Raw genomic sequence first — 47,904 nt, 5'->3', positions numbered from 1 at the left:
CAACGGGGTTTTGTAGGGGCGGGTTTCTAACCCGCCCTGGTTTTGCCGGATTTAAGAATCAAAGAGCATCACCACGCTCCTGCGTGTTTAGAGTAGGGGCTCACGGCGTGCGGCTCAGGCGGCGCAGCACCGCGACCAGCGCCGGGAGATCGGGCCCGGCGGTGGCGAAAAACCGCTCGTCCACATCTTCTACGACCTGCGTCGCCTGCGCGGCCAACGCGCGTCCCCCGTCCGTCACCTCGACCGCCTTCGCGCGGCTGTCGGTGGGATGCGGCGCGCGGCGAACCAGCCTCTTGTCCTCCAACGTGCGCAGCACCTGGGACGCCATCATCGGATCGATGCGCGCTTCGGCGGCGATCTGCGCCTGGGTGATCGCGTCCCCGCCGCGGCTGAGCCACACCCCCACCGCCAGCAGCACGTATTGCACGTGCGTCAGGTTGAGCGGCTCCAGGGCAGCGCGCTGCTCCCGCTGCCAGTGATTTGTGACCTGCCACAACAAAAAGCCGGGACTGTCGTCCGCGGAGGAATAGCGGAAGGGCGCGTCAGGCATCGATATCCACTCCCATCGCGGCGGCGATGCGGCGGAAATCCGCTTCGGGCACGCTGAAATGCCCGGTGCGGAAGACGTAACCCCAGTGCTGGCGGTCGTGGATGAAGGACAGCGCGTCCAGCATGGGCGCGATCGGCGCGGGCTGGGACGGAAGGAACGTCACGTCGCGGCGGAAGGGGATGAAGTCCGGGGCCATCTCGACCTGATAGATCGTGTCGCTGGTGATCCGTCCGAGGGCGGTGAACGCCTGAAGCGGCTCCCCGGCAGGGTAGTCGGTGCGCGGCGAGTAGAAGACGAACCAGTCGCCCACGGCCATGCGGCGCAGCGGCGCGGCTTTGCCGTGATTGAGCTGTATAAAGCCGCCTTCGACGCCCCGTTGAACGTGGCTGTGAGAGACGACGCCAATCCAATAGTGAGTGGGGTGCATGCCAGTTTCCTGTGATTTCATATGTGCGCATATTATATACGCGCATATGAAATATGCCAAACAAAAGCGGGCGTGGATGATCGCCCGCTAATTGTGGTTTTTGGGGGCGGGCGCTTAGCCCATCGCGGCGTCGCTGACGTGCGAGTCCGGGTTGACCTGCGGCCAGGGCAGGATGGTCAGCGGATCGCCCAGGGCGAAAGTCTCCGACCACAGGCGCTGGTACGTGCCGTCCTGGGCCATGTCCTGCAGCGTGAAATCGACCAGGGCGCGGAAGTCCGCGTCGTTGCGGGGCAGAGCCAGGGTGATGGGCAGCACGTCGCCGTAGGGCGTATCGAGGATCTTCACCGAGTCGGGATCGGCTTCGCGGGCCAGCGCCAGCAGGCGCAGGCTGTCCCCGAAGATGGCCTTGATGTTGTCTTCCACGACCATCGTATAGACTGCTTCGTCTTCGCGCTGGATGGCGAAGGTCGAGACGTTGTTCTTGACGTTGAACATCTCGGCCAACTGCAAGATGCGATCCTCGTCGCCTGCCGAATCCGCGAAGAAGCCGATCCACCAGCCCGTGCCGCGCATGTCGGAAAAGCCTTCGATCTCGCTGTTGGCGGGGACCATCAGGCGGTTGCCGTGTTGGATGTAGGGCAGGGAATACTCGACGCGATCCGCGCCGTCCCAGCGCGGGCTGACACCCACGGCCAGATCCGCTTCGCCGTTGGCGACCAGATCGACGGCGTTCTGCGCGGAGTTGGGCACGTATTCGATCTGCGCGCCCCAGCGCCGCGCCATTTCCTCGACCATCGCCTTGTTGAGCGCGTTGGTGATGCGAACCCCGGCGGGCGCTTCTTCGCCCTCCTGCATGATGCCCGCCACGCGGATCGGCTGGCCGCTCTGGATACGGTCCATGATCGAGCTGGCGGGGTAGGGCATGTCGGCGTTGAAGTCGGCCAGGACGCGCTCGTCTTCGTACAGGCTGCCATAGACCGGCACCAGCGCGTCGAAGTTCATGTCATCGCTGGGGAACCACTGGTCGAAGATCTCGTCCAGGCGACCGCTGGCCTTCAGGCGCTGCAAGGAGCGGTCGAGCACGTTGCGCAGGTTGACGTCGAAGCGGCGCATGGCGATCGCGTACGGCTCGTACGCGACGACCTGATCGATCAGACGCATCTGCTGGCGTCCGGCGCGGCGCAGGCTGTCCAGCGGGCCAACCATGCCTTCGACTTCGCCCGTTGCCAGCGCGTCCAGCGCGGCGTTCTGCGACATATAGGTGCGGATGTCCATACTGATTCCGGTCTGTTCCATCCACTGGCGCAGAACACGCTCGCTGCGCGTGCCGATCTCGACCGCGACGGGCACGCCCGCCATCGACGCGAGGTCGGAATAGGGGCTGTCGGCACGGACGACCATGCGCTCCTCGTTGAGATAGTACGGGTGCGTGTAGTCGAGCAGGTTGTCGCGGTCGCGCGAGTGCACCTGCGTGCCGATCAACACGTCCACGTCGCCGTTCAACAGCATGGTGATGTCGTTCTGGCGCGTGACCTGGACCCACTGCACGCTGATGCCCAGCTCGATCTCAATGGCGCGCATAATGTCGGCTTCGTAGCCGTCGATTTCGCCGGTTTCATTCAGCCACGCGAAGGGGTAGGCGTTGTAATACGTGCCGACGCGCAGCGTCTGCGATTCCTGGGCGTTGATGAGACCGGACTGCTCATATGGCGTGGAAGGCGTGGGCGTCAACTGGCTGGGCACGAGGGTCGGCGGCACGAGGGTCGGCGCGGACACGGTTGGCGTGGTGGACGGCTCCGGCGTGTTCGTGGCGGTCGGCGTCGGGGTCGAGGTGATCAGCGGCTCGACTTCGGCGGTTCCAATCGGCTCCACGATGATCGGCCCGGCTTCTTCGGTCGCTTCCGGTCCCTGGGCGGCGGCGGGCGATCCGCAGCCGGACGCGACCAGCGCAGCCAGCAGCAGGGCGGCGATCAGGGGGGCAAAAGGCCCAGTGCGCCGCGCCATACGCGGGTGAGCCTGTGTCACGTTAGGATTCATCACGTCCATCGTCGGACCTCCTATACAAGTGGTGTTCCTCGACGTACGCGCAAACGGCGTCCGGCAGTTGGTAGCGCACGCTGACGCCCGCCGCGATCTGCGCCGCGATGTGTGAGGCGGACAGCTCGATCAGCGGCGCGTCGATCCAGGCGATGCGCTCGCGGATGCCGGGGATGTGGCGCTCCAGGTCGTCGAAGTTGGGGGTGTAGCCGGGGCGGCGCATCACGCCGAGCGTCGCCAGCGTGATCAGCTCCGCCGGGCGCGACCAGGTGGGCAGGTCGCGCAGGGAATCGCCACCGATCAGGAAAAACAGGTCCGCGCCGGGATAGTCGGCCCGGACCAGACGCAGCATATCGACGGTATAGTGCGGGCCGGGCCGGTCGAGGTCCGCGCGGCACAGGGCGAAGCGGTCGTTATCCGCGATTGCGCGCTCGACCATCGCGGCGCGGTGTGGGGCGCTGGCGCGCACGTCCGAGGCAGACTTGTGGGGCGGATCGGCAGCGGGCGTGAACAACACACAGTCCAGCGCGAGGCTGCTGGCTGACGTTTCGGCCAGGATCAGGTGGCCGACGTGCGGCGGGTCGAACGTCCCGCCGAAGATCCCGATTCGTTTCCCGCGCGCTGGATTGGCCCCCCTCACCGCGCTGGCGGCGAGGCTCAGTCTTCCCATTCAAACTCCATGTCACCGATGTGCACCGTGTCGCCGTTCTGGACGCCTGCGTTCCGCAGGGCCTTGGCGATGCCCATCGATTCGAGGATGCGCTGGAAGCGCGCCACGGCCTGATCGTAATCCCAGTAGGTCATGGCGACGGCACGCTCGATGCGCTTGCCGGTTACGTGAAACTCGCCGTGCCGGTCGCGCGAGACTTCAAACGCAAATGGATCTTCGCCCAACTGATACACGGGCTTTTCGGTGTCTTCGTCGGGCGTTTCTTCTGGCAGATCGTCCAGAATCTGCATGGCGCGGATGAGCACGTCGCGCGTGTTGAGGTGCGTCGCGGCGGAAATAGCGATCACCTCGTAGTCGAGGGCTTCCAACGCGGCGCGAACCTCCGGCCAGCGGGCCTGCGCGTCGGGCAGATCCATTTTGTTGAACGCGACGACCTGCGGTTTTTCGCCCAGACGCTCGTCAAACAGCGCCAGCTCGGTGTTGATCTGGTGGAAGTCGGCCAGCGGGTCCTCCGCGCTGCCGTCGAGCACGTGAATCAGGACGCGCGTGCGCTGGATGTGGCGCAGGAAGTCGTGGCCCAGGCCAACGCCCGCGTGCGCGCCTTCGATCAGCCCCGGAATATCGGCCAGGACCAGATCGCGGTGATCGATCATCGCCACGCCGAGGTTCGGCTCCAGGGTGGTGAAGGGGTAATCGGCAATTTTCGGCTTGGCGTTGCTGAGGACGGACAGCAGGGTCGATTTGCCCGCGTTGGGCACGCCCACTAGCCCGATATCGGCCAGCAGCTTGAGTTCGAGCTGCAAGCGGCGCTCCTCGCCCGGCTCGCCTTTTTCGGCGTAACGCGGGGCCTGGTTGGTGCTGGTGGCGTAGCGCGCATTGCCGCGCCCGCCGCGCCCGCCCTTGGCGACCATGACGCGCTGATCCGGCTCCACGAGGTCCGCGATCAGCGCCCCCGTGTCGGCATCGCGCACGATGGTTCCCGGCGGGACGTCGATCAACAGATCGTCGCCGCCATGCCCGGTACGGTCACTCTGGCCGCCGTGCTCGCCGTGCTGCGCCTGAAACGAATGCTTCTGGTTGAAGACGATCAGCGTGTTGAGGGTCGGCCTGACGACGAGGTACACGTCGCCACCCTTGCCGCCGTCGCCGCCGCTGGGACCGCCCCGAGGTACGTATTTCTCGCGGCGGAACGCGATCAAGCCGTTGCCGCCGTTGCCACTTTTTACGGTAATGGTTGCTTCATCATAGCTCATGGCGCGGGAGTTTAGCGCGCCGCGTGAGGGGCGTCAACCCGGGGCGGGGTCCCGGTTGGTGAGCGGAGGATTCGGCTAGAGCTTCGGCGTTGGCGGTGGCTCTTTGCCGCCATCTGTGCGCAGCGCTCTGATGACATTCTCAATTTCGCGCTCGAAAATGGCGTTATCGTGCTCCCAGCCTTTGAAATCGGCGGCAATGCGGGATTGAATCTGGCGTTTCTTGCCGCTCGTGAACTCGTCACTGAACAGGTAGCCATCGAGATCGAGTGGGATCAATGCTTTAACCTTCTGGCCGCGCTGTCTGGTTAGCTCGCGTTCTTTTTCAAAAAGTGTGTCGAGTTCGTTATCAACCCACCAGCTTGTGAGGGAATGTTCCGACGCGCAGAGAATGACTTTGTCCCATAGACGGATACCACGATCAATTTCCTCGTAAATATCATCACCGGGGTTCATTTGGTGCTCATCTAGCCAGCAGCGTATACCGCGCCCCTGTAATGTGTCGTGTATCCGGCGCGCAAATGCTTTGTCGGCGTGGCTGTAGCTGATGAAGCACGAATAAAACTCAAGGCCTTTTCCGAGAAGGGAAGGCAAGTAGGTGATCAAGTTTTCGGGGACGCCGCAGCCGCGCAGAAAAACGTCTGGGATTTTGCCTTGAGAACGGTAAAGAGTGTTGATGTCGATATAGCTTGGTCCGAAGTGAACAATTTCGGTTAATCCAATAGTTTCCGATAGGTCGATGTCATTCAGAATCGTGTGAAACCAACTAGTATTTTTTACGCTGGTGCCTACCATGGTACACCTGACAAATGCGGCTTCGTACAGATCGCTTTCTCCAAAGTCTGCAAGGCTAAGATCAGTATCAGTAAAATGTGTCCCAGGCACGTTGGATTCATAAAATTGTGCACCATTTAGGTTTACACGATCGAATACCACCCTGTCCAAAAAACTCCAACTTAAATCGGCCATCTGCATGTTCGTCAGGCGGAACACGGCATCCTCCAGATTTGCCGTACTGAGATTAACGGAACTGAGATTCAAACTGCTAAGCTGTGCGCCGCTTAAATCAATCTCAAAGCCTTGATCTATGTTCACTGCGCGCCACTCATTCCAAACATCCACGCCCTGCATTAGAATCGCGTACTGTTCCTCGTTCATTGGACCTCACTTCCCCGTGCCGCGTGATCACAGCATAGCATGAAATTACATGCGGGAAAGTCGGGGGAACTATAGGAAATTAAGTGGCAGAGAGTAGGGGGAGACGGATTACGCGCCGTTTACCCGTTCCGGCAGCTTTTCCCGCAGCTGCGCGGCAAGCTCCGCGCGCTGCTCGGTGGGCATGAGGAAACGCCGCTGCAGGTAGGTGGCGTAGAAGTTGTCGCCGGAGTAGCGCGGGGTGACGTGCAGGTGGTAGTGCCAGACATCCTGGTTTCCAGCAGGCTCGTTGTGTTGGCGCGTCGAGACGCCGTCGCAGGACCACGCGGCCTTCATCGCCAGCGCGACCGCCTGCGCCACGAGGTGAATCCGCAAACCGACCTCGGCGGGCAGCTCGTACAGGTTCTCGTAGTGCGTGGTGGGGATGACCAGCGTATTCCCGGCATTGACCGGCGACTGGTGCGAGGCGATCATCGCGTAGACGAGATCGTCACGGTAGACGACGTGATCGGGTGTGCTCCATACCTTGTCGTCGGGCTGGCCCTGCGCCAGCTGGCAGAACGGGCAGCGGTAGCCTTCCGGCGCGTGATGAAACGCGGAGGGCAGCATCAGTGGTCGCGGTTGACGGCCTGATACGCCAGCGCGCGCAGCGCGTCACGGGCGGGGGAGGCGGGCAGCACGTCCAGGCTCTGCACGGCGAGATCGGCGTATTCACGTGCCTTCTCGCGGCCCTTGGTGACCGCTTCGAGCAGCGAATCGCCAAAGCCTTCCACGGCGGGCAGGCTGTCGTTGGCAAGCTCGATCGTGACGCCATTGCCGGACGGACGACCGCCCTGCATGGCGACCGCAAGGCCGCGCCCCTGCGCCACGTCGATCCCCGCGTTTTTGCCGAGCGTTTCCGCGTCCCCGCTCAGGTCGAGGATGTCGTCTTCGATCTGGAACGCCAGCCCCAGGTTGAACGCGTAGTCTTTGAGCCCCGTCACCCAACCGGCGGGGGCGTGCGCGATGGTCGCGCCCAGTTCGACCGCCGCCACGAACAGCGAGGCCGTCTTTTTGGCGATGATCTCCATGTACGTGTCGCGGTCGAGCGTGCCCTGCTTGGAGGCCAGAATTTGCAGCGTCTCGCCTTCGACCAGGGTCGCGGTTGCGTCGGCCAGGATCGCGTTGATCTCGCCGGGGTAGGTCGCCATCAGTTGGTAGACCTTGGTGAACATGAAGTCGCCGGTCAGCAGGGCGACCGTGCCGCCCCACCGCGCGTTGACCGTCTCGCGGCCACGGCGCATCGTGCCGTGATCGTTGATGTCGTCGTGCACCAGGGTCGCGGTGTGGATCAGCTCGATGCCAACCGCCAGCGGGACCGCGTCGGCGGGCGTTGGGCCGTTGACGGCGGCGTTCGCCAGCAGAACCAGACGCGGGCGCAGCCGTTTGCCCCCGGCGGCGAGGATGTGGTGGCTGGCGTCTTGCAGGACGGGGACGGAGCTTTGGGTCACGGAGAGCAGCTGCTCATCTACCGCCTTGATAAGATCTTCGAGTGCCATGCAGTCTCCCGTTTTGTTACTCAACGCCGCCCGCAGCCTGGGGGATGTGGAGCGGATTGTTTGTGTCTTTTAGAACTTTCTAAAAGAATTATACGAAGATTGAACGCCTCCGTCAATTTGAAATAACTATTAATTTCAGATAGTCGGGGCGTTCGATCGCGCTCCTACTCGAAGTCCAGCCGCTTAAAATCGTTTACGTCCGGCTGGTTCTGTGCCTGCTCGATGATCGAGGTGAGTACCAGCTTCGCCAGCCCGAAAAAGTCCTGAAGCTGATCGAGCCGGTTAATGTAGAAATCGGCCAACTTGCGTTCGTCCGAGTCCATTTTGGGCATGGCGTTCTGGATGGATTCGGCGTTATCGCGCAGGACGCGCAGCGCCTGGTTGACGTCGCGCAGCTCGCGGCTGCTGAGCACGTTGGTCATGATGCGCCAGAAGTCGCTCTCAGGCCGGTAATACTTGCGCCGGTCGTCTTTGATCCAGACTTCGTGCACGATGCCCATGTGTTCCAGCGAGCGCAGGTTCATGCTGACGCTGGCCTTCGAGATGCCCAGATGCTCCATCATTTCGTCGAGATTGAGCGGACGAGGACTGAGCAGCAGCGCACCAAATAACTGGCCGACAACTTTGCTGAAACCGAAATAACTCGCAAGCAGGCCCAATCCTTCGAGCACGCTGGTATTGGCCGCCTGCATACTTGGGTCCTGAAACATGTGTGGGGTAGTGGTATCGGACATGCTGGTTTGCCGTATCGATTCTGGGTGCACGCTGGCTCACCCAGCCTGTCACCGCCGCTCCACGCGCTTTTTCGGAGCATCCCGATGAGCGCAGTATGATGGTAACAGCCCAACTCTTACCGTGCAAGTGCGATCATTACCCTGAATGCCGGTCGTAAACGCCAGAATTAGGTCTTCGGCTGCCCGTAGCCGCTCGTTCCCAGTTCCAGCCCGGCAGATTCGGCCAGCGCTTCCAGGTAATAGCTCAGGTTACGGCCCGGACAGTCGGTGAAGTCGTTGAATTCTTTGTGCCCGGCCAGGTGCGTCAGTTCCAGGCGCAGGGCGAGCCAATCGATCAGGCGCTGGCCCGATACGATCTGTTCGGCGGTGGGCACGGTTTCCTCGAAGTTGCCGAAAAACACCACGCCGATGCTGCCCGTGTTGGCGCCCTCGACGTGCGTGCCGCGTACATCCATCGCGCGGCCTTCGAACACGACCCCGGTCGTGCCGACGCCGAAATGGTAGGCGATATCGGCCCAGCCGCGATCGTCCATGTGCAGATCCTGGATCTCGCGCATGGTGGCCTCGTCATCCGACTCCACGATCACGGAGTGGTGCACGACCACGGTCGTGTAGGTGTCCCGCAGATCGCCCTCATATTCGCGCCAGCCTTCTTCGTTGAGCAGGCTGTAAAAGCCGGATTCATTCTCGGCTTCGTGATCCGGCTCGCGCGCGCCCCAACCGGCGCGGGAGATGATCGTGGGGCGGTCGATCTGCTTGAGCGCCAGCGGACGCGGGGTCGCGGTGGGTCCGGCTGCGCCGTGGCTGCGCCGGACGGCGGTGATCAGCAGGTAGCCCGCCGCGCCGGTCGCGCAGGTCAGCCCGGCGGCCATCGACGTGATCCCGGCCAGCCCCAGGAAGCGGCGGCGGGAGTATTCAGCGTGCTGCGACATGACGGTTTCTGCCCGGTCGAGCGACCCGACCGACGGCGTACGCAGTGAGTGCGGGCATCAGCTCCTCGACGTAACCCTTACTTTCCACCAGAAGTATAAAACTTTTTGGCCCCAATTGCTCTGGATGCTGGTAAATGGATATTACACGTGTGCTTAGACGTGCCTTGCCTTTGTTGGAACTTATCGATAGGGTGGATTTAGGCGACATTCCTGAAAGCAAGGATACGGCGGAATCCGGCGGCGATGGCGGGGCGGGGACATGGGGGGCGAAATGGACGGGTTTTGTCACAGTCTGTTCTGCCGTGCGAATTGTTTTCATGCTACATCTGTGCTAGGATTGCTCTAGTATTCACACTTAGAACATCATTGTTTTTGGGCGCTGCATGTGCGAAAGGAGGAAACGGGAGCCCTCTGGATCACCGGAGAGGCAGCCCGTTTGCGGATCCTGATGGCGAATACTCCCACCATTCCAGACATTGTCATTGGCCGCTTGCCGATCTACTTGCGAGCGCTCAACCACATGATCCTAGACGAAAAAGATTACACGTCGTCGCACGAACTGGGCGAGCGGCTGGGGATCAGCTCCGCGCAGATCCGCAAGGACCTGTCGCATTTCGGTGAGTTCGGCAAGCAGGGGACCGGGTACAACGTCCGGTTCCTCTACGATCAGATCCGCCAGATCCTCCAGGTCGATCGTCACTGGCCGATGGCGGTGGTCGGCATCGGTGACCTGGGGCGCGCCGTCGCCAACTATCGCGGATTCCAGCCGCGCGGGTTCCTGGTGACGTGCCTGTTCGATAACGACGCCGACAAGATCAACGAGAAGATCAACGACCTGGAAGTGCTGCCGATCGATCGCATGAAAGACGAGATCCAGCGGCAGAGCATTCAGGTGGCGATGATCGCCGTGCCCGCCGAGGCGGCGCAGGCCGTCGCGGATCAACTCGTCGAGGCCGGGGTGCGCGCGATCCTGAATTACGCGCCGATCACGCTGGTCGTGCCGCCGACCGTGCACGTTCAGCACATCGATCCGGTGGTGCACTTGCAGCACATGGCGTATTACCTGCGCTGAGCGAGCAGCACGCGCGTCCGCCAGCGCGAGGCGGTCCACAGGACCACCACCGCCAGCGCCGCGCCCACGAAGTCGAAGCCGAGATCCGTCACCGAGGCGTGACGCCCGCGCACGAAGGTCTGGTGCAGTTCGTCGCTGACGGCGAAGCTCATCGCCGCGGCGAGGGCGGCAAATCCGGCGGTGGAAGGCGTATAGGTAGCGGCAAACGCACGGAATAACAGAGCGGCCAGCAGCCCATAGGCGAGCATATGGCCGCTCTTTTTGATGATGAAGTCCCAGCCGCCGGGGAAGATCGGCATCGCGCCGGAGAAGTAGACCGACTCCGCGCCGGGGTGCTCGATCTTGGGCTGGGCAGAGCTGACGAACAACAGCGCCATCATCGCCAGCACCGGACCCCAACAGCGAAGCAAGACCGGGATTGAAATTCTCTCGTGGTGTGTCATACTATCTCCCTACTGTATCCTTCTGTCTTACCGCGCGGCCACACGCAGCGCAATCGGCGGTTGGTTGGCGCTTGCCTGATGCGCCATCCGGCGCGAACGTCCAACAACACGAGCGCACAAGGAGCGTCACATGTTTGAGGATCTCACCCTGGCGTTTATCGGCGGCGGCAACATGGGCGAGGCGATGATCCACGGCCTGATCAAGCGGAACATGGTCGATCCCAAGCAGATCATCGCGTCCGAGCCGCGCACGGAGCGCGGAGAAGAACTGGCCGAACGCTACGGCGTGCGCTTCACGACGGATAACGTGGAAGCCACCACGGAAGCCGATCTGCTGGTGCTGGCGGTCAAGCCGCAGGTGCTCGAAGACGTGCTGCCGGAGATCCGCTCCGGCGCGCGCAACTGCTCGCTGGTGCTGAGCATCGTCGCGGGCGTGCCGATCCGGGCCATCGCGGACGGGTTGGCGAACCCCTACGTCGTGCGGGCCATGCCCAACACCCCGGCACGCATCGGGCAGGGGATCAGCGTGTGGGCGGCGACGCCGGAAGTGCCGGAAGATCAGCGGCAGCTGGCGCAGGCGCTGCTGCAAGCGCTGGGCCAGGAAATTTACGTGCGCGACGAAGATTATTTGAACATGGCGACGGCGCTCAGCGGCACCGGCCCGGCGTACGTGTTCATGTTCATGGAAGCGATGATCGATGCGGGCGTGCACATGGGCTTTTCGCGGCACGTCGCGGAGCAGCTCGTGATCCAGACGATGCGCGGCTCGGTCGAATATGCGGCGGCGTCGGGCGAGCACCCGGCAGTGCTGCGCAATCAGGTTACCAGCCCCGGCGGCACGTCGGCAGAGGCGATCTATCACCTGGAAAAAGGCAACCTGCGCACGGTGGTGGCGCGGGCGATTTGGGCCGCGTACCAGCGCAGCGTCGGGCTGGGCGGCGGACGGAAGGTATCGCGGCTGGCGGGACGGCATCCCGAGCAGAACGGCGACGACGAAGGCGATTAGCGGCGGGTAGTCGTTAGTCGTTAGTTTGAAGTTGTTAGGCAAAAGCGACCCTGTTCCCCGGCCCTTTCCCAATCAGAAATGGGCCGGGGGGATGAAAACCGGACGAGCGGTGCGCAGCGCAGACTTCCGTAGGGGCGGGGCTTGCCTCGCTCGTCGTCAGCAAGGCCGGGTAGGGCAAGCCGGACTGTGAGGCCGTGCTTGTCTCCCCTCTCCAGCCCAGACTGGCTGAGGGGGCGACACTAGATTCTGCTGAGGGAAGAGATAGCCAACGAAACGCGCACTGTCTCTTCCGAATCTCGCAGTCTCTCGCTCAAAACATGCCCTAGAAGCATGTGCGATGCGCTGCGAAAAAGTTACTGTCGCCCCCTCAACCAGCCCAGACTGGAGAGGGGCCGGGGGTGAGGTCGCGGTGATGACCGGATTATTTTGGGAATATGCCGCGATGTCTGTCGGCGTGGAAAATCGGGTAGAGGCAAACTGAACGAGAAAGTCAGATAAATTTTTGATTTTTTCGTTTAATTGTACTATTCTTAACAAAGGACGTCGTCCGTTTGCGCCCATCCATCCCTGCCGTCCGACCCAACGTTTATCTCTTTTAGAAAAAACTGAACAAATGTGAATAATCTGCGCAAAACAGGTACTATTTGCACGTTACGCACAGGCTGAGATCCCCAGGCTGCAAGGAGACAACCCTACATGGCGGAACTAACAAGCGATCTGACCAAAGGTTTATTGGAGCAAATAGCGAGCTTTGAGCGTGAACTGAAGGCGGTTGAGGTCGGAACCGTCGAAGAAGTTGGCGACGGTATCGCTCGCGTCGTAGGGCTGGACCATATCCGCGCGTCCGAACTGGTGCAGTTCGAAAACGGCGTGGTGGGTATGGTGTTCAACCTCGAAGCGGATAACGTCGGTGTGATCATCATGGGTGACTACACCGAAATCCGTGAAGGCGACGAGGTGCGCGGTACGGGCCGCGTGATCTCGGTCCCGGTGGGTGAGGGGCTGGTTGGGCGCGTGGTAGACGCGCTTGGCCGTCCCATCGACGGCAAGGGACCGATTCGCAGCAGCGAATCCCTGCCTGCCGAGCGCATCGCCCCCGGCGTGATCGACCGCCGCAACGTGTATCGCCCGCTGCAAACCGGTATCCGCGCGATCGACGCGATGTTCGCCATCGGTCGCGGCCAGCGCGAGCTGATCATCGGTGACCGCCAGACGGGTAAGACCGCCATCGCGCTCGACGCGATCATCAACCAGCGCGACGAAAACGTAATTTCGATTTACGTCGCCATCGGTCAGAAGCGCGCGCAGGTGGCGCGGGTGGTGGCGACCCTGGAAGAACACGGCGCGATGGACTCGACCATCGTGGTCGTGGCGTCCGCATCCGACCCCGCCGCGCTGCAGTACATCGCGCCCTATGCGGGCACGGCGATGGGCGAGTACTTCATGGAGCAGGGCAAGGACGCGCTGATCGTCTACGACGACCTGTCCAAGCATGCATGGGCCTACCGGCAGGTTTCGCTGCTGATGCGCCGTCCGCCTGGGCGTGAAGCGTATCCCGGCGACGTGTTCTATCTGCACAGTCGCCTGTTGGAGCGCTCGGCGCAGATGTCCGAGGAACGCGGCGGCGGCAGCCTGACGGCGCTGCCGATCATCGAGACGCTGCTGGGCGACGTCTCGGCGTACGTGCCGACGAACGTGATTTCGATCACCGACGGCCAGATCTTCCTCGAAACGGACCTGTTCTACGCGGGCGTCCGCCCGGCGATCAATACGGGTATCAGCGTCAGCCGCGTCGGTGGTGACGCGCAGCGCCAGATCCTGCGTAAGATCGCGGGCCGCCTGAAGCTGGAAATGGCCCAGTTCCGCAGCCTCGCCGCGTTCGCGCAGTTCGGCTCGGACCTGGACAAGGCCACGCAGCAGCAGCTCGACCGTGGTATGCGCTTGCAGGAACTGCTGAAGCAGCCGCAGTACCAGCCGACCCCGCTGGGCGATCAGGTGGCGCTGCTGGTGGCGGGCACGCGCGGCAAGCTGGATCACGTGCCGGTGGCGCAGGTGAAGGACTGGGAAGAGCGCTTCCTGACCTTCTTCCACACCAACCAGCCGGACTTCGAGCAGGTGGTCAAGGCGGCGGATTACAAGCTGACCGACGAGATCGACAAAATCATCGTGGACACCATCGACGCTTTTAACGAGACGTGGGCGCGCACGACCGAACCGGCAGCAGCGCAAGCCTAGCGCGGAGAGGACGTAGCGATGCCCACCGCACGAGAAATTCAGCGCCGAATCAATTCGGTGCAGAACATCAACCAGGTGACACACGCGCTCGAAGCCGTATCCGCGTCGGCAGTACGCCGCGCGCAGAACGCGGCCATGTCGAGCCGCCCCTACGCGCAGTATGCGTACGAGGTGCTGGTGAACGTCGCGGCGCAGAGCCGCGGCACGCCGCTGCACCCGCTGCTGGAAGTGCGCCCCGACGTCAAGCGGATCGCCGTGGTGCTGATCACCGGCGATCGCGGGCTGGCGGGCGCGTACAACACGAACATTGTGCGGCGCGCGATGACTTTCGTCGAGCAGTACGAGCGTCCGGTGCACTGGGTGACGGTAGGCCGCAAAGGCCGCGACCTCGTCCGGCGCTGGATCGCGCGGCAGAGGGCGAACCCGGATGCCCCCGCGTATCTCAAGCAGCAGACCATCGTCGCGGAGTTCTCGAATCTGCCCGCCGGGCCGGACCTGGAAGACGTTGCACCGATCGCGCAGACGATCTTCGAGGAATTCCTGAATCACACGGTGGACGAGGTGTTCATCGCCTATACGCAGTTCGTGAACACCATGACGCAGCGTCCGCAGGTGCTGCACCTGCTGCCGTTGAAGCCCTTCGAGCCGTCGAGCCGCGCGATTCTCGATCTCGTGCAGGCCAGCCCGGAAGTGCACAACGCGCACCGCGTCTACACTTACGAGCCGAGCGCCGAGGCGATCCTTCAGGAAGTGCTGCCGCGTTTCACCGAGCTTCAGATCTTGCAGGCCCTGCGCGAGAGCCTGTCGAGCGAGCACAGCGCGCGTATGGTCGCCATGCGCAACGCCTCATCGAGCGCGGAAACGCTGTCGGAGATGCTCACGCTGGAATATAACAAGGCGCGCCAGCTTGCGATTACCAGTGAGATTTTGGACATCATCGGCGGCGTCGAGGCTCTCGACCAAAAGGGCTAAGCCCCCGTCGCACAGGAGAATTGAGGACACTACAGCATGGTAGCGATGACTAAAGAGGAAGTGAAGGGCGTCGTTTCTCAGATTCTGGGCGGCGTGGTGGACGTGGCATTCCCTGACAATGCGGGACTGCCCGATATCTACGACGCGATCCGCGTGCCGCGCGACGGCCAGGACGACCTGATCCTGGAAGTGCAGCAGCACCTGGGCGGCGGCGCGGTCCGTACGGTGGCGATGGACACCACCGACGGCTTGCAGCGCGGCGTGCCCGCCTTTACCACCGGAGCACCGATCCAGGTCCCGGTAGGTGAGACAGTGCTGGGACGAATTTTTAACGTGCTTGGCAAGGCCATCGACGGCAAAGACGATGTTGTCACCGATCTGCGGTATCCGATTCATCGTTCCGCGCCGTCATTCGACGAGCAGGCAACCGACGTCGAAATGTTCGAGACGGGCATCAAGGTCATCGACCTGATCGCGCCGTTCCGTCGTGGCGGTAAGGCCGGGATCTTCGGCGGCGCGGGCACGGGCAAGACCGTCATCATCATGGAGCTGATTCGCTCGATCGCCAAGGAGCACGCCGGATTCTCGGTGTTCGCGGGCGTGGGTGAGCGGACGCGTGAAGGCACGCAGCTCTATCACGAAATGATCGAAAGCGGCGTGATCAACCAGACGGCGATGGTCTTCGGCCAGATGAACGAGCCGTCGGGCGTGCGTCTGCGCGTGGCGCTGAGCGGGCTGGCGATGGCGGAATATTTCCGCGACCAGGGCCGCGACGTGCTGCTGTTCATCGACAACATCTTCCGCTTCTCGCTGAGCGGTTCGGAAGTGTCGGCGCTGCTGGGCCGTATGCCCTCCGCCGTGGGCTACCAGCCGACGCTGGCGCAGGAGATGGGCGACCTTCAGGAGCGCATCACCAGCACCAAGACCGGCTCGATCACGTCGCTGCAGGCCGTGTACGTGCCCGCCGACGACTATTCCGACCCGGCCCCGGTCGCGGTGTTCGCGCACCTGGATGGTACGATCGCGCTCGACCGGCAGATCGCGGCGCAGGCGATTTTCCCGGCGGTGGACCCGCTGGCGAGTAACAGCCGCGTGCTCGATCCGCTGGTGGTAGGTGAAGATCACTACCGCACCGCGCGCGACGTGCAGCAGGTGCTCCAGCGCTATAAGGACCTGCAGGACATCATCGCCATCCTGGGCATCGACGAGCTTTCGGAAGAAGACAAGGCGATCGTAGGCCGCGCCCGCCGCATCCAGTTCTTCCTCAGCCAGCCGATGTTCGTGGCGGAACAGTTCACGGGCCGCGAAGGGCGCTACGTGCCCGTGGCCGAGACGGTGCGCGGGTTCCGCATGATCCTCGACGGCGAGCTGGATCACATCCCGGAGCAGATGTTCTACATGGCCGGGCTGATCGACGAAGTGGTCGAGCGGTACGCGGAGGCCCAGGCCGAAGAAACGCGCGCCGCCGCGTAGGGCAGAAGGGAGACACCGATGCCCATAGAAGTTGAGGTGGTCTCGCGCTTGCGCGAGCTGTACCACACGACCAAGGCAACCCTGGTAGTGATCCCCGGCAGCGAGGGCCAGATGGGCGTGCTGCCGAACCACACGCCGCTGCTCACGACGCTGAATTACGGCGAGTTGCGGATCGTGGAGGGGCACAACGAGGTGAGCTTCGTGGTGTACGGCGGGATCGTGGACGTGCGGCCCGACAAGGTCACGGTGCTGGCCGACGACGCCGAATCCGTGTACGACATCAACGTGGACGAAGTCGAAGCCGCCCGCGAGCGGGCGCGCCAGTTGATGCTGGCGCATCCGACCGACGCGCAGCGCGCGGAGATCGCGCAGGAACTGCGCCGCGCCGAAATCGCGGTGCGCATCCGGCAGCGCGTCGAGGCGAGTGGGCACCAGATCCGCGTGCTGGACGACACCAACGCCGGGTAAAACCCACAGCGTGTTTTGCGTGACATTGACGGGGGCGGCTCAACCAGAGCTGCCCTCGTTTTTTGTGTGGGGTCAGGAAATAGGGATCTGGTCTGGTTTTCGTAGGGGCGATGCTTGCATCGCCCGTTGTGATCCGCCCGCGCTCACAGATCCGTCAGGGCCGCTGCCCAACGTGTTCCGGGACGCGCAAAACCGAGACGCAAACCGGCTCGAAGTATTTCGGCCAGAAGTGCGCCGCTTCGGGATTGAACGACTCGAAATCGACCGAACAGCGCGCGAAGCCATGCGCCGCGTAGTGCCGCAGCGCCGCGTAGTGCCGCAGCGCCGCGTCGAGCAGGGCGGGCGCTGCGCCCCGGCCCCGGTAGGCGGGGCGGACGTACGCGCCGGTGATCGCCGCGGTCGCATCGTCCTCCACGATGGCGGCGGCCCCGTGGCTGCGGCCCTCGAAGCGCATGAATCCGGCGAGCGTGTCCCCGTCCAGCGCGAGCCACACGCTGTTGTTGGGATCGTCGAGCAGCGCGGCGAATTCGGCGGCGTCCGTGGACGGCTGCGGGACCATAAACACGGGCGGCTGCGCATAGTGCGTCCAGTGTTCCGCGTCGAGATCGGCCAGCGCGTCCGCGTCCTGAGGCGCGGCCTGCCGCACCGTCAGCCCGGCGGGCGGGCGCACATCGAGCGCGTCCAGAGGCCGGATCGCGTCAAGCAGCACCATCCCGAAGCCGCTCCAGAACCACGTCTGTTCCACGTCCCGGTCGCCTGCCAGCAGCGTCAGGCAGTGCGTGTCGCAGCCCTCATTGGCCCACTGCGCGGAGATGGCGCGGTAGAGCGCGTTGTAGACCGCGCGAGTGGAGTCGCCCGCCACGGCGTGACCCCATTCGGGGCAGTACGCGGCGCGGCGCGTTGTTTCGCGGAAGTGATCGACCACGAAGCCGCCCAGGTAGCCGATCAACCGGTCGCCGTCGAAGGCGGCGACGGCCCGCCCGCCGGTGATCGCGTTCAGGCGCTCCTCGACGCACGCGGGATCGGCCAGCGTGCCGGGCAGGATCGGGACGCGGCGGTGCAGCGCGGCGAAGCGTCCGGCGAACAGCGCGGCGGCCTGGGGAATGTGGGCGGACTCAAACGGAACGATGCGCATATTTTTGATCCTTTGCAGCGACGCGCGACGCGATGATGGGCGCGCTTTGATGAATTATACGCGCGGCGAACGGTTTGGATGCGCCCCCACAGTGACCGCTTAAATTTCGCCTAGCCGGGCAGGACGCGGTATGGTAAGCTAAAATCTTTGCGGTACGTGAATTACGGCACGCAGAAGGTGTTGGTACATGGCGCTATTCGTACGAAAACTCGGCGTGGACCTGGGCACGGTCAACGTGATGGTCTACGCAAACAACCAGATTGTGCTGCAAGAACCCGCGATGGTGGCGCTCACGATTGAGGATGAGCGCGTCGTGGCGGTGGGGCAGGAAGCGCGCGATATGTATGGGCGTCACCCGGAGCATATCGAGGTGATCCGCCCGCTGCGCGACGGCGTGATCGCGGACTACGAAGTGACGGAAGCGATGCTGCGCTACTTTTTGCGCAAAATCGGCGGGCGGGTGCGCACGCGCAGGCCGGAAGTAATGATCAGCGTGCCCTACGGCGTGACGAGCGTCGAGAAGCGCGCCGTGCACGAGGCGACGATCCGCGCCGGGGCGCGCGTGGCCTACCTGCTGCCGGAGCCGCTGCTGGCGGCGCTGGGCGCGGGCCTGCCGATCAGCACCCCCGCCGGGAACATGGTATTCAATCTGGGCGGCGGGATCAGCGAGGCGGCGGTGCTGGCGATGAACGGCATCGTCGTGGCGGACAGCGTCCGCATGGGCGGGATGCGGCTCGATGACGCGATCATCAACTACATCCGGCGCAAGTACAGCCTCGTGATCGGGGAACCCACGGCAGAGTCGATCAAGATTCAGATCGGCGCGGCGGTGGATATCGGTGAAGAACTGAGCATGGAGATCCAGGGGCGCGACCAGGTCGGCGGGCTGCCGCGCACGATCACGGTCACGACCAGCGAAGTAGTCGAGGCGATCGAGGAGCCGCTGGCCGCGATCGTCGGCGCGGCGAAATCCGTGCTGGAAAAGACGCCGCCGGAGCTGGCCTCAGACATCATCGACCGGGGCATCGTGCTGACCGGGGGCGGGGCGATGCTGCGCGGCATCGACGAATACGTGACGCGCGCCGTCGGCGTGCCTGCCTATCGCACGGAAGATCCGATGGTGGCGACGGCGGTCGGCGCGGGACGCGCGCTGGACGATCTGGCGCTGCTGCGGCGGATGCACGGGCTGTAAGCCCGCGACCGCATTACGCAAGACAGAAGCGCGTGTGAGATCATCTCACACGCGCTTTTTTTGTTAGCTGCCCATTCTGCTTACTGATCGGGTGGGCGGCGGGGAACCTGCCGCAGAATGTCGCCCAGGGGCTGTGTTTTGTGCGGGCGAGGTGTGTCGTCGGGGCTGGTCGGCGGCTCCGGGATGCGCTCGATCGCAGCCTCGCGGCGCAGGATGCGCGGCTCGTCCGGCGGCGTGTTCACGGACTGGCGGCGCAGGTAGTCTTGCAGCACTTCGCGCAGGACACGCGTCACGTCCAGCGTCACGTCTTCCAGATTCATGTCGGGGAAGTAGCCCCGGCGCGGCATCAGCTCGAAGTCCGTAGCGGCCACCACGTAGAGCGCGTCCGGCTGCACTGGCTCGCCCTCGATCTCCACGTCGCTCACGCGCTGGCCGAACGGGGCGCTCGGGTTCAGGCGATAGCGCAGGCCGGACACCTGGAGGATGCCCACCGGATTGTTGTTCATGGCGCGCGGCGTGCGGTTCCACACGTCGGGATCGGCCCCATATTCGAGCGCACGCAGAAGCTGCGCGCCCGTCACTTCGGCAGCGCCCGCGTTGGCCGTCGAGGGGCAGGCGCGCGCCATATCGCCCAATGTTACCGCCTCCTCGGGCAGATCGCCGGAGAAGTGGCCGGTCACGAGGATCGCGGCCTGAGCGTGCATGCGCTCACGCAGCGCGTCCGCCGCCATCTGCCCCAGGCTGCACGCGCTGTCCGTGGCGAGCGTCGCGGGCGCGGTAAGGTGCGTGACTTCCTGTTCCAACTTGCGCGCGACGTCCTCCTGGATGGATTCCCAGGCGGTGCTCACGGCAGGGTGAGGCGGCAGGTCTTCATGCACGGACAGGATCTGCCCGCGCCACTCGACCAGCTTATCGTGATCGTCCAGCGTCAAGTCCAGCCGCCCCAGGTAGCGCGCCCGGTCGCCCGCGTGGCAGATCGGCACGCCGTAGATCACGCGCGGGGCGGCCATCCGCGCATGAGAATGCCCGCCGATGATGAAATTGAGTTCCGGGACGGTTTCGGCCAGCTCGACGTCGCGCTCGTAGCCGAGATGCGACAGCGCGCCGATCACCTGGCATCCCTGGGCGCGCAGGGCGTGAAGCTGCTGGCGCGCCATCTCGATGGTGTTCGGCACACGCAGGTTATAAAACTGCTCGTAGGTGTCTTTGATCTCGGTGGTCAGGCCGATCAGCCCGACGCGGATCGTGCCGCAGGTGATGATGCGCGTGGGCGAGGTGCCGGGCAGGGGGGTGGGGTGCAGGTCGCGCGTGAGCACGTTGGCGCACAGGAGCGGAATGTTGCTGGCGCTGCTGACGCCGCGTAGCACCTGCGGCCCGTACGCGAGCAGCAGCCCGTTTCCGACGACGGCGGCCTGATAGCCCGCCGTGCGCATCAGGCGGTAGATGGCGGCGCCTTTGGTCAGGTCGCTCTCCAGGCAGGCGCGATCCTCGGCGTCGCCCGTATCGACCAGGATCACGTGGCGACCGACGGCGGTCAGCTCGTAACGCTGGCTGTAGGCCAGGGTCGCCAGACGCAAAAAACGCTCGATGTTGGCGTGGATGTCGCCCGTATAGAGAATCGTGATGTGGTTCATCAGGAACTGGCCTGCGATTTTAATAAGTGCCTAACCCGCAGTATAACATGAGACTTTGCGCGCCGAAACCGTGCGCGGGCAGACAAACGCTTACACCCGTGCGTGGCGCGGCAATCTTATGAAATGTTTATGCGGATAAGACTCAAAAGTTTTTATAATCAGTTTTAGAGAAAATTGGCGTTAGGCCGCATGGATTACTCCCTACCGACCAGGCTGGCGCCGGTGCTCTCTGCGAGAGCCTGTAGGTTGTGTTTGACGGTACCTTATATAAGGAGACAGACCATGTCAACCAAGCACGAACTTCCGCCGCTCCCCTACGCCTACGACGCGCTGGAGCCCCATATTGACGAGCAGACGATGCACCTGCATCACGATAAGCACCATCTGGGCTATGTGAACGGGCTGAACAAGGCCGAGGACGAGCTGGCGAAGGCGCGCGACGAGGGTAACTTTTCCCTGATCAAGCACTGGGAGCGTGAGGCCGCGTTCCACGGGTCGGGCCACTTCCTGCACAGCATCTTCTGGCCCAACATGGCCCCGGCGGGCAACGGCGGCGGCGGGCAGCCCGGCGGCGATCTGGCGGCCCAGATCAACCAGGATTTCGGCAGCTTCGATAAGTTCAAGGCGCAGTTCTCGGCGGCGGCGAACGCGGTCGAGGGCAGCGGCTGGGCGCTGCTGGTGTGGGAGCCGGAAGGCCGCCACCTGTCGGTCCTGACCGCCGAGAAGCACCAGAACCTCACGCAGTGGGGCGTCGCGCCGCTGCTGGTGCTGGACGTGTGGGAGCACGCGTATTATCTGAAGTACCAAAACCAACGCGCCGCGTACGTGGAAGCGTTCTGGAACGTGGTCAACTGGTCGGACGTGGCGGAGCGTCTCGCTGCCGCACGCGGCTAGCCTCATTCGTTTTCGCACGACCAGGAGCGAATGCCTCGCAGGGCATTCGCTCTTTTTTTGAGCGATTTTGAGTTGTACTTTCACGGGTATCTGGTATAGTGAACGTCATTAATTGGCGCGCCGAGCAACGCAGTGCCCGCTGCTATCGCGGCGCACGTTTGCCCTGGAAAGCCTGGCTTGTGCGATGCCGCGACGGCATCGAGTAACAGTGTTTTTTGAACCTTACCACTACAGGAGCTTGACGCATGACTCACATCATTACCAGCATTTGCTTGCGCGACGGCGCATGCGTTGAAGTTTGCCCGGTGGACTGCATCGTGCCCGGGTTCCCCGAGAACGAGTGGCCGTGGTATTTCATCGATCCCGACACCTGCATCGACTGCGGTGCGTGCGTGCCGGAATGCCCGTTCGAGGCCATCTTCGTCGAAGATGAAGTCCCGGCGTCCTACGAACTGGCGGCAGGCCAGGAGCGCATTCCGTTCCGTGGCGAGCGTTATGCTTCGGACGGCGGCGAGGTCGTGGACCTGACCGAAGATATTCAGCCGAACTACGATTTCTTCCAGTCTGGCCCCGGTTACGATTCCAAGCCGTAACCGCGTTCAGAGATATCCATATCAAACGCGAAGGATCGCCCCGGCGATCCTTTTTGTGTTTCAACCCGCGTTACAGTATGCGGCGCAATATCGACTGATTTCGGTAAAACGCGGTATAATAAGGGCGCGCGGTTCCTCATCTGATGGCTGCTGTGTATTACGATAAAAATATGCAAACTTTCTGAGTAGTAATAGATAGTTATCCGGATATTTGCTGTGATCTGGCCGCCGGTCGCAAGTTAGGTGAGACCCGTATGTGCACGAAAACGATCATTCTGCTGGTTGAGGACAATGAGGACGAGGTCGCACTGACACGGCGTGCACTCAGACGCGAAAGCATGTCGTTCGAGCTGGTCGTTGCGCGCAGCGGGATCGAAGCGCTCGATTACCTGTTTGGAATGGGCAGCTACTTTGGCCGCGACCTGAGCGTCCAGCCGAGTCTCATCTTGCTCGATATCAAGCTGCCGGGCATGAGCGGGTTGGACGTGCTTCAGCGCCTGCGCATGGACCCGCGCACGCGGCTGATCCCCACGGTGATGCTGACCTCCTCGGACGAGCACAGCGACGTCGTGGAAAGCTATCTGCGCGGCGCGAACAGCTACGTACGCAAGCCGATCGATTTCAACGAGTTTGCGAACGTAGTGCGGCAGTTGGGCGGTTATTGGCTGGAGTGGAACCTCGTGCCGTGACGGGGCGAGGCGATCAATCGATCGAGACGACAGAAGCAAACAGGCCGGGTGATGTGTGTCGCCCGGCCTGTTTTTTGATCGAAGCCGGCTTTCGCCGGGACTAGAGGCTGTTATGCACTTTTCGAGTGAGAAAACGGGTTCTCCCTCACTCGTTACCCCATGATCCGTAGGGGCGGGGCTTGCTCCGCCCGTTTTTCGCCCCAGGTCCCCACGCAACAAGGTTGAGTGCGGCGATTCCCCTTCCCTCCGCTTGCGTGGGGCGCTCTAGTCGCGTGCCAGCAGATCGTAGTGCAGGAAGAAGTTCGGTTCCAGCGTGATGCCGCTGATGCCGTCCCGCGCGGCGACCTGGATGTGATCCTGCCACAGCGGGACGAGGTCGTAGGCATTGAGCAGCAGCCCGGCGACATCACGGTAGAGCGCGCCGCGCGCGGCAGGGTCATCGAGCAGCGCGGCCTGATCGAGCAGGGCGTCTTTGTCGTCGCTGGCATATCCGGCGTTGCGCGGGATCATCGACCGGGAATGCACCAGCGGGCCCAGATAGGCGGCGGGATCGGGCACGATAGGCGTCCAGGCGAACAGGAACGCCTGACCCTCGCCGCGTTCCAGCGCGCGCACGAAGGTGGACGTCTCGATGTTGGAGAACGCGCCCGTATCCACGAAATCGGTAGGCGAGAAGCTGGCGCGGATCAGTTCGCCCACTGCGCCAACGTACGCGTCGCCGTACGTTGGCTGCGAGAAATTGATCTGGAACTGGAGCCGCGACGATCCGCGCGTGCTGTACGACGCGGCACGCAGCACTTCCTCGGCGCGCTCGACGTCGGGCGCATCCGGCCAGACGGGCGCGTAGGCATCCGCGAACAGTTCAGGCACCAGGCTGGTCAACGGCGTGGCGAAGCCGTGCAGCGCGTCGTTGACGAGGCTGGCCCGGTTCAGGAACAGAGTCACACCTTCGCGGGCAAAGGGATCTTCAAACGGCTCGCGGGTGTGGTTGTAGTCCAGGTAAAACACGCGCGTGCTGGGCACGTCGATCAGTTGGATGCCGTCGGCGTTTTGCAGCGTGGTCAGGTCGCTGGTGAACAGCGCGCGCCACGCCAGATCGACCTCGCCGTTCAACAGCGCCTCGCGCAGATCCTGCGCGCGCGGATAGCCCCGCAGCACGATGCGCGGCGTCAGCGGGGCAGGGCCGAGCGTGTAGGACGGATTCGCCGCGAGTACGATGCCGTCACCCACGTCGAACGAGTCGAGCGTGTACGGCCCGTTGCCGATCAAGCCCTCCGCGAACGGCTGCGGCTGCTCGCTGGCGGCCAAGTCGGGATGCTGCGGGAAATAGGGCGGCAGCGAAAGCAGCGCGAGGAAGTAGGGCACGGGCCGTTCCAGCGTGAACACCAGATGGCCCTCGTCGTCCGCCGTGACGGTCTCGACCGCATCTTCGATCACCTGGGCAGCGTCGCGCTCCAGGGCGCGCGTGCGGGTGATGCTGTCCACGAACGTCTGCGCCGTAATGGGCGTGCCGTCGCTGAAGACGGCATCCGGGCGCAGGGTGAAGGTGTAGGTCAGACGGTCGTCGCTGACCGTGACGCTCTCGGCCAGCGCCAGCTCGTACTCGACCGTGCCCGGCACCTGACGCGTCAGCCCGGTGTACAGGTGGCTGAGCACTTCCCATGCGGCGAAGTCGTACGCGTCGCCGGGATCGAGTGAAGTGGGCAGGTCGGTCGTACCAATCGTGATCGTGTCCGGATCCTGGGCGCGGGCGGCAGGCGCGCCGCCGACGGGCAGCGCCAATGCGATCAGAAGCGCTATCAGGACGGCGGTGAGAGCGGTGCGGCGGGAAAGAGGCATAACGGAAATCTCCAGCTTGTGGGTGAGCGACACCAGTTTGTTATACGCACGCGGGGCGGGGCGTTGTCAGGCTGTGGCGCGATCCGGGAGCGGAACTCACCTCTCCCCGGTCCATTCCCTGATCCGCCGGGGCCGCGGCCCGCTCCGCCTCATTTTTGCTCCAGAGTGCGCGCGTCCGGCAAACAAACGTAGGGGCGTATCGTTATACGCCCCTACAAATTCCGAACGGTTTGTTAGGCCGTGGCGGATCAGGCCTCTTCGGGCTTGGCCGGTTCGGCGCTGCCGTTGGGGGCGGGGGCCGCAGCGGTCATGCCGGGCACGCGGTTGAGCGCGTCGATCAGGTTGAGGCCGGTCAGCGCCTCGACGGTCGCCGGGACCTGCGAGATGATGCTGGCGATGTCGCCGCTGATTTTGGACGCACCCGCGCCCTTGCCGTCGCCGTTGCTGATGACCACGATGCGCTCGGTCTTGGCTAGCGGCGCAGACACGGCGGAGGCCACTTCGGGCAGGCGGTCGATGATCTGCTGGATGAGCGCGGCCTGGGTGTAGTTCTCCCACGCGGCGGCCTTCTGCTTCATGGCCTCGGCTTCGGCCAGACCACGGGCGCGGATGGCGTCGGCTTCCGCTTCACCCTTGATGCGGATGGCATCGGCTTCCGCTTCGGCGCGCGCGCGGATCTCAAACTTCTCAGCAGAGGCCAGGGTCTGAATTTCGTACTGGCGGGCCTCGGCGGGCTTACGCACGGTGGCTTCAAGCTCGCGTTCGCGGCGCAGCGCTTCCTGCTCCTGAACCTCGATCTGCTTCTTCTTCTCGATGACTTCGATCTGCACCTGCTCGGCGCGGACGAGCTGGTTGGTCTTGTTCTCCTGCAGCGTACCGGCCAGATTGGCTTCGGCGCGCTTGCGCGACACTTCGTTGTCGTAGGCGGCTTTCTGAAGCTCGTAGTCGCGCATGGACTCGGCTTCACGCGTGCGGGCCATCTGTTCCGCGATGGTGGCGTCGCGCTTCACTTCCGCGATGCGCGGACGGCCCAGGGCTTCCAGGTAGCCTTCCTTGTCGCGCACGTCCTTGATCACGAACGTGTCGATGCCCAGGCCCATGTTCGACAGGTCACTTGCGGACACGTCCTGCACACTCTGTGCGAAGACGTCGCGCTCGCGGTAGATCTGTTCGACGGTCAGCGTGCCGATGATGGCGCGCAGGTGACCGGCCAGCGTTTCGTGCGCGACGTTGATGATCTCCGCGCGCGACTTCGACAGGAAACGCTCGGCAGCGGTGCGGATCGACACGTCGTCGCTGGCGACCTTGATCTGCGCGACGCCTTCGAGCGTGATCGCCACGCCCTGGATGGTGTACACGTCGTCGGTGACGATCTCAATCGTCATCAGTTCCAGCGAGAGCGTATCGACGCGCTCCAGCACCGGCCAGATGAACGCGCGTCCGCCCTTGACGATGCGGTACGGCTCGATCTCGCCGGTTTCCGGGTTGCGACGCTTGCGACCCGAAATGACGAGCACTTCGTTGGGGCCGACCTTGCGCACGCGTGTGGCGTACACGGCGACCAGCACGAAGAGCACAAACAGGCTCAACAAAATCACAAATGCGCCTAAGGCTTCCATCAGCGTTGTCCTTTCTGGGCGGGCTGACTATACAAGTAAAGCCGCTTCACACACGCAGGTATTCAGAATGAGATAGGCTGCTCGACCGGCGCCACGTACACGACACCGCCGGAGATCCGCTCGATGCGGACCGGCATCCCGCGCGGGACGGACTGGCCGTGTTTGGTCGAGCGCGCGCTGTAGGTCACGCGGGTGCCCTCGGCCACCAGCGCGATCTGGCCGACGCCGTTTTCGGGGATCGGCGTGATGATTTCACCCACCATGCCGATCAACCGGGACTGCCGGACCTCGCTGCTTACCGTCGGCGATAAAATGTACACGAAAAACAGCTGCGCGAGAATGCCGACGACCAGCCCGCCGAGCAGGGCCGCGCCCAAACTGGCCGCGCTGCCCGCGTCGAGCAGGGTGACGGCGATCAATCCTGACGCGCCAAAGGCCGACACGAAACTGGCAATCGCCAGCATGCTGACGCCTACCGCGTCGCCCGTATCGTGATCGCCCAGGTCGAAATTCGTGTGCACATCCAGATCCAGGTGGCCCAGAGCATCTGCGACGCCGTGGAAGAACACCAGGAAAATGGCGTACACCACGCCGACGAACAGCGCGCCCATATAGACGAGGTTCAACAAGTTGCCCTCGAACAGGTCGCTCAGCGCACTTGCCAGCGGCGTTATCATATCCGTCGCCCCTTTCTGCTGGCCGTCCGGTGGATCTACACCGACAGCCCTATGTGACACCCTGCATTATAGATTCCCACACTCCACAGGGCAATCAGTTTTGCTGACAGCGGCCTGACGTTCGTCTAAAGTTCCTGACAAATCGATTTGCGGGGTTCTGGTATAATCCGGGGCCAGGAGGACAGGCTGATGGATCGTCAAAAAGCTGCGGCCCGGTTCTGGCTGTTGGTGCTCGTCGCGCTGGTCGTGACGGTGATCGTGCTTGGCGCGTCGCTGCATTTGCTGCCGCCGCCGCCCGGCAGTCCCACGCCGACGTCGCCGCCTGTTCTGGACCGGCCCGAAGGGCTGCCGCCGCGTGCAGTAAAGGTATGAGGGGGAAAGCCAGATGGAGATCGTGATAGCGGTAGTGGCCGGGATCGTCGGCCTGCTGGTGGGTGGCCTGATCAACGCGCTGGCCGATGATCTGCCCGTGCACGGGCTTCCGCGCGCGCCGCATTATCCCGACGACAGCCCGCGCCCGGTGAGCGCATGGCTCGGTGTGACGGCCTTCCTGACCGGTCAGCGCGCGTCGTCCTTCGATCCGACCGCGTGGCTGAGCTGGCGTCACCCGATTACCGAAATCGTCACGGCGGGGTTCTTCGCGGCGATGGCTTACTGGCTGCGCGACGAGACGAACCTCGTACCGTGGATGGTGTACGTCGCGGTGCTGATCCTGATCACCGTGATCGACGTGGAACACCGGCTGATCCTGTTCGTGGTGGTGTTGCCCGCGTGCCTGTTCGCGCTGATCGTTGCCGCCGTGTCGCCCGGCGAGGAACACGCCTTCAGCGATTATCTGCTGGGCGGCCTGGAGGGCTTCGTGGTGTTTTTTGCGATGTTCCTGGGCGGGGTTGCGTTTTCGCAGGCGGCGAACACGGGCGAGATCGCGTTCGGGTTTGGCGACGTGATGCTCGCCACGCTCAGCGGCCTGATGCTCGGTTGGCGGGCGTTCATTTTTGCCGCCGTGATCACGGTGTTCGTGGGGGCGCTGGGCGCGGTCGTGTATCTTGCGGGGCGCGCGCTGATGCGCCGCCGCTACGCGCTGTTCACGCCGCTGCCGTATGGGCCGTATATCGTGATCGCCACGGTGATCATGCTGCTGTTCCGGGATGACGTGCAGCACTTATTGCAGGGCGGGTAGCTGCGGGACGTTCTTTCTTCACGCTAGCAAAATGCGGGGGCGGAGCAATCTGCCTCCGCTTTTTTTGTTTGGCGGGCGATGCAATGCACGTTTATTTTAAATCCGACAATCTGCACACTGCTCCCATTCCCTGACCCCTTCCCACGTAACCCTGTTGCGCGGGGATCCCGGGGGAAAACGGGCGGAGCAAGCCCCGCCCCTACGAAAAGCGCAATCCAGCCCCGTGGTTAATCCGCAATAACGTGACAAAACGACGGTGCTGCGCTCCCTTCATGATACACACAAACGATTGGGTGAGAACGATCCTGGCAAAAACTTTCACAACGCGGCTGCGTATGGAGAGGTGTGGATCCTTTGCGGTAAGTCGAGGAGCAACAGATGAAACGCATGCTCGTTGTGGTGGTTTTGCTGGCGCTGATGCTGCCTGCGGCGGCCTCCGCGCAGAGTGGGGACGTGACGTATCCCGACCCGTCAGGATCGTTCGGCGTGGGGCGGTTATCCCTTTACGTGAAAGACGACGCGCGCGACGAAACGCTGACGGACGATCCGGGCGACAGGCGCGAATTGATGCTGACAGTGTGGTATCCCGCCGATCCTGATCCCGGCGCGCAGCCCGCGCCCTGGCTGGATGACGATCTCGCGGCGGGCGTCGTGGCGCTGTTCGGACTCGATCCGGCGGTGCTCGATCGGGTCCACGTGCACGCGCTGTCTGGCGTGCCGGTGTCTGACGCAGAAGCGACGTATCCCGTGCTGATCATGTTGCACGGGGGCGACAGCTCGCACGCGGTGCTGTATACCGCGTTTGCGGAGGATCTCGCCAGCCACGGGTACGTCGTGGTCGGGATCACGCACACCTATAACGCGCTCATCACGGTGCTGCCGGATGGCCGCGCGCTGCCGATGCTGGAACAGGCCAGTCCGCTGTACAACCTGGCGGGCGCGGACGCGCCGCTCTACGATCAGATGGTGGGGAGCTGGGATCAGGCGCAAACCGTCCTGGAGCTGACGACCGGTGACGCACTGTTCGTGCTCGACCAACTGGCCGAGATCGACGCGAGCGATCCGGCGCTGGGCGGGCGGCTGGACCTCGACCGGATCGGGATGTTCGGGCACTCGTTCGGCGGCGCGACTGCCGTCGAAGCGATGTCGCGCGATGGCCGGATCAAGGCAGCGGCGGATCTGGATGGCAGCCTGTGGGCGACCGACTATGGCAGCGCGATCGGGCCGCTGTTGTTCCTGTGCGAAGAGAGTATGCCCGTCACGGAGCCGGTGCTGGTGCCCCCCGACGAGGAACTCGCGGCGCTGGGCCTCACGCCGGAGCAGGCGGAACTGCTGCTCGGCCAGTTTGATGCCGCCTATACGGCCTACACGAATGCGGAGACGGCCTATTCGGTCACCATCGCGGGGACGGAGCACCTCAACTTCGGCGATTCCAGCCTGCTGAGCGGCCTGCTGGCGGATGTGGCGGACCAGTTAGGCCCGATCGACTCGGTGCGGGCGCTGCGGATCACCGACGACTATCTGCTGGCGTTTTTCGACACGTATCTCGACGGCGAACCGGGCGATCTGCTGAATGGGCCGTCACCGTACCCCGAAGTGACCTTCGAGTCTCACGCGCCCGAAGGTTAGGCGCGGGCGGGGCAAAAAACAGGGCGGATCGTGTGACCCGCCCTGCGAAACCCCTGGTTGGCTCCGTGCCGCCGCGCTAGTTCGCGCTGGCCGGAATGTCGAAGCCGTGGCAGAAGACGTTCTCCGGATCGTACTTGGCCTTGACCGCGATCAGGCGGCGGTACGTGTCGGAGGAATACGCGTCGCGGGTGCGCTGGCGCGATTCGTGACCTTCAAGGAAGTTCATGTACACGCCGCTGTGCATTGCGCTGCCGAGTGCCTGCTTCATTTCGATGACATAGGCGCTGAGCGCGGCCTTCACTTCGGGCGTGGGGCTGGCCCCGACGAGGCTCAGCACCAGCGGCGCGTCGCGGTGGCTGAATGCCGCCGAATCCGCTCCGGGCCGGGCGATAGCGCCGCCCGCGTGCCGGATTTCGGTCATGACCAGCGGGTACGAGTGGTCGGTGGGCACCGCGTAGCGCAGCAGCGTCTCGACCGTTTCGTCGCTGATGCCGGTCATCCAGCCGCCCGACGCAAAGGCGGGCATGGGATCGCGCGGGTCGTTGCTGATGGCGGCGATTTCCGTGACGGGCATCGCGTGGAAGGTGTTGATGAACGGCGCTTGCCAGTCGATCCACTGCTGGATCAGGGCTTCGCCTTCTTCCACTGGCCCGGCGTAGCAGCCGCGCACCAAAATCGCGGACTTGCCGCGCAGCGGCTCCGGCACGACCGGCAGGGGCGGGAAGTTCATGATGGTGACGGCGGAGGTCAGCGCTTCTGGCGCGCTCTGGATCCAGTCGCGGAAGCGGGTGATGACCGCGCTCGCCATCTCGATTGGGTAGAACAGGTTGCCGCCGTAGATCGTCGTTTCGGCGTAGAGACGGAAACCGAGCGACGTGATCACGCCGAAGCTGCCGCCGCCGCCGCGCAGCGCCCAGAACAGGTCGCTGTGTTCGTTCGCGCTGGCGCGGATCAGCTCGCCATCCGCCGTAACGACGTCGAAGTACACCACGCTGTCGGTCGCCATGCCGTACTTACGCGCCAGCCAGCCCATGCCGCCGCCGAGCGTATAACCGACGACGCCGACGTCGGGCGAGGAGCCGAGCAGGGGGGCCAGACCGGCTTCCTGCGCCGGACCCAAAACGTGATGCCACTGCGCGCCGCCCTGAACGTGCGCGATCTGCGCTTCGGCGTCGATGACCACGCCGTTCATGCGCGAGGTGACGATGAGCATGCAGCTATCGGCGGGCAGAGTGACGCCGTGACCGGTCGACTGGACGGCGATTTCAAGCCCGTGAGCGCGGGCGAAACGAACCGCCGCGACGACATCCTCGGCGTTCTGCGCGGTCACGACCACCGCCGGGTATTGCGTAACGCTGAGATTCCACGCGCTGCGCGCGGTGTCATAGTCGGGATCCTGAGGCGTTACGACCGCGCCTTCCACCTGCGAGCGGAGCGCTGCGATCGTTTCCTGGGCCAGATCCACGGAATAGACTTTCATAGCTGCCATGGTGATATCCTCAAATCAGTGAGTAGCCATATCATGTCCTCAGAATACGCCCCGAAACGGTTACGTTCATCCGGCCTAGGGCTGATTTGAGGGTCCGACTAAAGGCGGAGCCGGCGCGATCTGGCCACCTGACGCATCGCCGGGCGGGTTAAGTGGCCCACTGGAAAACGCGCCACTGGGATGATGTGCGCGGCGGCAAGGGGGCATATGCTCTAAGGTAACCCTGTTTTATTGGGGGCCGACCCGTATCGAAGGAGAAAGACACATGGCCGACAAACACCACCCCGACGGCGGGATGAAAATGCCGGATGACGAGCGACTCCGTGACGATGGTGAGCCGGACGTGCTGCCCAGCCAGGCTGAAGGCGAGCGCGGGCAGGAGGAGCAGACGCCTAACGCACGCACGCCGGGCCAGGCCGAAGGCACGCGCGAAGAAGTAGACGAGGCGCTGCGCGAACAGCGCAAAAACGGCAAATAGCCAGGCTGCTGCGCGCAGCGAAGTGCGGAGGCAGCGGGAGTGGCGAACCTACGGGCGTGGGGCGCTGCTGTCCGACCGTCTGCGCGCAGGGCCGGAAAACGCCGGGGTATCCATATGCTCCGGCGTTTTTACGTGCGTGCATCGCGGTCTTTGTGCGATTTGGAACGGTGCTTGACTCACCTTAATTTTTAGATTAATGTGAATGCTACGGAATCGTTCGCTCTGACTCGCAAAGGAGCCGCATCATGTACGGGACTGTCGCTCGCATGCAACTCAAGCCCGGCGCGTTGGACGCGATGATGGCCTGGGGCCGCGACCAGCCGCCGCCGGACGGCGACGGCGCTATGCTCGTTTTTCAGATGGACAATAACCCGAACGAACTTTACGTGATCGTCGTGACCGAAAGTAAAGAGGCGTATCGCGCGGTGGCGGAGAGTCCGGAACAGCACCAGCGTTTCCTGCAAATGATGGAGCTGCTGGTCGCGGAACCGGATTGGCACGATGGGCACGTCATTGCCGCGCAAAGCTCAGAGTTGAATTTTGGATGATGTAAAATCTCGCTGAGGCACGTACGCGATCAAATATAAACGCCGGGGCACGCTTGGTGACCCCGGCGTTTGCGTGTAGAGAGGCTGTGCGCGCTGGTTTACAGCGCCTGGGCGATGATCCCGCCGCCGAGGCAGACGTCGCCGTCGTAAAACACCGCGCCCTGGCCGGGCGTGATGTCGCGCAGCGGCGCATCGAAAGTGACCTGCACACGATCCGGCCCGCCGGGGGTGACGGTCGCCGGGGCAGGGCGCGCCTTGTAGCGGATCTTCACCTCGGCACGGAACGGCGCGTCCGGCACGTCGCCGGAGGTCCAGTTCACGCGCCCGGCGATCAGGGAGCGGCGGCCCAATTCGTCGAGCGTGCCGACGATCAGCGCGTTGCGGGCGGGATCGGCTTCGAGCACGTAGAGCGGTTCCGGCGCACTGATGGCGAGGCCCTTGCGCTGCCCGACGGTGTAGTGGGGCAGGCCGGTGTGCTGGCCCAGCTCGCGCCCGTCGCGGGTGACGATAGGGCCGGGCTGGATGGCCTGGAGCGCGTGCTCGGCTAAAAAGCGGCGGTAGTCGCCATCGGCCAGAAAACACAGATCCTGACTGTCGTGCTTTTGCGCGACGGGCAGATTGAATTTCGCCGCCATCTCGCGCACGACCGGCTTTGCGTAGTCACCAACCGGGAACATCGCGTGGCGCAGCTTGTCCTGCGTCAAGACGCTGAGCACGTAGCTCTGGTCCTTCGCGTCGTCGAGGCCCTTCAGAAGCCGGGTCGTACCGTCCGCGTCGCGCTGGACGCGCGCGTAGTGCCCGGTCGCCAGAAAGTCCGCTTTCATCGCCAGCGCGTGATTCAGCAGCCACTCGAAGCGGATGTGCCGGTTGCATTCCAGGCACGGGTTGGGCGTGTCTCCGGCGGCATAGCGGTCGATGAAAAACTGCACGATGCTGCCCCGGAACACGTCTTGCGTGTCGATCACGTAAAACGGGATGCCGAGCTGGTCCGCGATGCGGCGCGCGTCAGCCATCTGGCCGGGGGTGCAGCAGCGGTTCGCGCCGCCGTCGCCGCAGTCCTCGGACCACAGGCGCATCATCATGCCGATCACGTCGTAGCCCTGCTCGACCAGCAGCGCCGCCGCGACGGAGCTATCCACGCCGCCGCTCATGGCGACGACGACACGTGGCTTGCTATTCATTCCAGTACTCATTCAGTCTAACCCCATACACCAACGAAACGGTATCCGAACCGGGAAAAGGTACTGCGCACTTTAACATTGAGATCCGGTAATCCGCATGAATGCCCTATCCTCTGCCCTACGGATCAAGCGTGCTTGTCTCTCCAATCAAGTTGGAGAGGGGCCGGGGGTGAGGTCTCGACGATCACCGGATCGGTTTATAAATGTGCCTGCACGCTCACTCGTAGTACTCCGGCAGCTTTTTTCAGCCCTGCCCACTGGTCCACGTCGTGACCGAAAATCACCAGCCCGATAGGCTCCCGTTCGACCAGATCGAGCAGTTTGATCGTGCTGGCGCGAATCGCTCCGGCGTCCGGGTCGCTGCCATCGTCCTGCGCGTCACGGGTGAAGCCCTCGCCGAAGGGCACCGCGTCAACTGTCAACAAGACCACCCCCGTTTGGGGCAGCCGCACCAGCACCGATTGGTGCCCCGGCACGTGCCCGCTCGTCTCGATCAGCGCCAGCCCTGGCAGCAGGTCCGTGTCCCCGTCCACCAGCCGGATGCGCTCCATGGGCTGATCCCATTCGGGTCGGTTGGCCGCAAAACGTGGATTGCTCGCCGCGTCCGCGTGTTGTGCGCGCTGAACGACATAGTGCGCCTTGGTGAAGGCCGCGTGCCGTCCGGCATGGTCGATATCATAATGCGTCGAAATGACGGTATCGATATCGTCCGGTGTTAAGCCGATGTGCGCCAACTGCTCGATGACGTCCTGCCCGTTCTCGAAATCCGTTTCTTCTTCGGGCAGGATCTCCGGCAGGCCGCTGTCGATCAGGATATTTCTGCCGTCATCCGTCTGCACCAGATAACAAACCACCGGAATCTGGTACTCCGGCATGGACCCCACCTGCATCAGATAAAGACGCTTTGCGGCATTCTGGCTCATAATCTCCTCGTCGGGCTCGCCCGCCCGTTGTTTGATGGTCCGGGATCCCCACAGCACGGCGGCGTGGGGTGGGTGAGTACCCTATACCGGGCGGCGGGTGATCGCGCCTTCGCGGGCGGCGACGCGCAGAATCGCGTCCAGGCTGCGCTCGACGTCTTCGTCGGTGGTGGCCCACGACGACACGCTGATGCGCACCGCCGGTTGGCCGTGCCACACCGTGCCGCCGCACCAGCACGTGCCGTCTGACTGGATGCCCCGCACCACGCGCTGCACCGCGTCTTGATCGCCAAACGAAACCAGCACCTGATTGAGCACGACGTCGTTCAGGATCGGGTATCCGGCGGCGGAGAGGCCGTCCGCGAAGCGCTGCGCCTGGCGGCAGGTGCGCTCCACCAGATCCGACAACCCGGCGCGGCCCAACGTTTTAATCGCGGCCCAGATCTCGACTCCGCGCGCCCGGCGCGACAGCTCCGGCGTGTATTCGGACGGTTCGCGGCGCTCCGTCTTGGGCAGATAGTCGGCGCTCATGATCATCGCCGCGCGCAGAATGTCAGGGTCGCGCACGAAGGCGAGGCCGCTGTCGTAGGGCACGTTGAGCCACTTGTGCGCGTCCGTGGCCCACGAATCGGCGTCCGCGAAGTCCGCGACGAGGTGCGCGCGATCCGGGGCGACAGCGGCCCACAATCCGAACGCGCCGTCCACGTGGACCCACGCGCCTGCGTCGTGCGCCCAGGGGATGATCGCCCCGGCGGGATCGAACGCGCCCGTGTTGACGTTGCCCGCCTGCACGCACACGATCGCCGGACCGCTGAGCGCGGGCAGCGCGTCGGCGCGCATCCGGCCCTGATCGTCGGTTGGCACGCGGACAACGCGCTTTTTGCCCAATCCGAGCAGGCCCAATGACTTCAGCAGGCTGGGGTGGGCTTCGTCGCCCACGACGACCGTAATTTCCGGCGCGCCGAACAGCCCATCGGCACCCACGTCCCAACCCTGACGGGCCAGCACCGCGTGACGTGCGGCGGCGAGCGCGGTGAAGTTGGCGACGGTCGCCCCGGTAACGAACGCGCCACCCGTGCCCGCGGGTAGGTTGAGCGCATCCACCAGCCAGCCGAGCGCGATCTCTTCCAGGGCCGATCCGGTCGGAGAGGCGGCCCACAGCCCCACGTTCTGATCCCAGGCCGTCGCCAGCCAGTTGGCCGCGACCGTCACCGGGAGCGATCCGCCGATCACGAAGCCGAAGAAACGCCGCCCCGCCGTGCCCACCGTCGCCGGAGAACCGAGTTCGTCCAACTGGGCAATGACGGTTTCGGGCGCGGAGGAGACTTCAGGGAACGGGCCGCCCAGGTCGGCCAACCGCGCGATGTCGTCGGTAGAAGGCGCAACGCCGCGCTCATCGAGGGTATCGAGATAGCGGGCGGCGCGTTCGGCGGCTAAAGAGAGCAGTGCATTCATCGGTGAGCCTTTCTACCCAGGGCCGCCTGCGGCAGCCAGAACGTGAGCGGAGAAATGTCAGGTCCAGTTGAGCGAGACGGCCTTGCGCGCTCGCTCCACGACGTCGATCACGATGGTGATCGCCTGCGTGATCTCGTCGGGTGTGGTGTGGCGACCAAGCGTCAGGCGCAGCCCGCCGCGAGTCCAGTCGGGGCCGAAGCCGCACGCTTCGAGCAGGGGCGAGGGCTGCGGGTTGCCGGTTTTGCATGCGCTGCCGGAGGAGGCCGCGATGCCTTCCTGGTCGAGCAGCATCAGCATCAGATTCGCATCCACACCGCGAAAGACGAAGCTGGCATGGCCGGGCAGCCGGTCGACCGGATCGCCCGTGAGCTGCACGGCGTCCACGCCTTCGAGAATGCCGCCGATCAGCGCGTCGCGCAGGGCGGTGAGGCGTTCCGCTTCTTCCGGCAGCGACTCGCGCGCCAGTTCCAGCGCGTGCGCCGTGCCGACGATGCCGGGCGTGTTGTGCGTTCCGGCGCGGCGGTGATCCTCGTGGCTGGCGCCCGTGCTCGACGACAGGAACGGCACGTCCCGGCGCAAGACGAGCACGCCCGCGCCCTTGGGCCCGTAAAATTTGTGCGACGACATCGACAGCATATCGACACCCAGCGCGTCCACGTCCAGCATGAGCTGGCCGGGAGCCTGCACCGCGTCGGTGTGGTAAAACGCGCCGTGCTCGTGCGCGACGGCGGCGAGATCGGCGGTGGGGTTGATCGTGCCGACTTCGTTGTTGGCGTGGATCAGGCTGACCACGGCGATCCCGTTGTCGGGCAGGGCGCGCAGCGCCGCGCGCAGATCGTCGGGCGAAACGCGCCCCACGCGATCGACCGGGACGACGCGCAGCGACGCACCAAGCGTCTCGCGCAGTTGGCGGGCGGTGGCCGTGATCGCTTCGTGCTCGACCGGGCCGGTGATCAGCGTGAAAGGGCGGCCCTGAACGCGCGCGGCCTGGGCGGGGCCGCGCAGGGCGAGATTGTCGCTTTCGGTCCCGCCGCTGGTGAAGACGACTTCCGCCGGGTTCACGTTGAGCAGGTGGGCGATAGAAGCACGCGCGCCTTCGACGGCGCGTTCGGCGGCCTGCCCATAGGCGTGCACGGCCATTGAGTTGCCGTAGCTCGCGCCGAAGGAGGGCAGCATGTGATCCAGGACGCGCGGGTCGAGCGGCGTCGTGGCGCTGTGGTCAAGATAGATACGAGCCATGTTCACTGCCTGTGATTACGTTGATAGCGGTCTGAGAAATAGGGCCTCATTTTACCGCACAGCAGCGGGTTTGTCAGGGGAATGCAATTCGGCAGTCGTGTGTGTGACTTCCCTCTGTGGCGTGATCAAGGGGGGCGGGTATAATGACCCCTGGCTTGGGTACTGAGCGTGCGTGATCACTCCGCCGAAGCTGGCGGCGGCCATATCCGGCTGCCCTTGAGTCCGTCTTTGTAACTCCATTGAACTGGAGAGCGGTATGCTTAACAGCAAGGCCTATCAGTTTAAGTATGACTCCGTGGGAGCTTCTATGCTAGACGCATTTTTTCAACCCAACTCGGTAGCGATTATCGGGGCCAGCGCAACCCCCGGCAAACTCGGTTATACGGTGCTCGCCAACGTGATCGAGTCTGGCTTTAAGGGTGGCATCTACCCGATCAATCCAGGGGCCACAGACATCTACGGCCATCAAGCATACGCTTCCGTTCTCGACCTGCCCGAAACCCCCGATCTCGGTGTCATCGTCATCCCAGCCAAGCACGTTGCCCCCGCGTTGCGCCAATGCGGCGAAAAGGGCATCCCTGCTGTCGTCATTATCACCGCCGGGTTCCGCGAAGCCAGTGTTGAAGGGGCGGAGCGCGAGAAGGAAATCATCGAGATCGCCAAGCAGTACAACATCCGCATCATCGGCCCCAACTGCCTCGGTCTGATCGACACCTACACCCCCATCAACGCCACCTTCGCCGCCGGAACGCCGCCCCAGGGCAAGATCGCGTTCATGTCACAGTCGGGCGCGCTGCAAACCGCGATCCTCGACTGGTCGCTGGCGACGGACGACCTCGCGTTCAGCAAGTTCGTCAGCCTGGGCAACAAGGCCGACGTGAGCGAGATCGACCTGATGGAAGCGTGGGCGGACGACCCCGATACGCGCGTGATCCTGGCCTACGTCGAGGGCGTGCCCAGCGGCCAGAAGTTCATGCAGGTGGCGCGCGAAGTCAGCCGCAAGAAGCCGATCCTGATGCTGAAGTCCGGCGTGACCGAATCCGGCTCGCGCGCGGTGTCCAGCCACACGGGATCGCTGGCGGGCTCCGAAGCGGCCTACGACGCGGCGTTCTTCCAGTCCGGCATTCTGCGCATGAACTCGCTGCAGGAACTGTTCGATAACGCGCGTGCGTTCGCCAACCAGCCGCTGCTCGAAGGCGACCGCATCGCCATCATCACCAATGCGGGCGGTCCCGGCATCCTGGCGACGGACATGCTCGAACGTAAGGGCATGCACCTGGCGCGCTTCGAGAAGGAAACAACCGAAGCGCTGCACGCGGTTCTGCCCGAGGCGGCCAGCGCTCATAACCCGGTGGACGTGCTGGGTGACGCGCTCGCGGATCGTTACGCCCAGGCGATCGAGATCGTGGCGAAGGACCCGAACGTGGACGGTCTGCTGTGCATCGTGACGCCGCAGGCCATGACCGACGTGCCCGCCACGGCGCGCCTCGTCGGTGAGATGTGCGAGAACATCGACAAGCCCATCCTCGGCGCATTCATGGGCGGCGCCCGCGCCAAAGAGGGCGAAGATATTCTGGCGACCTTCAAGATCCCCAACTACAAGTTCCCGGAGCAGGCCGCCGGTGCGTTTGCCGCCATGCGCGACTACCGCATCGCCCGCGAGCGGCCCGAGGCCGAATACGTCACCTTCGACGTGGACAAGGAAGCCGTCAAGGAGACGTTCGCCAAGGTGCGCGCCGAAGGCCGCGTGCAGATCGGTGAACTCGAAGCGCAGGCGGTCGGCAAGGCGTATGGCATTCGCCTGCCCGGCAGCCAGCTCGCAGAGACGGCGGATCAGGCGGTGGAGATCGCCAACCAGTTCGGCTACCCGGTCGTGCTGAAGATCGCCAGCCCCGATATTTTGCACAAGACGGACGTGGGCGGCGTGAAGGTCGGCCTGCGGACGGCGGCGGACGTGCGTGACGCGTTCGACCTGATCGTTTACCGCGCGCAGCGCTACGTGCCCGACGCGCGCATCTGGGGCTGTCTGGTGCAGGAAATGGTCGCTACGGACGGCATGGAAGTGCTGGTCGGCATGAGCCGCGACGCGCAGTTTGGCCCGTTGGTGACTTTCGGGTTAGGTGGTATTCTGGTAGAAGCGCTGAAGGACGTAACCTTCCGTGTTGCGCCGTTCGGTAAGCAGGACGCCGAAGAGATGCTGGACGAGATCCGCGCTCATTCACTGCTGCGCGGCGTGCGTGGCAAGCCCCCGGCGGACCGCGAAGCGCTGGCCGAAACGCTGCTGCGCATTGGGCAGCTCGTGACGGACTTCCCGGAGATCGTCGAGATGGATATCAACCCCCTCATGGTGTACGACCAGGGGCGCGGGGCCATTGCGCTGGATATGCGTCTGGTCCTGAAAGGCTAAGAGTGCCTGAAGCCCTTCATCCATCGGCCCCTTCTCCACCAGGAGAAGGGGAACCGGATGGGGGCGGGCGCTTGTCCCAGGCGGCGAACACGAGGGGGACACGACACCCTATAAACTATTGTACTGCGCGATTGACATCGGCTACTCGTGCTGAGAGGGACCAAAAGAATGAAACGTTTGTACATCACATCGGTGAGCACATATGCTGGCAAGACGGCCCTCAGCCTGGGCCTGGGCCTGCGCATGCAGGCAGCAGGATATAACGTCGGCTACTTGAAGCCCGTCAGCACCCAGCCGTATATGGTGGGCGGGCGTGTACTGGACGAAGACGCGGATTTCGTGCGCCGCACGCTGGGCCTCGACTCGCCGCCGTGGGAACTGTCTCCCGCGGTGATCACGGGCGATATCCTCGACGAAGTGATGGCGGGCACGCTGGAACGCGATCTACTGGCCGATGTCACGCAGGCGGTCGAAGCGGTCAGCGAAGATAAGGACATCGTGCTGCTGGAAGGCGGCGCGAGCATGCGCGAAGGCTACGCCGTCGGGCTGAACACGCTGAGCGTGGTCGAAGCGCTCGACGTGCCGGTGCTGAGCGTGGTGAGCTACAACGGCGAAGAATGCGTGACCGGAATGTGCGTGCTGGACGACGCGCTGGCCGCGCAGAAGCGCCTCGAAGGTCACCTGTTGGGCCTGGTGATCAACGCCGTGCCGCGCGAAGACCTGGCCTACGTGCGCGAGCGCGTGGTGCCGTTCCTGGAAAAGAACGGGATCAAGGTCTACGGCGTGCTGCCGTACGATCCGTACCTGCGCGCGCTGAGCGTGGGCGAGATCGTGTCGGCGCTGGGCGCGAAGGTCCTGACCGGTTCGCACCTGATGGAGCGGCTGGTCGAGCACATGAGCGTGGGCGCGATGTCGGTCGAGGCGGCGCTGCCGCGCTTCCGCCGCCAGCTCAACAAGGCCGTGTTCACGGGCGGCGACCGCACCGACATTCAGGCGGCGGCGCTCGAAACCTCGACAACCTGCCTCGTGCTGACGGGCAACCTGCAGCCGACCTCGACCATCCTGAAGCGGGCGGAGGAGCTGAACGTCTCGGTGCTGCTGGTGCCGGACAGCACGCTCGAAGCCGTGGAAAAGGTCGAGGGCGTGTTCGGCAAGACCAGCCTGGGCCAGCCCGAAAAGCTGAGCCGCTTCCAGGCGATGCTCTCCGAGCACCTGGATTACGCCGAACTGCTGCGCGACCTGGGCATCTAGGTCAGGCGCACGGGCAGGTGATTTGAACATGTTAGATCGGGGCGTGGCGGCTGCTGCGCCCCCATCGCTGTGTCAGCCGGGCGTTTCCGGCGGCCCTGAAGTGACTTGAGACTCACGAGGAGAACTAAATCATGAGCATCATCGACACCATTCTTGGACGCGAAGTACTCGACTCGCGCGGGAATCCGACGGTTGAAGTCGAAGTTTATCTCGAAGACGGCAGCATGGGCCGCGCGATCGTGCCCAGCGGCGCGAGCACGGGCGAGCACGAAGCGATCGAGCTGCGCGACGGCGACAAGAAGCGCTTCGGCGGCAAGGGTGTGCTGAAGGCCGTCGATAACGTCAACGACACCATCGCCGAAGCCATCGTCGGCTGGGAAGCCACCGACCAGAAGGGCATCGACGAAGCGCTGCTCGAACTCGACGGCACCGAAAACAAGAGCAACCTCGGCGCGAACGCCATGCTGGGCGTGTCCCTGGCCGTGGCGCATGCGGCGGCGGCCAGCGTTGGCCTGCCCCTGTACCGCTACCTGGGCGGCGTCTACGCCCACACGCTGCCCGTGCCCATGATGAACATCATGAACGGCGGCAAGCACGCGGCAGACAGCACCGACTTCCAGGAATTCATGATCATGCCCGTCGGCGCGGAATCGTTCCACGAGGCGCTGCGCTGGGGCGCTGAAATCTACGCCGCGCTGAAGAAGGTCCTGAGCGACAAGGGCCACCGCACCACGGTCGGTGACGAGGGCGGTTTCGCCCCCAGCCTGCCCAGCAACGAGGGCGCGATCGAAGTGATCCTCGAAGCGATCCAGAAGGCGGGTTACGTCCCCGGCGAGCAGATCTATCTGGCGCTCGACCCCGCCGTCAGCGAAATCTACGAAGACGGCAAGTACGTCCTCGCGCGTGAAAACCGCAAGCTGAGCGGCGAAGAAATGGTTCGCTTCTGGGAAGACTGGACCACCCGCTACCCGATCATCTCGCTGGAAGACGGCCTGCAGGAAAACGACTGGGATCACTGGGTGATGCTGAACGAAGCCATCGGTGACCGTGTGCAGCTCGTCGGTGACGACCTGCTGGTGACCAACCCCGAGCGCGTGGCGAAGGCCATCGAGCTGGGCGCGTGCAACAGCCTGCTGTGCAAGGTGAACCAGATCGGCACGCTGACCGAAGCGATCGCCGCCAGCCGCCTGAGCCAGGCGCACAACTGGAGCGTCGTCGTCAGCCACCGCAGCGGCGAGACCGAAGACGCGACCATCGCGGATCTGGTCGTCGCGCTCGACGCGGGCCAGATCAAGACCGGCGCGCCGGCTCGCTCCGACCGTATCGCCAAGTACAACCAGCTGCTGCGCATCGAGGAACAGCTCGGTTCGTCGGCGACCTACGCGGGACGCAACGCGTTCCCGAACATCAAGCGCCAACTGTAGTTTTCCGCGTACATCGTCACGCGGACCGAACGATGAGAACTTGGCAGGCCCGGAACACATCTCGTTGCTCCGGGCCTGCTGTGTAAACAAGGGGATGGCATGGAATCGCACCTGGACTACCACAAGCGGACCAAGATCGTAGCGACCATTGGACCGGCATCGTCCGATGTCGGCATGCTGCGGGCGATGATCCGCGCCGGGATGGACGTCGCGCGCATCAACTTCAGCCACGGGGATTACGAAACGCACGCCCGTAATATCGCCAACATCCGGCATGTGGCGGCGGAAGAAGATGCAGTCGTGGCGATCATTGGAGACTTACAGGGGCCGAAGCTGCGGTTGGGCAATCTGGTCACCGATCCGCTGGAGCTGACCGAGGGTGATGAACTGACCCTGACCCCGCACGAAAACGTCGATCCCGAGCAGCCGTTCCTCGTGCCGATGCCGCATCCCGACGTGCTGCGCGACCTCAAGCTGGGCGACCGGATGCTGGTGGACGACGGGCAGATGGAATTCGTCGTGCGCAGCAAAAAGGGCGACTCGGTGCTGGTCGAGGTGGTGACGGGCGGCCTGCTGCACTCGCGCAAGGGCGTGAGCCTGCCCGACACGAGCCTGACGCTTTCGGCCATCACCGACAAGGACCGCGAAGACGTCAAGTTTGCCCTGGAGCAGAAGGTCGATTTCATCGCCATGTCGTTCGTGCGCTCCGCCGACGACCTGCGCGAGCTGCGCTGGCTGGTGCGCCACCTGAACGGCGACGTGGCGCTGATCGCCAAGATCGAAAAGGCGGAGGCGATCGCCAATTTCGATGGCATCCTCGAACACTCCGACGCGATCATGGTCGCGCGCGGCGACCTGGGTGTAGAGACGCCCGCCGAGCGCGTGCCGGTCTACCAGAAGACCATCATCCGGCGCTGCAACGAAGTCGGCAAGCCGGTGATCACGGCCACGCAGATGCTCAACAGCATGATCGAGAGTCCCCGGCCCACGCGCGCCGAAGCCAGCGACGTGGCGAACGCGATCTTCGACGGCACGGATGCGGTGATGCTCTCCGGCGAGACGGCGGTGGGCAAGTATCCGCTGCAATCGATCGAGATCATGACGCGCATCGCGCAGATCGCGGAGCAGTACCTGCGCGAACACCACGATATGCAGTCGCACCTGACGCTGGACGAACTGCGGATCGAGCAGCGGCGCAGCGTCTCGGCGGCGATCAGCCACGTGTCCGACGAGATCGCGGATCTGCTCGATGCCAAGCTGATCGTGGCGAGCACGTGGTCGGGTTATACGGCGCGGCGCGTCGCGCGCGAGCGCCCGCACACGCCGATCCTGGCGGCGACGCCCAGCCGCATCACGTATAACCGGCTGGCACTGGTGTGGGGCGTGCGTCCGATGCTGGTGGAGGAGTTCCGCACCATCGACCAGATGTCCGAGGTGATTTTGCGCACGGCGGGCGAGCAGCATATGGTCGAGCCGGGAGACCTGATCGTCATCATCGGCGGGGTGCCGTTCGGTGTGGGCAACCAGACCAATTTCATGAAGGTGCTGCGCGTCGGCGAACGAGAATAGGATCGGACACGCCTCATGGCCGATCTGTTCTCGGTGCTCTATAACGTCATCAGCCCGATTTTCCTGATCGTTGGCGTCGCGTGGGTCGCGGACCGGCGGATCGGGCTCGATCCCAAGCCGCTCTCGCGGGCGCTCATTTACATCTTCTCCCCGTGTCTGGTGCTGGACAGCCTCGTGCATTCCGATATGGGCGGCGACGAGATGGCGTCGCTGGTCGCGGTGGCGCTGCTGGCATCGATCATCACGGCGCTGGTGGCGTGGGGCGTCTCGCGGGCGTGGCGCTTCGACCAGCGGCTCGAAAGCGCGTTCATGCTGGGGGCGGTCCTGATCAACGCCGGGAACTATGGCCTGCCGCTCAACCGTCTCGCGTTCGGCCCAGAGGGGGAAGCGCGGGCGATGATCTACTTCATCGCCACGTACATGATCTCCAATTCGCTCGGCGTGTTTCTGGCCGCACGCGGCAGCCGCTCGACGTGGGAAGCGGTGCGCACCGTGTTCTTCATCCCGCTGCCCTACGCCGTCATCGGCGGGCTGCTGCTGAACGTGACGGACATCGCGCTGCCGGGGCCGGTCAACGAGGCGGTCGGGCTGCTGGCGCAGGCGTCGATCCCCGGCATGATCGTCGTGCTGGGGATTCAACTGTCGCGGGCGCGGTTCGCAGGGCGCATCGCGCCGATGATTGCGGCGGGCGGGGTGCGGCTGCTCGTGTCGCCGCTGATCGCTTTGGGGCTGGTGCTGCTGTTTGGGCTGACCGGGGTGTCGAAGCAGGTGGCGATCGTCGAGGCGGCGATGCCGACCGCCGTCATGAGTAGCGTCCTGGCGACCGAGTTCGGCGCGGATTCGGACTTCGTGACGGGCGTGGTGCTGCTGACGACCCTGGCGAGCATCGCCACGCTGAGCGTTCTGCTGCTGCTCGTCGGGTGGAGTGGATGATCAACTTAGAGAAGGCGAAGAAGAACTGCTAGCGATCGGGCAGCATTCAACAAAGCCAAAGCTGATCAGTTGAAGTCCGTTACTTGTCGTACTTTGTTTTCGCCTTCTCAACCTCACTATTCAAATACCTCCTCTGCAGAAGTATTGCGCCGATGAAGGGAACTGCACCTATCAGAACGCTCACCAAGGTGTATTCGTGATCGACGCTCTTCATAAGTGCCTGCAACAAAAAACTGATGCCGATATACGCCAATGTGGCATTGATAAAGATCACCATTCCGGTGAGCCCGGTTATCCCGATCGTTAGTGATCCCATCGCACCGAATTGCGGTTTTCTATCATCTGTGGAAAAAGTCAAGTACTCTTCAATTTCGGGAAATTGTTGAACGAAGTAGCGGCGAATTCGATTAAGTCCGCGTGTGTACCGCACTGTTTGAATATGCGTTTGGATAATGCGCCGCAACGTTACTGTTCCTAGATACAGCAATGCCAGTGCTGTTAAGCTGACGACAATGAAGAAGATCGGCGTGTCGAATGAATTTTGCCCGTCAGAAACCAGGGCAACGATACCTACTGCACTGGAGACCAGGATCAGAAAAAAGTTAAAGCGGTTTTGGGCCTGTTCTACCTGACTGGTTCTAAACTCTTTGAGAGTTTCGTACTCAGCTACCAAAAAATCTTTTGGTGAGTCCATGATTTCCCCTAAAGATATTTTATTCTGTCGGGAAATTAACCACTTGAATCGTGCAAAATTATACTATCAAACCTGATAGAACAGAATCAGCGTTTGGATGATAGTGGCGGGATCGAGTTGGAAATGACGACGAAAGGCAAAAACACGCCGGACCAGTCAAGCGACAGAGGGAATAGAGGCATTCGAGGGGCGTATCATTGCAATACGCCCCTACGCGATCGAGGACATGTGTCGGCCGGGCGTCAGGAGCCGGTCGCGCCCCACAGGTGGACGGTGCTGCCGGGGCCTTCGTAGGTGATGAAGGCGAGCGTTGTGCCGTCCGGGCTGAGGATCAGGCTGCGCACGGCAGTACCGGGCGCCGCGCCGAGATCCGCCAGCGTGCCCACTTCGTTCCCCGTGGTGATGTCCCACAGGTGCAGGGTCGTATCGCTTTCGGTGTCCGCTGCCGCGCCACCTGCCGACGCCAGGACGTTCTGCTCGATGCCATAGGCCAGCGCCAGGACCGGATCGCTGTGACCTTCCAGCTCCAACGATTGATCGGTCCCAATTTCCCACAGGCGCACCACCGTGTCGTCCCCGGCGGCGGCGAGCCACGTGCCGTCTGGCTTAAACAACACGGCGCGCACGGGCGCGGTGGCGTCGTCGTACGTGGCGGCCAGCGTCCGGCTGATCACGTCCCACAGCCGCACGGTGTTATCGACGCTGGCGGACGCCAGCAGCGTGCCGTCGACGTTGAAGGCCAGATCGGTCACCATGCCCGTGTGCCCTTCCAGCGTCGTGATCTGCTCGCCGGTCGCGGCATCCCACAGCCGGATTTCGCTGCCGTCGCCGGAATCTTCATCGCCGCCCGCCGACGCGAGCACCGAACCGTCCGGGCTGTAGGCGACGGCGCGCACCGGGGCGGTGTGGCCCTGAAGCACGCCGATCTGCCCGCCGATGGCGGTGTCCCACAGGCGCACGGTGCCGTCGGCGTGGGCGGTCGCCAGCCTGCCGGTGAGCGTATTGAACGCGGCGTCATAAACGGGGCCGTTGGGCACGCTCAGCAGGCGCGGCGCGAGATCGAAGTTGGTAGTGTTGAACAGCCAGATGCCCTGCGCCGCCGTGATCGCCAGCGTGCCGCCGTCCGGCGACCACGCGATCTGCGTCACCTCGTCGTTGAGCGCGAGGTCCACGAAGCTGGTCAGATTCTCGATGTTGTCCAGCGTGAGCGGCACGCGGTCCAGCGGCAGATCGTACTGGGCGGCGTCCAATGGCACGACGGTGCCGGGGGCGGGGGTGATCTCCAGCGCTTCCGTTCTGGCAGGCTCCGCCGAAGACTCGGTTTCCCCGGCGCTGGGTGCGGCAGGCAGCACGCCTTCGGGCGCGAAGGCGTAGGTGTCGTCCGTGCCTTCGGACACCCAGCCGACCATCGAGGCATATTCGACGCGCCACCACGCCTGCGACTCGCCGCACTGCGGGCCGTCCAGCACGTCCACGACATCACCCGGCGCCACTTCCCCGATCACGGCGCTGCTGGTATTGGGGGCGCTCCACATGACCGGCGCGGCGATATCCGCGGCGGCGCGCGCCTGGGCATTCACGACCAGACGCGAGGGGAGAGCGTCAGGGCACACGTCTATGGCTTCAAATGTCGCGTTCGGGTCGAGGGTCACGGCGGGGGCGGCGTTTGGCATCGCCGTGGGCATGGGCGTCGCGGTACTCGCCGTGCCGGATGGCGTGCGGGTGAGGGCAGGGGTGGCGGTCGTCTGCGGCGCTGCTGCACCCGTGCACAGGATCAGCGCGCCCCCGGCAGCGGGAACGCGGTAATCGTAGCTGATCCCGTTATAAGTGAGCACGAACCGGTAGGCGCTGACCGATCCGCCGCCGGAGGTGGGCGCGTTCGCGCAGCCGAGGCTGGCATCGGGGTAGGTCACCTGATCCCAGCGCCACGTCTCGAGCGTGTCCACGGTCACTGCCGCGCCGACGCGACTGCTGAGATCGGCCAGAACGTCATTGAATACGGGTGGTAAATCCTGGGCGGAAACGACGGCGAGTGGAACGAGCATCACCAATACGCACACAACCAGAGCCGATCGTTTTAACACGACACTCTCCTCCTACAACTCCTATACACTTGTCCGTTTCAGATTGTAAGGGTTAGCGAGGGCGTTGAAAAACCCTCACTCCGGCACTGCGCGCCCCTAGTAACCTTCGTCGTCTACAAACTCGACCGGGCTGTCGCCCTCCGGCACGGCGTCGTATTGGGGCGGGGCGACGGGCGGCGCGGTCTGACG

The 47,904-nt window shown here is 63.8% G+C and carries 43 protein-coding genes; 20 read left to right on the top strand and 23 right to left on the bottom strand.

Features of this window, described 5'->3' with window-relative positions:
* Nucleotides 1-100 precede the first annotated feature (100 nt).
* The 10 genes from V7116_RS08585 to V7116_RS08540 form a co-directional block, all read right to left on the bottom strand.
* The gene (locus V7116_RS08585; protein ID WP_324391492.1) at nucleotides 101-550 is read right to left on the bottom strand and encodes a MarR family winged helix-turn-helix transcriptional regulator; all 450 of its coding nucleotides are present in this window, start codon (nucleotides 548-550) and stop codon (nucleotides 101-103) included.
* Nucleotides 543-977, bottom strand: a complete 435-nt coding sequence (locus tag V7116_RS08580) for an EVE domain-containing protein (protein ID WP_324391491.1) — start codon at nucleotides 975-977, stop codon at nucleotides 543-545. The genes V7116_RS08585 and V7116_RS08580 overlap by 8 nt, the downstream gene beginning before the upstream one ends.
* A gap of 114 nt (nucleotides 978-1,091) precedes the next feature.
* On the bottom strand, nucleotides 1,092-3,023 hold the full coding sequence (locus tag V7116_RS08575; RefSeq protein ID WP_324391490.1) for a substrate-binding periplasmic protein: 1,932 nt from the start codon (nucleotides 3,021-3,023) through the stop codon (nucleotides 1,092-1,094).
* The gene (nadD, locus tag V7116_RS08570) at nucleotides 3,004-3,684 is read right to left on the bottom strand and encodes a nicotinate-nucleotide adenylyltransferase (protein WP_324391489.1); all 681 of its coding nucleotides are present in this window, start codon (nucleotides 3,682-3,684) and stop codon (nucleotides 3,004-3,006) included. Before nadD ends, V7116_RS08575 begins: the two co-directional genes overlap by 20 nt.
* Nucleotides 3,672-4,937 carry a GTPase ObgE gene (gene obgE / locus V7116_RS08565; protein WP_324391488.1) on the bottom strand — a complete coding sequence of 422 codons (1,266 nt, stop codon included), beginning with the start codon at nucleotides 4,935-4,937 and terminating at the stop codon, nucleotides 3,672-3,674. Before obgE ends, nadD begins: the two co-directional genes overlap by 13 nt.
* 75 nt (nucleotides 4,938-5,012) lie before the next feature.
* On the bottom strand, nucleotides 5,013-6,092 hold the full coding sequence (locus V7116_RS08560) for a toll/interleukin-1 receptor domain-containing protein (protein WP_324391487.1): 1,080 nt from the start codon (nucleotides 6,090-6,092) through the stop codon (nucleotides 5,013-5,015).
* 108 nt (nucleotides 6,093-6,200) lie between these two features.
* Nucleotides 6,201-6,698 (bottom strand): HIT family protein, encoded by a 498-nt coding sequence (locus V7116_RS08555; protein ID WP_324391486.1) that lies wholly within the window; start codon nucleotides 6,696-6,698, stop codon nucleotides 6,201-6,203.
* Nucleotides 6,698-7,627 (bottom strand): polyprenyl synthetase family protein, encoded by a 930-nt coding sequence (locus V7116_RS08550; RefSeq protein WP_324391485.1) that lies wholly within the window; start codon nucleotides 7,625-7,627, stop codon nucleotides 6,698-6,700. Before V7116_RS08550 ends, V7116_RS08555 begins: the two co-directional genes overlap by 1 nt.
* Nucleotides 7,628-7,791: 164 nt before the next feature.
* Nucleotides 7,792-8,319 carry a GbsR/MarR family transcriptional regulator gene (locus V7116_RS08545; protein ID WP_324391484.1) on the bottom strand — a complete coding sequence of 176 codons (528 nt, stop codon included), beginning with the start codon at nucleotides 8,317-8,319 and terminating at the stop codon, nucleotides 7,792-7,794.
* Between the two features lie 209 nt (nucleotides 8,320-8,528).
* On the bottom strand, nucleotides 8,529-9,293 hold the full coding sequence (locus tag V7116_RS08540) for an N-acetylmuramoyl-L-alanine amidase (protein WP_324391483.1): 765 nt from the start codon (nucleotides 9,291-9,293) through the stop codon (nucleotides 8,529-8,531).
* A 448-nt stretch (nucleotides 9,294-9,741) separates the two neighbouring features.
* Here V7116_RS08540 and V7116_RS08535 point away from each other — a divergent pair, with 448 nt between their 5' ends.
* Nucleotides 9,742-10,365, top strand: a complete 624-nt coding sequence (locus tag V7116_RS08535; protein ID WP_324391482.1) for a redox-sensing transcriptional repressor Rex — start codon at nucleotides 9,742-9,744, stop codon at nucleotides 10,363-10,365.
* On the opposite strand, the gene V7116_RS08530 is transcribed toward V7116_RS08535, so the two are convergent.
* Nucleotides 10,353-10,808 carry a VanZ family protein gene (locus tag V7116_RS08530; RefSeq protein ID WP_324391481.1) on the bottom strand — a complete coding sequence of 152 codons (456 nt, stop codon included), beginning with the start codon at nucleotides 10,806-10,808 and terminating at the stop codon, nucleotides 10,353-10,355. The two genes, V7116_RS08535 and V7116_RS08530, sit on opposite strands and share 13 nt — an antisense overlap.
* 130 nt (nucleotides 10,809-10,938) lie before the next feature.
* Between V7116_RS08530 and proC the strand changes: the two genes are divergently transcribed.
* The 5 genes from proC (at nucleotide 10,939) to atpC (ending at nucleotide 16,962) form a co-directional block, all read left to right on the top strand.
* Nucleotides 10,939-11,814 (top strand): pyrroline-5-carboxylate reductase, encoded by an 876-nt coding sequence (gene proC / locus V7116_RS08525; RefSeq protein WP_324391480.1) that lies wholly within the window; start codon nucleotides 10,939-10,941, stop codon nucleotides 11,812-11,814.
* 696 nt (nucleotides 11,815-12,510) lie between these two features.
* Complete coding sequence (gene atpA, locus V7116_RS08520) at nucleotides 12,511-14,049, top strand: F0F1 ATP synthase subunit alpha (protein ID WP_324391479.1); 1,539 nt, start codon at nucleotides 12,511-12,513, stop codon at nucleotides 14,047-14,049.
* A gap of 18 nt (nucleotides 14,050-14,067) precedes the next feature.
* A complete protein-coding gene (gene atpG, locus V7116_RS08515; protein ID WP_324391478.1) occupies nucleotides 14,068-15,021 on the top strand; it encodes an ATP synthase F1 subunit gamma in 954 nt (317 codons plus the stop codon).
* A gap of 36 nt (nucleotides 15,022-15,057) precedes the next feature.
* On the top strand, nucleotides 15,058-16,494 hold the full coding sequence (gene atpD / locus V7116_RS08510) for a F0F1 ATP synthase subunit beta (RefSeq protein ID WP_324391477.1): 1,437 nt from the start codon (nucleotides 15,058-15,060) through the stop codon (nucleotides 16,492-16,494).
* Nucleotides 16,495-16,512: 18 nt separating this feature from the next.
* Entirely contained in the window at nucleotides 16,513-16,962 is a 450-nt protein-coding gene (gene atpC / locus V7116_RS08505; protein ID WP_324391476.1) for an ATP synthase F1 subunit epsilon, read from the top strand.
* Nucleotides 16,963-17,116: 154 nt separating this feature from the next.
* Here atpC and V7116_RS08500 read toward each other — a convergent pair whose 3' ends face one another.
* Complete coding sequence (locus tag V7116_RS08500; RefSeq protein ID WP_324391475.1) at nucleotides 17,117-18,097, bottom strand: GNAT family N-acetyltransferase; 981 nt, start codon at nucleotides 18,095-18,097, stop codon at nucleotides 17,117-17,119.
* A 187-nt stretch (nucleotides 18,098-18,284) separates the two neighbouring features.
* Between V7116_RS08500 and V7116_RS08495 the strand changes: the two genes are divergently transcribed.
* Nucleotides 18,285-19,289 (top strand): rod shape-determining protein, encoded by a 1,005-nt coding sequence (locus V7116_RS08495; RefSeq protein ID WP_324391474.1) that lies wholly within the window; start codon nucleotides 18,285-18,287, stop codon nucleotides 19,287-19,289.
* A gap of 80 nt (nucleotides 19,290-19,369) precedes the next feature.
* On the opposite strand, the gene V7116_RS08490 is transcribed toward V7116_RS08495, so the two are convergent.
* Nucleotides 19,370-20,923, bottom strand: coding sequence for a bifunctional metallophosphatase/5'-nucleotidase (locus tag V7116_RS08490; protein WP_324391473.1), 1,554 nt, complete (start codon nucleotides 20,921-20,923; stop codon nucleotides 19,370-19,372).
* A gap of 282 nt (nucleotides 20,924-21,205) precedes the next feature.
* Here V7116_RS08490 and V7116_RS08485 point away from each other — a divergent pair, with 282 nt between their 5' ends.
* The 3 genes from V7116_RS08485 (at nucleotide 21,206) to V7116_RS08475 (ending at nucleotide 23,099) form a co-directional block, all read left to right on the top strand.
* Nucleotides 21,206-21,817 (top strand): superoxide dismutase, encoded by a 612-nt coding sequence (locus V7116_RS08485; RefSeq protein WP_324391472.1) that lies wholly within the window; start codon nucleotides 21,206-21,208, stop codon nucleotides 21,815-21,817.
* A 245-nt stretch (nucleotides 21,818-22,062) separates the two neighbouring features.
* On the top strand, nucleotides 22,063-22,410 hold the full coding sequence (locus V7116_RS08480; RefSeq protein ID WP_324391471.1) for a 4Fe-4S dicluster domain-containing protein: 348 nt from the start codon (nucleotides 22,063-22,065) through the stop codon (nucleotides 22,408-22,410).
* Nucleotides 22,411-22,664: 254 nt separating this feature from the next.
* A complete protein-coding gene (locus tag V7116_RS08475; protein WP_324391470.1) occupies nucleotides 22,665-23,099 on the top strand; it encodes a response regulator in 435 nt (144 codons plus the stop codon).
* A 264-nt stretch (nucleotides 23,100-23,363) separates the two neighbouring features.
* Here the strand turns inward: V7116_RS08475 and V7116_RS08470 are convergent, their stop codons facing one another.
* From V7116_RS08470 to V7116_RS08460, 3 genes are all read right to left on the bottom strand, one after another.
* The gene (locus V7116_RS08470) at nucleotides 23,364-24,938 is read right to left on the bottom strand and encodes an ABC transporter substrate-binding protein (protein WP_324391469.1); all 1,575 of its coding nucleotides are present in this window, start codon (nucleotides 24,936-24,938) and stop codon (nucleotides 23,364-23,366) included.
* Nucleotides 24,939-25,186: 248 nt separating this feature from the next.
* The gene (locus V7116_RS08465) at nucleotides 25,187-26,557 is read right to left on the bottom strand and encodes a flotillin family protein (RefSeq protein ID WP_324391468.1); all 1,371 of its coding nucleotides are present in this window, start codon (nucleotides 26,555-26,557) and stop codon (nucleotides 25,187-25,189) included.
* A gap of 62 nt (nucleotides 26,558-26,619) precedes the next feature.
* Nucleotides 26,620-27,234, bottom strand: coding sequence for an NfeD family protein (locus V7116_RS08460; RefSeq protein ID WP_324391467.1), 615 nt, complete (start codon nucleotides 27,232-27,234; stop codon nucleotides 26,620-26,622).
* A 189-nt stretch (nucleotides 27,235-27,423) separates the two neighbouring features.
* Here V7116_RS08460 and V7116_RS08455 point away from each other — a divergent pair, with 189 nt between their 5' ends.
* From V7116_RS08455 to V7116_RS08445, 3 genes are all read left to right on the top strand, one after another.
* The gene (locus V7116_RS08455) at nucleotides 27,424-27,606 is read left to right on the top strand and encodes a hypothetical protein (RefSeq protein ID WP_324391466.1); all 183 of its coding nucleotides are present in this window, start codon (nucleotides 27,424-27,426) and stop codon (nucleotides 27,604-27,606) included.
* A 13-nt stretch (nucleotides 27,607-27,619) separates the two neighbouring features.
* Nucleotides 27,620-28,414: a prepilin peptidase gene (locus V7116_RS08450; protein WP_324391465.1), complete on the top strand. Its 795-nt coding sequence runs from the start codon at nucleotides 27,620-27,622 to the stop codon at nucleotides 28,412-28,414.
* Nucleotides 28,415-28,792: 378 nt separating this feature from the next.
* The gene (locus V7116_RS08445) at nucleotides 28,793-30,043 is read left to right on the top strand and encodes an alpha/beta hydrolase family protein (RefSeq protein ID WP_324391464.1); all 1,251 of its coding nucleotides are present in this window, start codon (nucleotides 28,793-28,795) and stop codon (nucleotides 30,041-30,043) included.
* A gap of 76 nt (nucleotides 30,044-30,119) precedes the next feature.
* Here the strand turns inward: V7116_RS08445 and V7116_RS08440 are convergent, their stop codons facing one another.
* Nucleotides 30,120-31,532 carry an FAD-binding oxidoreductase gene (locus tag V7116_RS08440; RefSeq protein ID WP_324391463.1) on the bottom strand — a complete coding sequence of 471 codons (1,413 nt, stop codon included), beginning with the start codon at nucleotides 31,530-31,532 and terminating at the stop codon, nucleotides 30,120-30,122.
* Nucleotides 31,533-31,797: 265 nt separating this feature from the next.
* Between V7116_RS08440 and V7116_RS08435 the strand changes: the two genes are divergently transcribed.
* Both V7116_RS08435 and V7116_RS08430 read left to right on the top strand, forming a co-directional pair.
* Complete coding sequence (locus V7116_RS08435) at nucleotides 31,798-32,010, top strand: hypothetical protein (protein ID WP_324391462.1); 213 nt, start codon at nucleotides 31,798-31,800, stop codon at nucleotides 32,008-32,010.
* A gap of 245 nt (nucleotides 32,011-32,255) precedes the next feature.
* Nucleotides 32,256-32,558 (top strand): hypothetical protein, encoded by a 303-nt coding sequence (locus V7116_RS08430; RefSeq protein ID WP_324391461.1) that lies wholly within the window; start codon nucleotides 32,256-32,258, stop codon nucleotides 32,556-32,558.
* Nucleotides 32,559-32,656: 98 nt separating this feature from the next.
* Here the strand turns inward: V7116_RS08430 and mnmA are convergent, their stop codons facing one another.
* The 4 genes from mnmA to V7116_RS08410 all read right to left on the bottom strand — a co-directional run bounded on the left by mnmA (nucleotide 32,657) and on the right by V7116_RS08410 (nucleotide 37,353).
* On the bottom strand, nucleotides 32,657-33,739 hold the full coding sequence (gene mnmA / locus V7116_RS08425; protein WP_324391460.1) for a tRNA 2-thiouridine(34) synthase MnmA: 1,083 nt from the start codon (nucleotides 33,737-33,739) through the stop codon (nucleotides 32,657-32,659).
* Nucleotides 33,740-33,936: 197 nt separating this feature from the next.
* Nucleotides 33,937-34,662: an N-acyl homoserine lactonase family protein gene (locus tag V7116_RS08420; RefSeq protein WP_324391459.1), complete on the bottom strand. Its 726-nt coding sequence runs from the start codon at nucleotides 34,660-34,662 to the stop codon at nucleotides 33,937-33,939.
* Between the two features lie 81 nt (nucleotides 34,663-34,743).
* On the bottom strand, nucleotides 34,744-36,114 hold the full coding sequence (locus V7116_RS08415) for a pyridoxal phosphate-dependent decarboxylase family protein (protein WP_324391458.1): 1,371 nt from the start codon (nucleotides 36,112-36,114) through the stop codon (nucleotides 34,744-34,746).
* A 57-nt stretch (nucleotides 36,115-36,171) separates the two neighbouring features.
* Entirely contained in the window at nucleotides 36,172-37,353 is a 1,182-nt protein-coding gene (locus V7116_RS08410) for a cysteine desulfurase family protein (RefSeq protein WP_324391457.1), read from the bottom strand.
* 307 nt (nucleotides 37,354-37,660) lie between these two features.
* Between V7116_RS08410 and acs the strand changes: the two genes are divergently transcribed.
* The 5 genes from acs to V7116_RS08385 all read left to right on the top strand — a co-directional run bounded on the left by acs (nucleotide 37,661) and on the right by V7116_RS08385 (nucleotide 44,937).
* Nucleotides 37,661-39,760 (top strand): acetate--CoA ligase alpha subunit, encoded by a 2,100-nt coding sequence (acs, locus tag V7116_RS08405; protein ID WP_324391456.1) that lies wholly within the window; start codon nucleotides 37,661-37,663, stop codon nucleotides 39,758-39,760.
* Nucleotides 39,761-39,928: 168 nt separating this feature from the next.
* Complete coding sequence (locus V7116_RS08400) at nucleotides 39,929-41,011, top strand: phosphotransacetylase family protein (RefSeq protein WP_324391455.1); 1,083 nt, start codon at nucleotides 39,929-39,931, stop codon at nucleotides 41,009-41,011.
* Between the two features lie 131 nt (nucleotides 41,012-41,142).
* A complete protein-coding gene (gene eno, locus V7116_RS08395; RefSeq protein WP_324391454.1) occupies nucleotides 41,143-42,435 on the top strand; it encodes a phosphopyruvate hydratase in 1,293 nt (430 codons plus the stop codon).
* Nucleotides 42,436-42,534: 99 nt separating this feature from the next.
* Nucleotides 42,535-44,004, top strand: a complete 1,470-nt coding sequence (gene pyk, locus V7116_RS08390) for a pyruvate kinase (RefSeq protein ID WP_324391453.1) — start codon at nucleotides 42,535-42,537, stop codon at nucleotides 44,002-44,004.
* Between the two features lie 15 nt (nucleotides 44,005-44,019).
* Nucleotides 44,020-44,937 (top strand): AEC family transporter, encoded by a 918-nt coding sequence (locus V7116_RS08385; RefSeq protein WP_324391452.1) that lies wholly within the window; start codon nucleotides 44,020-44,022, stop codon nucleotides 44,935-44,937.
* Between the two features lie 79 nt (nucleotides 44,938-45,016).
* On the opposite strand, the gene V7116_RS08380 is transcribed toward V7116_RS08385, so the two are convergent.
* Both V7116_RS08380 and V7116_RS08375 read right to left on the bottom strand, forming a co-directional pair.
* Nucleotides 45,017-45,631, bottom strand: coding sequence for a hypothetical protein (locus V7116_RS08380; protein ID WP_324391451.1), 615 nt, complete (start codon nucleotides 45,629-45,631; stop codon nucleotides 45,017-45,019).
* 242 nt (nucleotides 45,632-45,873) lie between these two features.
* Nucleotides 45,874-47,715: an SH3 domain-containing protein gene (locus tag V7116_RS08375; protein ID WP_324391450.1), complete on the bottom strand. Its 1,842-nt coding sequence runs from the start codon at nucleotides 47,713-47,715 to the stop codon at nucleotides 45,874-45,876.
* Nucleotides 47,716-47,904 lie beyond the last annotated feature (189 nt).

It is taken from the genome of Aggregatilinea sp. (assembly GCF_036822615.1).
GTDB lineage: Bacteria > Chloroflexota > Anaerolineae > Aggregatilineales > Aggregatilineaceae > Aggregatilinea.
The sequence above is the reverse complement of the archived record's forward strand: the minus strand, read 5'-3'. Positions and strand labels throughout refer to the sequence as shown.

Excerpts from the sequence above, each read along its gene's own strand:
- V7116_RS08545 (WP_324391484.1), bottom strand. The coding sequence starts at position 8,319 with ATGCAGGCGGCCAATACCAGCGTGCTCGAAGGATTGGGCCTGCTTGCG.
- V7116_RS08435 (WP_324391462.1), top strand. The coding sequence starts at position 31,798 with ATGGCCGACAAACACCACCCCGACGGCGGGATGAAAATGCCGGATGAC.
- V7116_RS08530 (WP_324391481.1), bottom strand. The coding sequence starts at position 10,808 with ATGACACACCACGAGAGAATTTCAATCCCGGTCTTGCTTCGCTGTTGG.
- V7116_RS08555 (WP_324391486.1), bottom strand. The coding sequence starts at position 6,698 with ATGCTGCCCTCCGCGTTTCATCACGCGCCGGAAGGCTACCGCTGCCCG.
- V7116_RS08490 (WP_324391473.1), bottom strand. The coding sequence starts at position 20,923 with ATGAACCACATCACGATTCTCTATACGGGCGACATCCACGCCAACATC.
- atpD (WP_324391477.1), top strand. The coding sequence starts at position 15,058 with ATGGTAGCGATGACTAAAGAGGAAGTGAAGGGCGTCGTTTCTCAGATT.
- V7116_RS08560 (WP_324391487.1), bottom strand. The coding sequence starts at position 6,092 with ATGAACGAGGAACAGTACGCGATTCTAATGCAGGGCGTGGATGTTTGG.
- V7116_RS08385 (WP_324391452.1), top strand. The coding sequence starts at position 44,020 with ATGGCCGATCTGTTCTCGGTGCTCTATAACGTCATCAGCCCGATTTTC.
- V7116_RS08440 (WP_324391463.1), bottom strand. The coding sequence starts at position 31,532 with ATGGCAGCTATGAAAGTCTATTCCGTGGATCTGGCCCAGGAAACGATC.
- V7116_RS08540 (WP_324391483.1), bottom strand. The coding sequence starts at position 9,293 with ATGTCGCAGCACGCTGAATACTCCCGCCGCCGCTTCCTGGGGCTGGCC.
- V7116_RS08380 (WP_324391451.1), bottom strand. The coding sequence starts at position 45,631 with ATGGACTCACCAAAAGATTTTTTGGTAGCTGAGTACGAAACTCTCAAA.
- V7116_RS08480 (WP_324391471.1), top strand. The coding sequence starts at position 22,063 with ATGACTCACATCATTACCAGCATTTGCTTGCGCGACGGCGCATGCGTT.
- atpA (WP_324391479.1), top strand. The coding sequence starts at position 12,511 with ATGGCGGAACTAACAAGCGATCTGACCAAAGGTTTATTGGAGCAAATA.
- V7116_RS08470 (WP_324391469.1), bottom strand. The coding sequence starts at position 24,938 with ATGCCTCTTTCCCGCCGCACCGCTCTCACCGCCGTCCTGATAGCGCTT.
- obgE (WP_324391488.1), bottom strand. The coding sequence starts at position 4,937 with ATGAGCTATGATGAAGCAACCATTACCGTAAAAAGTGGCAACGGCGGC.
- V7116_RS08455 (WP_324391466.1), top strand. The coding sequence starts at position 27,424 with ATGGATCGTCAAAAAGCTGCGGCCCGGTTCTGGCTGTTGGTGCTCGTC.
- atpC (WP_324391476.1), top strand. The coding sequence starts at position 16,513 with ATGCCCATAGAAGTTGAGGTGGTCTCGCGCTTGCGCGAGCTGTACCAC.
- V7116_RS08410 (WP_324391457.1), bottom strand. The coding sequence starts at position 37,353 with ATGGCTCGTATCTATCTTGACCACAGCGCCACGACGCCGCTCGACCCG.
- V7116_RS08420 (WP_324391459.1), bottom strand. The coding sequence starts at position 34,662 with ATGAGCCAGAATGCCGCAAAGCGTCTTTATCTGATGCAGGTGGGGTCC.
- V7116_RS08465 (WP_324391468.1), bottom strand. The coding sequence starts at position 26,557 with ATGGAAGCCTTAGGCGCATTTGTGATTTTGTTGAGCCTGTTTGTGCTC.
- V7116_RS08430 (WP_324391461.1), top strand. The coding sequence starts at position 32,256 with ATGTACGGGACTGTCGCTCGCATGCAACTCAAGCCCGGCGCGTTGGAC.
- V7116_RS08550 (WP_324391485.1), bottom strand. The coding sequence starts at position 7,627 with ATGGCACTCGAAGATCTTATCAAGGCGGTAGATGAGCAGCTGCTCTCC.
- V7116_RS08400 (WP_324391455.1), top strand. The coding sequence starts at position 39,929 with ATGAAACGTTTGTACATCACATCGGTGAGCACATATGCTGGCAAGACG.
- mnmA (WP_324391460.1), bottom strand. The coding sequence starts at position 33,739 with ATGAATAGCAAGCCACGTGTCGTCGTCGCCATGAGCGGCGGCGTGGAT.
- V7116_RS08450 (WP_324391465.1), top strand. The coding sequence starts at position 27,620 with ATGGAGATCGTGATAGCGGTAGTGGCCGGGATCGTCGGCCTGCTGGTG.
- V7116_RS08495 (WP_324391474.1), top strand. The coding sequence starts at position 18,285 with ATGGCGCTATTCGTACGAAAACTCGGCGTGGACCTGGGCACGGTCAAC.
- V7116_RS08585 (WP_324391492.1), bottom strand. The coding sequence starts at position 550 with ATGCCTGACGCGCCCTTCCGCTATTCCTCCGCGGACGACAGTCCCGGC.
- pyk (WP_324391453.1), top strand. The coding sequence starts at position 42,535 with ATGGAATCGCACCTGGACTACCACAAGCGGACCAAGATCGTAGCGACC.
- V7116_RS08580 (WP_324391491.1), bottom strand. The coding sequence starts at position 977 with ATGCACCCCACTCACTATTGGATTGGCGTCGTCTCTCACAGCCACGTT.
- V7116_RS08460 (WP_324391467.1), bottom strand. The coding sequence starts at position 27,234 with ATGATAACGCCGCTGGCAAGTGCGCTGAGCGACCTGTTCGAGGGCAAC.
- eno (WP_324391454.1), top strand. The coding sequence starts at position 41,143 with ATGAGCATCATCGACACCATTCTTGGACGCGAAGTACTCGACTCGCGC.
- V7116_RS08475 (WP_324391470.1), top strand. The coding sequence starts at position 22,665 with ATGTGCACGAAAACGATCATTCTGCTGGTTGAGGACAATGAGGACGAG.
- V7116_RS08500 (WP_324391475.1), bottom strand. The coding sequence starts at position 18,097 with ATGCGCATCGTTCCGTTTGAGTCCGCCCACATTCCCCAGGCCGCCGCG.
- proC (WP_324391480.1), top strand. The coding sequence starts at position 10,939 with ATGTTTGAGGATCTCACCCTGGCGTTTATCGGCGGCGGCAACATGGGC.
- V7116_RS08535 (WP_324391482.1), top strand. The coding sequence starts at position 9,742 with ATGGCGAATACTCCCACCATTCCAGACATTGTCATTGGCCGCTTGCCG.
- V7116_RS08485 (WP_324391472.1), top strand. The coding sequence starts at position 21,206 with ATGTCAACCAAGCACGAACTTCCGCCGCTCCCCTACGCCTACGACGCG.
- nadD (WP_324391489.1), bottom strand. The coding sequence starts at position 3,684 with ATGGGAAGACTGAGCCTCGCCGCCAGCGCGGTGAGGGGGGCCAATCCA.
- atpG (WP_324391478.1), top strand. The coding sequence starts at position 14,068 with ATGCCCACCGCACGAGAAATTCAGCGCCGAATCAATTCGGTGCAGAAC.
- V7116_RS08415 (WP_324391458.1), bottom strand. The coding sequence starts at position 36,114 with ATGAATGCACTGCTCTCTTTAGCCGCCGAACGCGCCGCCCGCTATCTC.
- V7116_RS08445 (WP_324391464.1), top strand. The coding sequence starts at position 28,793 with ATGAAACGCATGCTCGTTGTGGTGGTTTTGCTGGCGCTGATGCTGCCT.
- acs (WP_324391456.1), top strand. The coding sequence starts at position 37,661 with ATGCTAGACGCATTTTTTCAACCCAACTCGGTAGCGATTATCGGGGCC.
- V7116_RS08575 (WP_324391490.1), bottom strand. The coding sequence starts at position 3,023 with ATGGACGTGATGAATCCTAACGTGACACAGGCTCACCCGCGTATGGCG.